Below are 56571 nucleotides of genomic sequence, written 5' to 3' on the forward strand. Positions count from 1 at the left end.
TTCAGACGAGCGTTAGCGTGGGCCACGAGAACCTCCGGGCGGTGTAGGACCTAGACAATCCACACCTCACCCGGAGGTTCTCCTCGTCGTCAACGCCTACGCGTCACCAACGTCCCGGCCGAGTACACCTAGACGCCGGGTCTGGACGAACCCCGGATGCCGTCACCGCTGATGAGGGGGCTGTCGGACCCGACACCTAGCATGGCGGGTGTGAGTCATGACCACCTCGTCGTCCGCGGCGCCCGCGAGCACAACCTCAAGGACGTCAGCATCGAGCTCCCCCGGGACGCTCTCGTCGTCTTCACCGGCCTCTCGGGGTCGGGCAAGTCCTCGCTGGCCTTCGACACCATCTTCGCCGAGGGCCAGCGGCGCTACGTCGAGTCGCTCTCGGCGTACGCCCGGCAGTTCCTCGGGCAGATGGACAAGCCCGACGTCGACTTCATCGAGGGCCTCTCGCCCGCGGTGTCGATCGACCAGAAGTCGACCAACCGCAACCCCCGCTCCACCGTCGGCACCATCACCGAGGTCTACGACTACCTCCGCCTCCTCTTCGCCCGTGCCGGCCGCCCGCACTGCCCCGTCTGCGGCGAGCCGATCACCCGGCAGAGCCCGCAGCAGATCGTCGACCGGCTCCTCGAGCTGCCCGAGCGCACCCGCTTCCAGCTGCTCGCGCCGGTCGTCCGCGCCCGCAAGGGCGAGTACGTCGACCTCTTCGCCGAGCTCCAGGCCAAGGGCTTCTCCCGGGCCCGCGTCGACGGCGAGGTCGTCACCCTCACCGACCCGCCGAAGCTCGAGAAGCAGGTCAAGCACACGATCGACGTCGTCGTCGACCGCCTCGTCGCCAAGGGTGACGACACCTCGGCCAAGCGCCGGCTCACCGACTCCGTGGAGACCGCCCTCGGCCTGGCCGGTGGGGTCCTCGTCGTCGACTTCGTCGACCTCGAGGAGGGGCACCCGGAGCGCGAGCGCCGCTACTCCGAGAAGATGGCCTGCCCCAACGACCACCCGCTGTCGATGGACGAGGTCGAGCCGCGCTCGTTCTCGTTCAACAGCCCGTTCGGCGCCTGCCCCGAGTGCAGCGGCATCGGCACCGAGCTCGAGGTCGACCCCGACCTCATCGTCCCCGACGACGACCTGACCCTCGCGCAGGGCGCCATCGCCCCGTGGGCCACCGCGTCCGGCGCCGCCGACTACTTCCAGCGCGTCATGTCGGCCCTCGCCGACGAGATGAAGTTCTCGATGGACACGCCGTGGCGCGAGCTGCCGAAGAAGGTCCGCGACGCGCTGCTCACGGGGCGCAACCACAAGGTGCACGTCCGCTACCGCAACCGCTTCGGGCGCGAGCGCTCGTACTCCACCGGCTTCGAGGGCGCCATCCCGTTCGTCCGGCGGCGCCACTCCGAGACCGACTCCGACTGGAGCCGTGAGCGCTACGAGGGCTACATGCGCGAGGTGCCCTGCCCCGTGTGCAAGGGCGCGCGCCTCAAGCCCGAGTCGCTCGCCGTCCTCATCGGGGGCCGCTCGATCGCCGACGTCTCCCGCCTGGCCATCGGCGACGCCGCGCAGTTCTTCTCGACGGTCGAGTTCACCGAGCGCGAGCGACAGATCGCGGCGCGCGTCATCAAGGAGATCGACGCCCGGCTCGGGTTCCTCCTCGACGTGGGCCTGGAGTACCTGAGCCTGGACCGGCCGGCCGGCACCCTGTCCGGCGGTGAGGCGCAGCGCATCCGGCTCGCGACCCAGATCGGGTCCGGCCTCGTCGGGGTCCTCTACGTCCTCGACGAGCCGAGCATCGGTCTGCACCAGCGCGACAACCACCGCCTCATCGAGACGCTGACCCGGTTGCGCGACCTCGGCAACACGCTCATCGTCGTCGAGCACGACGAGGACACGATCGCGACGGCCGACTGGGTCGTCGACATCGGCCCGGGGGCGGGCGAGCACGGGGGCGAGGTGGTGCACTCCGGCACCGTCGCCGACCTGCTGACCCATCCCGACTCCATCACCGGCAAGTACCTGTCCGGGCGTCGCGAGATCCCGACCCCGGCCGTCCGTCGCCCGCAGGAGCGCGGCCGTGAGGTCGTCGTCGTCGGGGCGACCGAGCACAACCTCGACAACGTCACCGTCGGCTTCCCGCTCGGCAACCTCGTCGCGGTCACCGGGGTCTCGGGCTCGGGCAAGAGCACGCTCGTCAACGACATCCTCTACAACGTCATGGCGAACAAGCTCAACGGCGCCCGCCACGTCCCGGGCCGGCACAAGTCGGTCACCGGGCTCGACCACCTCGACAAGGTCGTCCACGTCGACCAGAGCCCGATCGGGCGCACCCCGCGCTCGAACCCGGCCACGTACACCGGTGTCTTCGACCACGTCCGCAAGCTCTTCGCGACGACCGAGGAGGCCAAGGTCCGCGGCTACCAGCCGGGTCGCTTCTCGTTCAACGTCAAGGGCGGCCGCTGCGACGCGTGCTCCGGCGACGGGACGATCAAGATCGAGATGAACTTCCTCCCGGACGTCTACGTGCCGTGCGAGGTCTGCCACGGCGCCCGGTACAACCGCGAGACGCTCGAGGTCCACTACAAGGGCAAGTCGATCGCCGACGTCCTCGACATGCCCATCGAGGAGGCCGCCGAGTTCTTCGCCGCCGTCCCCGCGATCGCCCGGCACATGCGCACGCTCAACGACGTCGGCCTCGGCTACGTCCGGCTCGGCCAGCCCGCGCCGACCCTCTCCGGCGGCGAGGCACAGCGCGTCAAGCTCGCCTCCGAGCTGCAGAAGCGCTCGACCGGGCGGACCGTGTACGTGCTCGACGAGCCGACGACCGGCCTGCACTTCGAGGACATCCGCAAGCTCCTCAAGGTGCTCCAGGGCCTCGTCGACAAGGGCAACACCGTCATCGTCATCGAGCACAACCTCGACGTCATCAAGTCGGCCGACTGGCTCGTCGACCTCGGGCCCGAGGGCGGCAGCGGCGGCGGGCGGGTCATCGCCGAGGGCACCCCCGAGGAGGTCGCCGCGCTCGAGGAGTCGCACACCGGCCGCTTCCTCGCCCCGGTCCTCGCGAAGACCGCGCGCACGACGGCCGCCCCGGCCAAGCGGGCTGCGTCGAAGAAGACGGCGGCGACGAAGGCCCCGGCCACCAAGGCGCCGGCGAAGAAGACCGCGGCCAAGGGCTCGACCGCCCGTCGGGAGCCGACCCGCAGGACCACCTCCCGCAAGGCGGGCTGACCCCGCCCCCGGACCGCGCTCAGGCGCGGCCGGGGGTGCCGGGCAGCCAGCCGGCGTCGATGACCTTCTTCACCACGGCACGGGCCGTCGTCAGCAGCTGCTCGGCGTCGTCGACATCCGCCCAGGCCGCGGCCGAGGCGTCGTCGGTGGCGTCCTCGAGGTGGTCTCGCAGCCGCCGCCCGGCCTCGGTCAGCGTCGGCGCCCCACCGTCGCGGGCCGGTGTCAGCAGGCCCGACGTGCCCAGCGACTCCTCGGCCATGGCCCACTCCTCGTCGGTCCACCTCCGGGTGGGCTGGAGGAAGGCACGACCGCGGCTCGCGCGCTCCGGGCTCGTCGCGCGCAGCCAGGCGTCGTAGAGGACGAGCGACTCGAGCGGGCGCAGCCCCGCCGAGGTCAGGGCCGCGACGTGTCCGTCGCCGCGCCACTCGCGCCACAGGGCGGTCGCGTGCCAGAGGGCCAGGTGCGGGCTGTCCGGCCACTCCTGCGTCGCGAAGGCGGCCGCCAGCGGCCGACCGCCGTAGTCCAGCCGGTCGAGGACCGGACGCAGCCGTCCGACGAGCTCGATCACGTCGGGGGAGCCGACGTCCGCTCCCAGCGCGGAGCGCAGCCCGTCGTCGAGGCAGCGGGTGCGCACCTCGTCGAGCCCGCTCGGGGTGTGCCGCCCGAGCGCCAGGCTCCAGGCCTTGGCCACCGCCTCCGGCCGGAAGCCGAAGAAGGTCGCCGCGACCACCTGGCCCGGGACCGCGCCGAGCGGGGCGGCACGCATCCCGGTGTAGGCCCCCAGCCACCCGACACCGAGCTCCTCGCGGGCGGCGTCCACGTGCGAGCCGAAGTACGCGGCGAGGTGGTAGGGCTCGAGGGTGCGGTAGGCCAGGCGAGCCACCGCGCGCGCGGCCGCGTCGTGCCGGAAGGTCGTCATCGACCCACCCTAGGCGGGCCGTGCGGCGGGTGAGCAACGGGAACAGGCCGCGCGACGTGGAGTCGCGCGGCCCGTCCTCGTGTGTGATCAGGCCCACGCAGAGCGTGAAACCCGTTCGCCTCAGTCCTCGCCGAGGTAGGCCTTCCGGACGTCGTCGCTCTCGAGGAGCTCCTTGCCGGTGCCCGAGAGGACGATCGAGCCGACCTCGAGGACGTAGCCCTTCGTCGCCCGCCGCAGCGCCGCCTGGGCGTTCTGCTCGACGAGGAGGATCGTCGTCCCCTGCTGCTGCAGCGTCGTCACGGTCGTCATGATCCGCTTCATCATCAGCGGCGAGAGACCCATCGACGGCTCGTCGAGCATGAGCATCTTCGGGCGGCTCATCATCGCCCGGCCCATCGCGAGCATCTGCTGCTCGCCACCCGAGAACGTGCCGGCGGGCTGCGCGCGACGCTCCTCGAGGATGGGGAAGAGCTCGAACGCCGCCGCGAGGTCCTCGCGGATGCCCTTGTCCTTGCGCGAGAACGCCCCGAGCAGGAGGTTCTCCTCGACGCTCAGCTTCGGGAAGATCCGCCGGCCCTCGGGGGAGTGCGCCAGCCCGAGCGAGACGATCTCGTGCGGCGCGACCTTCGTGAGGTCCCGACCGTCGAAGAAGATCGAGCCCGACACCGGGCGCAGGAGGCCCGAGATGGTGCGCAGCGTCGTCGTCTTGCCGGCGCCGTTCGTGCCGATGAGCGAGACGACCTCGCCCTGGTCGACCGTGAACGAGATGCCCTTGACGGCCTTGATCTTGCCGTAGGACACGACGAGGTCCTTGACCTCCAGCATGGCGCTCACGCGCTCTCCTCCTCGTCCTCGTCGGTGTCGTCGCCACCGATGTAGGCCTCGATGACCCGCGGGTCGGACTGCACCTCGCCGGGGGAGCCCTCGACGAGGACCTCGCCCCGGACCAGGCAGAGCACCCGGTCGCAGAGGTTGAAGATGAACCGCATGTCGTGCTCGATGACGACGACGGCGAGGCCGCTGTCCCTGATCTTGAAGATCAGGTGCATCGTCTCCTCGGTCTCCTTGGGGTTCATGCCCGCCGTCGGCTCGTCGAGGAGCAGGATCTGCGGGTCCGTCGCGAGGGCCCGCGCGATCTCCAGCCGGCGTTGGTCGCCGTAGGGGAGGTTGCGCGCGAGGATCTCGGTCGACTTGCCGAGCCCGACGTAGTCGAGCAGCTCCTGCGCCCGCAGGCGGGTGGCCTCCTCCTCGCGCCGGAACTTCGGCCCGCGGAGGATCGAGGTCAGCGCCATCGACGAGGTGCGGCAGTAGCGCCCGACCATGACGTTCTCGAGGGCGGTCATGTTGCCGAACAGCCGGATGTTCTGGAACGTCCGGGCCATGCCGGCGCGGACGACCTTGAGCGGCTTCGGCGGCAGCTGCTCACCGCCGAGGGTCACGCGACCCTCGGTCGGGACGTACATCCCGGTGAGGCAGTTGAAGAAGGTGGTCTTGCCGGCGCCGTTCGGGCCGATGAGCCCGACGATCTCGCCGTCGTGCACCTTCATGCTCACGTCGCCGACGGCGGTGAGGCCGCCGAAGCGCATCGTGACGTGCTCGGCCTCGAGGACGACGCGGTCCCCGATGACGTGGCCGCTCGGCGTGGGGTCGGTGACGGTCACTTCGCCTCCTGCAGGTGTTCGGACTGCACGATCTCGGCGAGCTCGTCGTCGTCCTCGTGGAACTCCAGCTGCCGTCGTTTGCTCGCGACGAGGCCCTCCGGCCGGAAGCGCATCATGACGACGAGCAGCAGGCCGAAGATGAGCAGCCGGTAGTCGTTGACGATGCGGGCCTTCTCGGGGAGGAGCTTGAGGACGGTCGCGCCGACGAGGACGCCGGCGACCGTGCCCATGCCGCCGAGGACGACCGCCGCGAGGAGGAACGCCGACTCGAGGAAGATGTACTGGTCGGGCGTCACCGAGGTGTCCTGGTGCGCCTTGATCGTCCCGGCGAGGCCGGCGAGCGAGGCGCCCACCGCGAAGGCGAGCAGCTTGAGCCCGAAGACGTTGACGCCCATGGCCTCCGCCGCGCGCTCGTCCTCGCGGATGGCGACCCAGCCGCGCCCGATCCGGCTGTCGTTGAGCCGGGTGAAGACGAGGATGACGAACGCGATGAGCAGGAGCAGCAGGAAGTAGTAGTTGCTGAACCGGCCGAGCGGGATGCCCGCGACGGTGTGCGTCTGCCCGAAGTCGAACCCGAAGAAGTTGAGGTCCGGGATGCCGGGGATACCGTTCGGGCCGTTGGTCAGGTCCGGGCCGTTGTTGCCGTCGAGGTTGAACATCGCCAGGCGGAAGATCTCGCCGAAGCCGAGGGTGACGATGGCGAGGTAGTCGCCGGAGACCCGCAGCGTCGGGGAGCCGATGATCAGGCCGAAGATCGACGCGACGAGCATCCCGAGCAGCATGACGACGAGGAAGGGCGGGTTCCACCCGATCGTCGCGAACGCGGACTTCGAGAGCATCGCGCCGACGTAGGCGCCGGTGCCGAGGAAGGCGATGTAGCCGAGGTCGAGCAGGCCGGCGAGGCCCACGACGATGTTGAGGCCGAGTGCGGTCGCCGCGAAGATGAGGATCTGCGTGGCGATCGACATGTTCGCGTCCGAACCGTCCTGGGTGAACGGGAAGAGGAACGCGACGAGGAAGGCCGCCAGGAGCAGCGGGCGCCGGTTGTTCTGCCCGATGAACCCGAGGTACTCGCCGAAACCGCTGCCCACGAGGCCGATCGCGACGGCGAGCAGCGTGATCAGGAGGCACCCGAAGGTCGCCGGGTCGTCGACGTTGAGCGTGTAGGCCGTCGCGAAGAGCAGCAGCCCGAGCATGACGACGATGACGAGGATCTCGGCCCACGAGGGCAGCCGGGGCCAGGTCCGGACGTCGAGGTCGACGTGCGGCGAGAGCAGGCCGCCCGCGAGGACGAGCGCGGCGCCGACGAGGCCGACCCATCCGCCCTCGTTGACGTTGATGAGCCCGCCCGCCTGGTAGGCGACGGCGATGATGCCCGCGAGGGCGAACACCACCGAGCCCCAGCCGACGGCGCGCAGGCCCCGGCCCGGGTTGAGCCACTGCGGCCGTCGGAAGAGCAGCACGCCGAAGGCGAGGGCGACGATGCCGAGGAGCATCGCGTAGAGCTGGATCCCGAGCGGGTAGAACCGGACGCTCACGTCGTCGAGGATCCGGTTGTCGTACGACCACGACAGCAGGCCGCTCACGAGGAGCAGCGCGCCACCGGCGACCGCGAGGATCGCCGCCCGGTCGCCGTGCTGCTCACGCAGACGGTCCAGGCGCGAGAGCTCGGGGTCGGTCGTGTCGGGGGAGTGCGTCACGGTGCTCATGCGCGGTCCACCACCTTTGCGCCGAGGAGGCCCTGCGGTCGGAAGACGAGGACGAGGATGAGGAGCGCGAACGCCCACACGTCCTTCCACGGGCTGCCGCCGAAGGTGCCGGGGATGAACTGGACGGCCAGCGCCTCGACGAGCCCGAGGGTGACACCGCCGATGACGGCCCCCCAGACGTTGCCGATGCCACCGAGGACGGCGGCGGTGAAGGCCTTGAGGCCCGCGAGGAAGCCCATCTTGAAGTTGATGTTCGTGACCTGCAGGCCCTGGGCGATGCCGGCGACCGCCGCGAGGGTCGCGCCGATCACGAAGGCGACGACGATGATGCGGTCGACGTTGATGCCCATCAGGCGCGCGGTGTCGGGGTCCTGCGAGACGGCCTGCATCGCCCGGCCGGTCTTGGTCCGGGACACGAAGTAGAACAGGCCGGCCGCGCAGATGACCAGGGCGCCGACGGTGAAGATCGTCGAGCGCTGGAGCGTCACGCCGCCGAGGTTGAAGGCGGGGCCGCTCACGACCTCGATCTGCGGGAAGGGCACCTTCTGCTTGGCGTCCGGGAAGCTCGGGATCTTGCCGTAGAGGAGACGGACCGCCTCCTGGAGGAAGACCGAGATGCCGATGGCCGTGATGAGGGGGGCGAGGCGCGGGGCGTTGCGCAGGGGCCGGTAGGCGATCCGCTCCATGAGGACCGCGATGGCCACCGACGCGGCGACCGCACCGACGATGAGGACGGGGAGCGCCCAGAAGGGGAGCATCTCGCCGCCGTCGACGTAGCTGCGGAAGAACAACAGCGCGGTGCTCAGGGCGCCGAACGCGCCCACCATGAAGATCTCGCCGTGGGCGAAGTTGATCAGCTGGATGATCCCGTAGACGACCGTGTATCCGACCGCGATCAGGGCGTACAGCGATCCCAGGGTCAGCCCGTTGACGAGCTGCTGGGCAAGTTCCACCACGACCTCCTAGGCGTGACGTGCGGGTGGGCTGGGGGGAGAGTAGCGGGTGACGTGCATCACGGACAGGCGCCACACGGACCGTGGGCGCGGCCGCGCGGAGCAGGTCCGGACACGGACGGCGGGGGTGGTCTGCTCGACCACCCCCGCCGTCGGGGTGCTCACGACTGGGTCGTCAGGACCGGCTTACTTGAACTCCTCCGTGTTCACGGGGGCCCACGCGCCGTCCTTGACCGCGTACACGGTGAGGACCTTGGAGGTGGTGTCGCCGTACTCGTCGAACGCGACCTTGCCGGTCACGCCGTCGAAGGAGACGCTGCTCATCGCCTGGACCGTCGCCTGGCGGGCGGCCTCGGCCGAGTCCGCGCTGGCGAGCGAGGTCTTGAGGGCGTTGATGATCGAGTTCGCCGCGTCGTAGGCGTAGGCGCCGTAGGCCTCGTACGGCTCGGCGTAGCCGGCCGCGTCGTAGGCCTGGACGAACGCCTTCGCCGACTCGAGCTGGTCGGTCGGGGCGCCGACCGAGGTGGCGAGGTCGCCGGTGGCGGTGCTGCCCGCGAGCTTGATGAACTCGCCGGAGTAGATGCCGTCGCCGCCCATGAGCGGGACGTTGAGGCCGGCGGCCTTCATCTGCTGCGAGAACGGACCCGCCTGCGGGAACTCACCGCCGTAGTAGACGGCCTTGGGGTTGCTCGGCTTGATCTTGCTGACGACGGCGTCGTACTTGTCGTCGTCAGGGTTGATCGTCTCGGCCGCGACGATGGTGCCGCCGAGCTTCGTGAACTCCTTGCTGAAGGCGTCGACGAGGCCCTGGCCGTAGGTCTTCTTGTCGTGGACCGTCGCGACCTCCTTGATGCCGGCCTTCTCGAAGAGGTAGCGCGCCGCGAACGGGCCCTGGATCGAGTCGGTCGTGCAGGTGCGGAAGTAGTTCGGGTAGGTCCGCTTGGGGGCGGTCGCGAAGTCGGCGCCCTGGGTGAGCGACGGGTTCGTGTTGGCCGGCGAGACCATCGTGATGTTGGCCGTCGAGAGCACCGGCTGGACGCTCTGCGCGACCGAGCTGTTGAGCGTGCCGACGACGCCGACGACGTCCTTGTCGGACGCGAGCTTCGTCGCGGCGTTCTTGCCGACGTCGGGCGTCGCCTGGTCGTCCTCGGCCGCGAGCTCGAGCTTCCAGCCGGGGATGGCGTTGGACTCGTTGGCCTGCTTGATGGCGAGGTCGACCGAGTGCTCGATGCCCTTGCCGAGGGCGGCGAGGTCACCGGAGAGCGGCGCGATGACGCCGATCTTCGCGGTCTTGGTGTTTCCGGAGCCGCTGCCGGTGTCGCTGCCGCCGTCGTCGCCGCCGCGCGTGCCGCAACCGGTGAGCGCGAGCGAGGCCACGAGCAGCGAGGCGCCAACGGCAACCACGGAACGCTGAGGCACAGTTCCTCCTGGGGATCTGGTCTGGTGAGCGGATGCTCCTGCCCGCCGACGCGGACCTGACGGAATGTAGCCGTGATCGGCCCGTTTGCCGAGGACCTTCTTGTTTGTGGTGCCGAGTTGTTACCTGCGGATCCAGCAGGTGGACGGGCCGGACGGACAGTGGACGAAGGTCCACAGGCGGCGTCCAGCGACGACATGGATACTGCGAGGGACACCCACGGACCGAGAGGGACAGCCCGATGAGCACCGACCGCCCCACCCCGTCCAGCACCGAGTGCGGCTCCGGCTGCGCGTGCGTCACCCGACGCCAGTCCTTCCGCACGGCGGGCGCCGTCGGCGCCGTGGTCGTCGGGGCCGGCTCGCTCGCCGCCTGCGGGTCCGGCGACGTCGAGGAGGCCGCCAGCTCGGCCGCCGGCGCCGCGAGCTCCGCCGTGTCGCAGGCCATCAAGGCCGCCGAGATCCCCGTCGGCGGCGGTAAGGTCTTCGAGTCGATCTCGACCGTCGTCACCCAGCCGACGCAGGGCGAGTACAAGGCGTTCTCGTCCGTCTGCACCCACCAGGGCTGCCAGGTGGGCGGCGTCGCCGACGGCGTCATCACCTGCCCCTGCCACGGCAGCCAGTTCGACGCCGCGACCGGCGCCGTCAAGCAGGGACCGGCCACGAAGCCGCTCCCCGAGAAGTCCGTCACCGTCAGCGGCGACGGCCTCACCGTCTCCTGACCCTAGTCACCCCCCGTCACTCCCGCCTCCACTTTTCGGGGTGACCCCGAAATGTCCACGAGACCCCGGTTCCGAGCCGGGGTCTCGTGGACGAACCGGGGTCTCGGGCCGTCGTCCACAGATGCGTCGCGGCCGCTGGCGCCTCGGCTCGGCCGCGTCGATCGTCGAGGGATGGACGACACGGATGACCTGAGCTTCCTCGGGCAGCTGCACGACGGCGTGTTCACGACCGCCGAGGCACATGGGCTGGGTGTCTCGCGCGAGGTGCTGACCCGCGCGGTGAAGGCCAGGACGCTCCGGCGCCTCGCGCGTGGCCTGTACGCGACCGGCCCTGCGGCCGCACGTGCGGAGGACCGACACCTCGAGCTGTGCCGCGCGCTGCGGGTCGAGTACCCGGATGCGTCGCTCGCCGGCCGGTCGGCCGTCGTTGCGCTCGGCCTGCCCACCTGGGGTCTCCCGCTCGGGACGGCCCTGCTCCACCGCCCGGTCGAGCGTCAGCTCAAGCGCAGCGGTGCCACCATCCGGCCCCTGGACCCGGTGGCGGACCTGCAGGACACGTCGTTCGGTCCTGTCGAGCCGCCCTGCGCCGCGCTCGTCGGTCTGGCCCTCGACCACGGGACGGTGGCGGCCGTCGCCTCGGCCGACGAGGCGCTGCACCGGAGGCTGGTCACCCCCGACGAGCTGGCGGGCGAGGTCGCTCGGCGGGCCGGTCATCGCCACGTGCAACGGGCCCTCGCGATGCTCCGCCTCGTCGACGCGGCCAGCGAGAGCCCGGGGGAGAGCCGCACGCGGGTGACGCTCGAGTCCCTCGGGCTCGAGCTCGACTCGCAGGTCGAGGTCCGTGACGAGGACGGTGAGTTCGTCGGGCGGGTCGACCTCGTCGTCCGCGGGACGAAGGTGCTCATCGAGTTCGACGGAGCCGTCAAGTACTCGGCGGGCGGCCCCGAGGCCGTCGTCGCCGAGAAGCGTCGTGAGGACCGGTTGCGGGAGCTGGGCTACGTCGTCGTCCGCGTCATGTGGGACGACCTCGCGCACCCCGAGCGGCTCCTGGCCCGGGTGCGGCGCGCGATGGCGCTCGCCGAACGGCTGACCGCCGGCGCGTGAGCGACTCGGGCGGGTCGACACAGCAGCTCGTTCACGAGACCCCGGCTCGGAGGTCTTGTCTCGTGGACATTTCGGGGTGACCCCGAAAAGGGGAGTCGTGTGGGGTGGGTGGGGCGGTCGCGGTGTCGGGGGCGCGGCTTAGGGTTGACGGGTGGCCGACCCCTCGACGTACCGCCCCCGGCCGGGCGAGATCCCGACCGACCCGGGCGTCTACCGCTTCCGCGACCGCGAGGGCCGCGTCATCTACGTCGGCAAGGCCAAGTCGCTGCGCCAGCGGTTGTCCTCCTACTTCCAGGACGTCGCCGCGCTGCACCCCCGCACCCAGACGATGGTGCGCACCGGCGCGAGCGTCGAGTGGACGGTCGTCGGCACGGAGGTCGAGGCGCTCCAGCTCGAGTACGCGTGGATCAAGGAGTTCGACCCGCGGTTCAACGTCAAGTACCGCGACGACAAGTCCTACCCCTACCTCGCCGTGACGATGGCCGACGAGTACCCCCGCGCCCTCGTCGTCCGCGGCGCCAAGAAGAAGGGGACGCGCTACTTCGGCCCCTACGCCCACGCGTGGGCCATCCGCGAGACCCTCGACCTCGCGATGCGCGTCTTCCCGATGCGCACCTGCTCCTCGGGGGTCTTCCGCCGGGCCGAGCAGGTCGGCCGGCCCTGTCTGCTCGGCTACATCGACAAGTGCAGCGCCCCCTGCGTCGGCCGCGTCGACGCCGCCCGGCACCGGGAGATCGCCGAGGACTTCTGTGACTTCATGGCCGGCAACAGCGGGCGGTTCATGTCGCGCCTCACCCGTGAGATGAAGGCCGCCGCCGCCGAGCTCGACTTCGAGAAGGCGGCGCGGCTGCGCGACGACATCGGCGCGCTCGAGCGGGTCCTCGAGAAGTCGGCCGTCGTGCTGCCCGATGCCACCGACGCCGACGTGTTCGCCCTCGCCGAGGACGAGCTCGAGGTCGCGGTCCAGCTCTTCCACGTCCGCGGGGGCCGCGTGCGCGGCCAGCGCGGCTGGGTCGCCGAGCGCGACGCCGAGACGACGCCCGAGGTCGTCGAGCACCTCCTCCAGCAGGTCTACGGCGGCGAGTCCGGCGAGGGCGTGCCGCGCGAGGTGCTCGTCCCGGTCCTGCCGGACGACGACGAGGCCCTCGCGGCGTGGCTCGCGGGCCTGCGCGGCAGCCGGGTCGACCTGCGGGTCCCGCAGCGGGGTGACAAACGGACGCTGATGGAGACGGTGGCGCGCAACGCGACCCAGAGCCTCGCCCGCCACAAGGTGACCCGCGCCGGCGACCTCACGACCCGCAGCCAGGCCCTGCAGCAGCTCCAGGAGGTCCTCGACCTCGAGGACGCGCCCCTGCGCATCGAGTGCTTCGACATCAGCCACGTCCAGGGCACGCAGGTCGTCGGCTCGATGGTCGTCTTCGAGGACGGGCTGCCCCGCAAGTCCGAGTACCGGCGGTTCATCGTCCGCGGTGACGAGACCGGGGCCACCGACGACACCGCGGCCATGCACGAGGTCCTCACGCGGCGGTTCCGCCGCGGCCGCAAGGAGGCCGAGGAGCGCGAGGCCGAGGTGGCCGAGGGCCGTGAGCGGCCGGCGCGCTTCGCCTACACCCCGAACCTCGTCGTCGTGGACGGCGGTCTGCCGCAGGTCAACGCGGCCGCCCGCGCCCTCGAGGAGGCGGGCGCCGTCGACGTCGCCGTCGTCGGTCTCGCGAAGCGCCTCGAGGAGGTCTGGGTGCCGGGGGAGGAGTACCCGGTCATCCTGCCGCGCACCAGCGAGGGGCTCTACCTCCTCCAGCGGCTGCGCGACGAGGCGCACCGGTTCGCCATCACGTTCCACCGGCAGCGCCGCTCCAAGGCGATGACGCAGAGCGCGCTCGACGGCATCGCCGGCCTCGGCGAGAAGCGGCGCCAGGCGCTCCTCAAGCGGTTCGGGTCGGTCAAGAAGATCCGCGCCGCCACCGTCGACGAGCTCGCCGACGTGCCGGGCATCGGGCCTGCACTGGCAGCGGTCGTTGCGGCAGAGTTGGGCTCGACCGAACAGGACATGCCGGCCATCGACCCGCTGACGGGCGAGGTCGTCGAGCAGTAGGGAGCATCCAGTGGCTGACGCCTCGTCGTCGGGATCGAACGGGCGGGCGGACTTCCTCGTCGTCAGCGGGATGAGCGGCGCCGGCCGCTCGACCGCCGCGAACGTCCTCGAGGACCACGGGTGGTACGTCGTCGACAACCTCCCTCCCCAGCTGATCCCCGCGATGGCGGTGCTCGCCGGCCGGGCGCGCGACGAGGGTGCCGGGGACCTGCGCATCGCCGCCGTCGTCGACGTGCGCGCTCGGCCGTTCAGCTCCGAGCTGCGCGAGGGGATCGCCGCGGTGCGCGAGCACGGCTGGCACCCGCAGCTGATGTTCCTCGACGCCACCGACGAGGCGCTCGTCCGCCGCTTCGAGAGCGTCCGCCGGCCGCACCCCCTCCAGGGCGAGGGCCGCCTGCTCGACGGCATCCAGGCCGAGCGCGAGCTGCTGCGCGACCTGCGGGCCGACGCGCACGTCGTCATCGACACCTCCGGGCTCAACGTCCACCAGCTGGCGCGCAAGCTGACCCCGATCGTCGGCGTCAGCGGCGGACCCTCGCTGCGGCTGGCCGTCATGTCCTTCGGCTTCAAGTACGGCGTCCCCCTCGACGCCGACTTCGTCTTCGACATGCGCTTCCTGCCCAACCCCTTCTGGGTGCCCGAGCTGCGCCCGCTGACCGGCGTCGACGCGCCGGTCGCCGAGTACGTGATGTCGCAGGCGGGCGCCACGTCGTTCGTCGACCGCGTCGTGTCCCTCATGGAGCCGGTCACCGCCGGCTACCGGCACGAGGGCCGGCGCTACGCCACCGTCGCCGTCGGCTGCACCGGCGGCAAGCACCGCTCGGTCGCCGTCGCCGAGGCGCTCTCGCGCCGCCTCGGGGGTCCGGACGTCGCGACCTTCGTCGTCCACCGCGACCTGGGGCGCGAGTGAGCGGGCCGGTCGTCACCGCTCTCGGCGGAGGCCACGGGCTCTCGGCGACGCTCACGGCGCTGCGGTTCGTCACCGACGAGATCACCGCCGTCGTCACGGTCGCCGACGACGGCGGGTCGAGCGGACGGCTGCGCGACGAGTTCGGCGTCCTCCCGCCCGGCGACCTGCGGATGGCCCTCGCCGCCCTCTGCAGCGACACCGAGTGGGGCCACACCTGGCGCGACGTGCTCCAGCACCGGTTCGAGGGCGAGGGGCCGCTCGGTGGGCACGCCCTCGGCAACCTCCTCATCGTCGCGCTCTGGGAGCTGCACGAGGACCCCGTGGCGGGCCTCGACCTCGTCGGGCGCCTGCTCCAGGCCCACGGGCGGGTGCTGCCGATGGCGGCGGTGCCGCTGGACATCGAGGCCGAGGTCGGCGGGCTCGACCCGCAGGCCCCCTCGACGGTGACGACGGTCCGCGGCCAGGCCCAGGTCGCCCGCACCCGCGGCCGGGTCGAGCAGGTGCGCCTCGTGCCGTCGGACCCGCCCGCCTACCCCGAGTCGGTGGCGGCCATCCGCAGCGCCGACTGGGTCGTCCTCGGGCCCGGCTCGTGGTTCACCTCGGTGATGACCCACCTCCTCGTCCCCGACCTCGAGGAGGCGCTGCGGGTCACCCGGGCCCGCCGGCTCCTCGTCCTCAACCTCGACCCGGGCTCGGGGGAGACGGCCGGGTTCGACGCGGTGCGCCACCTCGAGTCCTTCGCCGCCCTCGCACCGGGGCTGCGCCTCGACGGGGTCCTCGCCGACCCCGCCGCGGTGGAGGACCACGCCGCGCTCGAGGCCGCCGCGGCCCGCCTCGGTGCGCAGCTGCACGTCACGCCCGTGTCGCGCGCCCGGGACCTCGGCGAGCACGACCCGCTCCGGTACGCGGCCGCCCTGCGGGACATCCTGTACACCCCGCGACCCGTCCACTGACGCGTGGCAGGATGACCCGCTATGGCGATGACGGCGAAGGTGAAGGACGAGCTGAGCAGGCACGTCGTGACCAAGCCCTGTTGCCGCAAGGCCGAGGTCGCGGCGATGCTGCGGTTCGCCGGGGGCCTGCACATCATCGGGGGGCGGATCGTCGTCGAGGCCGAGCTCGACACGGCCAGCGCCGCGCGCCGGCTGCGGCGTGAGCTCGCCGAGGTGTACGGGCACACCCCCGAGGTCCTCGTCCTCGCGGCCGGCGGGCTGCGCAAGGGCAGCCGCTACGTCGTGCGGGTCGTCCAGGACGGCGAGGCGCTGGCCCGCCAGACCGGCCTCATCGACAGCCGCGGCCGCCCGGTCCGCGGGCTGCCCGCCAAGGTCGTCAGCGGCTCGGTCTGCGACGCCGAGGCCGCGTGGCGCGGCGCCTTCCTCGCGCACGGCTCGCTGACCGAGCCCGGGCGCTCCTCGGCCCTCGAGGTGACGTGCCCCGGCCCGGAGGCCGCGCTCGCCCTCGTCGGCGCCGCCCGCCGGCTCGGCATCCAGTCCAAGGCCCGCGAGGTCCGCGGGGTCGACCGCGTCGTCATCCGCGACGGCGACGCCATCGGGGCGATGCTCACGCGCCTCGGCGCCCACGACGCCGTCCTCGCCTGGGAGGAGCGCCGGATCCGGCGCGAGGTCCGGGCCACCGCCAACCGGCTCGCCAACTTCGACGACGCCAACCTGCGTCGCTCGGCCCGGGCGGCGGTCGCGGCCGGGGCACGTGTCGAGCGGGCCCTGGAGATCCTCGGCGAGGAGGTGCCCGAGCACCTGCGCGAGGCCGGCGAGCTGCGGCTGCAGCACAAGCAGGCCTCCCTCGAGGAGCTCGGCCAGCTCGCCCAGCCGGTCATGACGAAGGACGCGGTCGCGGGGCGCATCCGCCGCCTGCTCGCGATGGCCGACAAGAAGGCCCAGGACGAGGGGATCCCGGACACCGAGGCGGTCCTCACCGCCGACATGCTCGACGGCTGAGACGGGCCCGGACCGTCTCACGGGCGGGCGTGCGTAAACGGTTACTCGCCCGTACCCCGGACACCGTGATGGTCCTCCCGGGTGGGGTCTAGGGTGTGTGGTGGACCACAGGGACGTGGGACCCGCCCCGTCCTCACCCTCCCCATCGGAAGGCAACGCAAGTGACCGTTCGCGTAGGCATCAACGGCTTCGGCCGCATCGGGCGCAACTTCTTCCGCGCGGTGCAGGCGTCCGGCGCCGACATCGAGATCGTCGCCGCCAACGACCTGATGGACAACGCGTCCATCGCGCACCTCCTCAAGTACGACTCGGTCCTCGGCGTCCTCGCCGACGACGTCTCGCACACCGAGGACTCCATCACCGTCGGCGGCAAGACCATCCGCGTCTTCGCCGAGCGCAACCCCGCCGACATCCCCTGGGGTGAGGTCGGCGCCGACGTCGTCATCGAGTCCACCGGCATCTTCACCGACGGCGAGAAGGCCAAGGCCCACATCGCCGGCGGCGCCAAGAAGGTCATCATCTCCGCGCCGGCGAAGAACGAGGACGCCACCTTCGTCATGGGCGTCAACGACGCCGACTACGACCCGGCGAACCACCACGTCATCTCCAACGCGTCGTGCACGACGAACTGCCTCGCGCCGATGGCGAAGGCCCTCAACGACGAGCTCGGCATCGTCAAGGGGCTCATGACGACGGTGCACGCCTACACGCAGGACCAGAACCTGCTCGACGGCCCGCACAAGGACCTGCGTCGCGCCCGCGCCGCCGCCCTGTCGATCATCCCGACGAGCACCGGCGCCGCGAAGGCCATCGGCCTCGTCCTGCCCGAGCTCAAGGGCAAGCTCGACGGCTACGCGCTCCGCGTCCCGACCCCGACCGGCTCGGCCACCGACCTCACCTTCGAGGCCGGCCGCGAGACCACCGTCGAGGAGGTCAACGCGATCGTCAAGAAGGCCGCCGAGGGCGCGCTCAAGGGCTACCTCAAGTACACCGAGGACCCGATCGTCTCCGCCGACATCGTCACCGACCCGAGCTCGTGCATCTTCGACTCCGGCCTGACCAAGGTCATCGGCAACCAGGTCAAGGTCGTCGGCTGGTATGACAACGAGTGGGGCTACTCCAACCGCCTCGTCGACATCACCGCCCTCGTCGGCAAGAGCCTGTGAGCCGGGGGGACCGACCGACCCATGGCTGACATCGCCTCGCTGGGCGACCTGCGCGGCAAGCGCGTCCTCGTCCGGTCAGACCTCAACGTGCCGCTCGACGGCACGACGATCACCGACGACGGCCGCATCCGGGCGTCGGTCCCCACCTTGCGGCAGCTGTCCGAGGCGGGCGCACGCGTCATCGTGTGCGCCCACCTCGGGCGCCCCAAGGGCGCGCCGGAGGAGAAGTACTCCCTCCGGCCCGTCGTCGGGCGGCTCTCCGAGCTGCTCGGCCGCGACGTCGTCTTCGCCACCGACACGGTGGGGGAGAGCGCGCGGGCCGCGGTCGACGGGATGGCCGACGGTGACGTCGTCCTCCTCGAGAACCTCCGGTTCAACGCCGGCGAGACCGCGAAGTCCGACGAGGACCGCGCCGAGTTCGCCGACGCCCTCGCCGGGCTGGCCGATGCCTTCGTCTCCGACGGCTTCGGCGTCGTCCACCGCAAGCAGGCGTCGGTCTACGACGTCGCGACGCGGCTGCCCTCGGCCATGGGCGGGCTCGTCCACGACGAGGTCGAGGTGCTCGAGCGCCTCACCGAGTCGCCCGAGCGCCCCTACGCCGTCGTCCTCGGCGGCGCCAAGGTCGCCGACAAGCTCGCGGTCATCGACAACCTCATGGGCACGGCCGACCGCCTGCTCATCGGCGGCGGCATGCTCTTCACCTTCCTCGCGGCCCAGGGCCACGAGATCGGTACGAGCCTTTTCGACGCCGACAGCGTCGACGCGTGCAAGGGCTACCTCGAGCGCGCCGAGCGCGAGGGCGTCGAGATCGTCCTGCCGGTCGACGTCGTCGTCGGGCGGGAGTTCTCGGCCGACACCGAGGTCGACACGGTCGCCGCGGACGCCATCCCGGCCGACACGATGGGGCTCGACATCGGCCCCGAGTCGGCCCGCCTGTACGCCGAGAAGCTCGCCGACGCGCGCACCGTGTTCTGGAACGGGCCGATGGGCGCGTTCGAGATGGAGCCCTTCGCGGCCGGCACGAAGGCCGTCGCGCAGGCGCTCGTCGACGCGACCGAGGGCGGCGCGCTGACCGTCGTCGGGGGTGGCGACTCCGCCGCCGCCGTGCGGCAGCTCGGCTTCTCGGACGACCAGTTCGGCCACATCAGCACCGGTGGTGGCGCCTCCCTCGAGTACCTCGAGGGCAAGGAGCTGCCCGGCATCGCGATCCTCACGAAGGAGCACTGAATGGCCTCCGGCCGCACCCCGCTCATGGCGGGGAACTGGAAGATGAACCTGGACCACCTCCAGGCGACGCACCTCGTGCAGAAGCTCGACTGGACGCTCAAGGACGGCAAGCACGACTTCGGCGCCGTCGAGGTCGTCGTCCTGCCGCCGTTCACCGACATCCGCAGCGTCCAGACGCTCATCGACGGTGACCGCCTCGAGCTCAAGCACGGCGCGCAGGACCTCTCCGCCCACGCCTCCGGGGCGTACACCGGCGAGGTGAGCGGCGCGATGCTCGCCAAGCTCGGCTGCTCCTACGTGGCGGTCGGCCACAGCGAGCGGCGCGAGTACCACGGCGAGACCGACGAGGTCGTCAACGGCAAGGTCAAGGCCGCGTTCGCCGCCGGGCTCACGCCGATCTTCTGCGTCGGCGAGGGCCTGGAGATCCGCCAGGCCGGCACGCACGTCGAGCACGTCCTCGCGCAGGTCGAGGCCGGCCTCGCGGACGTCCCCGCCGAGCAGGCCCGCACCGTCGTCGTCGCCTACGAGCCCGTCTGGGCCATCGGCACCGGCGAGGTCGCGACCCCCGAGGACGCGCAGGAGGTGTGCGGGGCCATCCGCACCAAGCTCGCCGAGCTGTACTCCGGCGACGTCGCGGACGGCATCCGCGTGCTCTACGGCGGCTCGGTCAAGTCCGGCAACGTCGCGGCGATCATGGCCCAGGACGACGTGGACGGCGCGCTCGTCGGCGGGGCCTCGCTCGAGGCCGGCGAGTTCGCGGCCATCTGCCGCTTCCGCGACCACCGCGGCACCGTCTGACCCGATCCGCGCCGCCGCGCCCCCCGGGGTCGCGGCGGCCGGGCCGGGCAGCGGTTATCCTTGTCCGGTTGTCCCCGACCCCCACAGCGAAGGATCCCTCCGTGGACGCGGTTCGCATCGGCCTCCAGGTCCTCCTGGTCATCGGAGGCCTGTTCCTGACCCTCCTCATCCTGCTCCACAAGGGCAAGGGTGGCGGCCTCTCGGACATGTTCGGCGGTGGCATGTCGAGCTCGCTCGGCGGCTCGTCGGTGGCCGAGCGCAACCTCGACCGCATCACCGTCGGGGTGGCGGCCGTGTGGTTCACCTGCGTCGTCGGTCTCGGCGTCCTCGAGCGGTTCGCCTGAGAGGGGCTGGACGATGGCTGGTGGTAACGCGATCCGTGGTTCGCGCGTCGGCGCGGGCCCGATGGGCGAGGCCGAGCGCGGTGAGGCCGCGCCCCGGCGCTACGTCTCCTTCTGGTGCTCCAACGGGCACGAGACGAAGCCCAGCTTCGCCGAGGAGGCCGGCCTGGTCGTCCCCGAGCAGTGGGACTGCCCGCGCTGCGGCTTCCCGGCCGGGCAGGACCGGGACAACCCGCCGGCCCCGCCGAAGGTCGAGCCCTACAAGACGCACCTCGCGTACGTGAAGGAGCGCCGCTCGGACGAGGACGGCCAGGCCATCCTCGACGAGGCCCTCGCGAGCCTGCGCGGCCGCGGCCTCATCCAGTGAGGCGCTGAGCCTCTCGCACGACGCACGCGACCCCCGGCCGCCCGGCCGGGGGTCGCTGCGTGTTGGGCGTGCTGTCGGTCCCGAGCTCCGTACCCCTCCGGCCCCGGACACCCAGAGTCACAGGGGTCGGCCCGCCGCTGTCGTTCGCTCCCGATGCTGACGCACTCATGACGAGCGGTCGTCGAGCCGCCGCTCATCCTGGTTGCTCCGGATGTGGGGGCGGTCATGATGAGCGGTCGCCCAGCCGCCGCTCGTCCCGTGTGCTCCGGATGCTGGGGCAGTCATGATGAGCGGCCGGACGCGACCGCTCATCATGACTGCGTCAAGGGGTGGAGCGAACGACAGCGGGCGCGCGAGCACTGACAACTCAGCCAGGTCCGCGCTCGGTCGAGGTGAAACCCAACCTCCTGGTGGTCGGGTTTCACCTCGAACCGCAACGGGGGAGTGCCTCAGCGGCGGGCGGTGCGGGCGAGGTGGCCGACGACGTTCTCGACCCAGTCCTGCTCGCGCTGCATCCACCGCACCGCGACGAGGGTCCGCACGACCACCGGCACCCCGCGGCGCGGCGGCTCGACGGCGACGTCGGTGCCGAACGGGTCGGTGCTGACGACCCAGCGGTAGCCGGCGCCGACGAGGTGGTCGCCGACCGCCGTCGCCACGACCGTCACGGCCTCGGGTCCCTCGGCCTCGTCGCCCCGCGCGAGCGCCGCCGACCACGCCGCGGCGATCGTCGCCAGGTCGGCCGGGTCGATGCCGTGCTCGGCGTAGCGCAGGCGGTAGGCCTCGAGCCGCGCCTCCTCCTCGCCGGTCAGCGGGCGCGTCGCGACCTCCTCGACCGGCTCGACGCCGTCGCTGCCACCCGGCCCGTCGTCGGCCACGACCGCGTCGTCGTCGCCGCGGGAGCGCCAGCGGTCGAGGATGCCCACGGCGTCAGCCCCGGTCCAGGTCGGCGGCGGCGTCGGTGTCGACGAGCCAGAGCGTCTGCTCGCTGCCGTGGACGTGCGCGGCGGGCGTCTCCTCGAACGGCGACCCGGTGACCCCACGACGGACGGCGTCCGCCTTGTCGCCGCCGGCGACGAGGAACCACACGAGGCGCGAGCGCTCGAGGCACTCGCGCGTCAGCGACACCCGGTCCGGCGGCGGCTTGGGGGAGTCGTGCACCGCGACGGCCATCGCGTCGGTCGTCGCCGCGGCCGGGTGGTGCGGGAAGAGCGAGGCGATGTGCCCGTCCGGCCCGACCCCCAGCACCATGACGTCGAACGCGCCGTTGCCGGCTGCGTGGATGGCGTCCGCATAGGCCTGCGCCGACTCCTCGGCCGACGCGGACGCGTCCGGGCCGGCGACGCGGTGGACGTGCGCCGGGTCGAGACCGAGGGTGTCGAGACCGGCCTCGTCGTTCTGGGTGTCGTTGCGGTCGGGGTCGCCGGCCGGCAGGTAGCGCTCGTCGCCCCACCAGACGTGGACCCGCCCCCAGTCGACCGCCGCCCGTGCCGGGGTGGCGGCGAGCGAGCGGACGATCTCGGAGCCCATCGAGCCGCCGGTCAGCGACACGTGGGCCACCCCGCGGGCGGACTGCGCGTCGACGAGCGCGACGACGAGCCGGGCCGCCGCGGCGTCGGCGAGGGCCTGCTTGGACGGGTGGACGACGACGGTGCTCCCGCTCACGAGCGACGCTCCTTGACCTCGGCGAGCTTGGCCGCCGCGGCGGCCTTGACGGTCTCGGTGTCCGCGCCGTCCTCGGGCATCGGGCGCTTCTCGACCATCGCCGAGCTGCCGGCGACGCGGGCCGCCCGGCGCAGGCGCTGGGTCGTGCGCTCGGCCTCGGCCGGCGACGGTGCCGCCCCGGCCCTGACCGCCTCGCTCGCGGTGCGCTTCGAGGTGGTCAGCGTCGGGAAGCCCTTGGTCAGGGCGTCCTCGTAGACCTCGTCGGGGTCGAGCCGGCGCAGCTCGTCGGCCAGGCACTCGGCGTCGGAGCGGTGCGGCAGCGCGAGCGTGCGGTCGGGCTGGCCGACCTGGCGCAGCATCGAGGTGCTGCCGTCCTCGGGGCGGACGAGGTCGACGGTGCCACTCTTGCGCTCGAGGCGGACCGAGATGATGCCCGAGCCGCTCTTGGAGCGGGCCAGCGACACGGGGCACCGCAGCCGGCTGGCCAGCCACCCGGCGAGCAGCTCGCCGGAGGGGCTGTCCGGGGCCGCGACGACCAGGGCCTCGGTGACCGGCTCGAACGGCGGCTGGTCGAGGGCGGCCGTGAGCAGCCCGCGCCACAGCGTGATGCGCGACCACGCGAGGTCGGTGTCACCGGGTGCGTACGACTTCGCGAGGCGCTTGAGGACGGTCTTCGGGGGGCCCTGCGTCCGGGCCGAGTCGGTGATGCGGCGCTGGGCCATCTCGCCGATCGGGTCCGTGGAGGGGTCCTTCGGTGCCTCGGCCGGCCACCACGCCACGATCGGCGAGTCGGCGAGCAGCAGCGGCGTGACGACGGCGCGACCGTGCCGCGCGAGCGGGCCGTAGAGCCGGAGCACGACGACCTCGGAGGCGCCGGCGTCGCCGCCGACGCGGATCTGGCCGTCGAGGCGCGCGGCGCCACGTCGGTTGCTCCCGACGACGACGATGATCCGGCAGGGGTGCTGCCGGCTCGCGTCGTTGGCGACCTCGATGGCCTCCTCGGCCTCCGCCTCGTCGACGACGACGACGAGGGTGAGGACCCGCGAGAGCGCCATCGCGCCGGTGTCCGAGCGCAGGGCGACGAGCTTCTTCGAGACCGCCGCGGTCGAGGTGTTGGGCAGGTCGACGATCACCGGGGTCCCCCATCAGTATCGGAGCGAGGAACGAGCGGAGAACTTATGGGGGTGGTGGTCACGGGAGCCTCCACTCGCGTCCGTCACGGTGCATCAGCTCGTCGGCCGACGCGGGGCCCCAGCCACCCGACGCGTACTGCTCGGGGGCCTTGCCCTTCGTCGCCCAGAACCTCTCGATGGGGTCGAGGATCTGCCACGAGAGCTCGACCTCCTCGTGCCGCGGGAAGAGCGGCGGCTCGCCGAGGAGCACGTCGAGGATGAGGCGCTCGTAGGCCTCGGGGGAGGACTCGGTGAAGGCCCGGCCGTACCCGAAGTCCATCGTCACGTCGCGCACCTCCATCTGCGAGCCCGGCACCTTGGCCCCGAAGCGCAGGGTGACGCCCTCGTCGGGCTGGACCCGGATGACGATGGCGTTCTGCCCGAGCTCCTCGGTCGCGGTGTGCGTGAACGGCAGGTGCGGCGCCTGCTTGAAGACGACCGCGATCTCCGTGACGCGCTTGCCGAGCCGCTTGCCGGTGCGCAGGTAGAACGGCACGCCGGCCCAGCGCCGGGTGTCGACCTCGAGGCGCACGGCGGCGTAGGTCTCGGTGGCAGAGCCGACGGCGACGCCGTCCTCGTCGAGGTAGCCGACGACCTCCTCGCCGCCCTGCCAGCCGCGGGCGTACTGCCCGCGCGCCGTGCCGGTCGCGAGGTCGTGGGGGATGCGCACCGCCGAGAGGACCTTCTCCTTCTCGAGGCGCAGCCCCTGGGCGTCGAACGACACCGGCTCCTCCATGGCCGTGAGGGCCATCAGCTGGAGCAGGTGGTTCTGGATGACGTCGCGCGCCGCGCCGATGCCGTCGTAGTAGCCGGCCCGGCCGCCGATGCCGATGTCCTCGGCCATCGTGATCTGCACGTGGTCGACGTAGTTCGCGTTCCACACCGGCTCGAACATCTGGTTCGCGAAGCGCAGCGCCAGGAGGTTCTGGACCGTCTCCTTGCCCAGGTAGTGGTCGATCCGGAAGACCGAGTCGGCCGGGAAGACGTTCTCGACGATGTCGTTGAGCTCGCGGGCGGAGGCGAGGTCGTGCCCGAACGGCTTCTCGATGACGACCCGGCGCCACGACCCGCTCTGCGGGGTCGAGAGGCCGGAGCGCTCGAGCTGCTCGCACACGGTCGCGAACGACCCCGGGGGGATCGAGAGGTAGAACGCGTGGTTGCCGCCGGTGCCGCGCTGCTCGTCGAGCTCGGCCACCGTCTCGGCGAGGAGGTCGAACGCGGCGTCGTCGTCGAAGCTGCCCGGGACGAACCGGATGCCCTCGGCGAGCGTGCGCCACACCTCCTCGCGGAACGGGGTGCGGGCACGCTCCTTGACCGACTCGTAGACGATCTTCCCGAAGTCCTGGTCCTCCCAGTCGCGGCGGGCGAACCCGACGAGCGAGAAGCCGGGCGGCAGGAGACCGCGGTTGGCGAGGTCGTAGATCGCCGGCATGAGCTTCTTGCGGGCGAGGTCGCCGGTGACGCCGAAGAGCACCATCGAGCAGGGGCCCGCGATCCGGGGCAGGCGCTTGTCGCGCGGGTCCCGCAGCGGGTTCTGCTCGGCCGTGACGCGGGCCGGGCTCATGCGCCCCGTCCCAGGGCCGCGCGGACCCGGGCCAGCCCGGCGTCGTGCTCGGTCAGGTGCAGGCGCAGCACGGGACGGCCGTGCTCGGCGAGGACCTTCGCGTCACCGGCCGCCTGCGCGGCGATGAACTGGCCGAAGGTGAAGTACCGCCCGGGCACCTCGAGGTCCTGGGCCGGGTCGGCCGTGACCTGCACGTACACCCCGGTCGCGGGCCCGCCCTTGTGGTACTGGCCGGTGGAGTGCAGGAAGCGGGGGCCCCAGCCGAAGGTCACCGGGCGGCCGGTGCGCTCGAAGAGGTCGCGCGCGACCTGCTCGAGGTCGGCGTCGGCCTCGCGGTCGAGGTAGGCCATGACGGCGACGTACCCGTGCTCGGCGTCGAGACCGGCGAGGAGGGCGTCGACGGCGGCGTCGACCGAGCCGGCGTCGCCGAGCCAGTCGCCACCGAGCGCGCGGACCTCGACGGCCCCGTCGGTGAAGGCTGGGTCGTCACCGGCGCCGATGCCGGCGTCGAGCATCTCGCGGGCCGCGGCCTTGGCGCTCTCGACGTCGGGCTGGTCGAACGGGTTGATGCCGAGGAGCCGGCCGGCGACGGCGGTCGCGGCCTCCCACAGGAGCATCTGCGCCCCGAGGCGACCGGCGACCGTGACGACCGAGTCGCCGTCCTCGCCGTCGTCGTCGGAGTCGGTGGCCACGAGCCGGACGACCGTGCCGTCGGCGTAGAGGTGCGCCGGCTCGGTGCCGATCGCGACGACCGGGAGGATGCCGGTGCCCTCCTTGCCGGTGGACTCGGCGATGAGCTGCTCGGCCCACGCCGGGAAGCCGACGTTCTCGGTGCCGGCGTCGACGAGGACGAGCTTGTCGCGCAGCGGCTCGGTGCCGGCCATCGCCGCGCCCAGGCGCAGCGCCGGGTTCGCCTCGTCGTCGGCGGCGAGCAGGTCGGCGACGAGCTCGGCGTCGTCGAGGAGGGCCTCGACGTCCGCCCCGGCGAGACCGGACGGGACGAGCCCGAACGCAGTGAGCGCCGAGTAGCGGCCGCCGACCTCGGGGTCGGCGTTGACGACGCGGAAGCCCGCCTCGCGCGCCTGCCCGTCGAGCGGGCTGCCCGGGTCGGTGACGACGACCATCCGCGTCGTCGGGTCGATGCCCGCCTCGCGGTAGGCGGCCTCGAAGGCGCGCCGCTGGCTGTCGGTCTCGACGGTCGACCCGGACTTGCTGGAGACGACGACGACCGTGCGGTCGAGGTCGGTCAGCGCGCCGCGGACGACGTCGGGGTCGGAGGAGTCGAGGACGACGAGGGGGACCCCGGCCGTGCCGCAGATGACCTCCGGCGCGAGCGAGCTGCCGCCCATCCCGCAGAGGACGACGCGGTCGTACCCCGACTCCTGGAGCTCGGACCGGATCGCGGCGATCTCGCCGACGAGCGGGCGCGAGCTGCGGGGGAGACCGGTCCAGGAGAGGCGCTTGGACGCCTCGTCCTGCGCGGCCTCGCCCCACAGGGTGTCGTCCTGCGCGAAGAGCCGGCTCGCCACCCGGTCGGCGACGAGCTGCGGGACGTGCCGCGTGACGGCGTCGGCGGCGGCCCCGGTGGCGGAGACGTCGATCGTGCTCACGCGGCGGCCTTCTCGAGCTCGCTCTGCACGCGGTCGAGGAGCTCGGTCCACGACTTCTCGAACTTCTCGACGCCCTCGCGCTCGAGGAGGTCGACGACCTCGGAGTACGAGATGCCGAGGCGCTCGAGCCCGTCGAGGACCTCGGTGGCCTCGGCGTACGAGCCGGTCACGGTGTCGCCGGTGACCTCGCCGTGGTCGGCGGTGGCGTCGAGCGTCTTCTCCGGCATCGTGTTGACGGTGCCGGGGGCGACGAGCTCGGTGACGTACATCGTGTCCGGGTAGGCCGGGTCCTTGACACCGGTCGAGGCCCAGAGCGGGCGCTGCGGGTGGGCGCCGGCCGCCTCGAGCGAGGCCCAGCGCGGGGTCGAGAAGACCTCCTCGTAGGCCTGGTAGGCGAGGCGGGCGTTGGCCAGGCCGGCCTTGCCGCGCAGGGCCTTCGCCTCGTCCGTGCCGATGGCGTCGAGGCGCTTGTCGATCTCGCCGTCGACGCGGCTGACGAAGAACGACGCGACGGAGCGGATCCGCGAGAGGTCCTTGCCCTTCTCGCGGGCCTGCTCGAGACCGGTGAGGAAGGCGTTCATCACGGCGCGGTACCGGTCGAGGCTGAAGATCAGCGTGACGTTGACCGAGATGCCCTCGGCGAGCACCTGCGAGATGGCAGGCAGGCCCTCGACGGTCGCCGGGATCTTGATGAGGACGTTCGGCCGGTCGACCTCGGCCGCGAGGGCCTTGGCCTCGCGGACGGTCTTCGCGGTGTCGTGGGCCGAGCGCGGGTCGACCTCGATGGAGACGCGGCCGTCCTCGCCGTCGGTGCGCTCGTACACGGGCATGAAGACGTCGCAGGCGTCCCGCACGTCGCGCGTGGTGAGCGCGAAGACGGTCTCGTCGACGTCCTTGCCCGCGCCGGCGAGCTCGGAGACCTGCTCGTCGTAGGCGTGACCCTCGGCGAGGGCGGCCTGGAAGATCGACGGGTTGGTCGTCACGCCGACGACGCCGTGCTCGTCGATCATCTCCTGGAGGTTGCCCGAGGAGATGCGGTCGCGGGAGAGGTCGTCCAGCCAGACGGACACGCCGTTCGCGGCGAGGTCCTGGAGGGGCTTCGGTGTGGTCATGCGGCTCTCACTTCCCTGCCGAGGCCTTGCGGCTCGGCGTCTTCGTGTTGCCGGCGGCGCGGGAGGACTTCGCCCGCGGAGCGGTGTCGGTGACGGCGGGGACACCGGTGGCCGTGCGCGCCGCCTTGAGCGAGTCCTTGGCGGCCTTGGCGACCGCCTCGGGCGTGAACCCGAACTCGCGGAACAGCGTCCCGGCGTCGGCCGAGGCCCCGAAGTGCTCGAGGCTGACGCAGCGACCGGCGTCCCCGACGAGGTCGTGCCATCCCATGGCGACACCCGCCTCGACACTGACACGGGCCTTGACCTCGGGGGGCAGGACCTTGCTCTGGTAGGAGCGCGGCTGCTCCTCGAACCATTCCCGGCACGGCATGGAGACCACGCGAGTGCGGGTGCCGGAGCGCTCGAGGCGCTCACGCGCGGCGAGGGCCAGGCTCACCTCGGAGCCGGTCGCGACGATGATCACCTCGGGCGCCTCGTCGCCGTTCTTGCCACCGTCGACGAGCACGTACGCGCCCTTGCGGACACCGCTCGCCTTCGCGTGCGTCGTGCGGTCGATCGTCGGCAGGTTCTGGCGCGAGAGGGCGAGGCCCGCGGTGCGGCGGCGGCGGAGGATCTCGGCCCACGCCTCGGCGGTCTCGTTGGCGTCGGCCGGGCGGACGACGTCGAGCTGCGGGATGGCGCGGAGCGACGCGATGTGCTCGACCGGCTGGTGGGTCGGGCCGTCCTCGCCGAGACCGATGGAGTCGTGCGTCCACACGAAGGTCACCGGCAGCTGCTGCAGGGCCGCGAGGCGCACCGCGGGGCGCATGTAGTCGGAGAAGACGAGGAAGGTGCCGCCGTAGGGGCGGGTCATCCCCTCGAGCGCGATCCCGTTGAGGATCATGCCCATCCCGTTCTCGCGGATGCCGAAGTGCAGCGTGCGGCCGTAGGGGCCGCCCTTCCACTCGGCGGTCTGGCGGCTCGTCGGGATGAACGAGTCGGCGCCGGCCATCGTCGTGTTGTTGGACTCGGCGAGGTCGGCGGAACCGCCCCAGAGCTCGGGGAGGACGTCGGCGAGGGCGCCGAGGACCTTGCCGGAGGCCGCACGGGTGGCGAGGCCCTTCTCGTCGGCCTCGAAGACCGGGAGGGCCTTGGCGAAGTCCTTCGGGAGCTCGCCGGCGACGAGCCGGTCGAGGAGGGCGGCGCGGTCGGGGTTGGCCTTCCGCCATGCCTTGTAGCCCTTGTCCCACTCGCGGTGGGCGGCCCTGCCACGCTTCTTGACCTCGCGGGCGTGGGCGAGGACCTCGCGCTCGGCGGGGAAGGACTTCTTCGGGTCGAAGCCGAGGATCTCCTTGGTGGCCGCGACCTCGTCGTCGCCGAGGGCGGAGCCGTGGGCCTTGCCGGTACCGCGCGCCGACGGGGCGGGCCACGCGATGACGGTGTGCAGGCGGACGAGGGTGGGGCGCTTGCCCTTCCGGCTCTTCTCGAGCGCGGCGAGGAGGGCGTCGACGTCCTCGGTGTACTCCGGCGTGCCGGCCGGGTCGTCGGACTGGCGCCAGTCGACGTCGACGACGTCCCAGCCGTAGGCCTCGAAGCGCTGGGCGACGTCCTCGCTGAACGAGATGTCGGTGTCGTCCTCGATGGAGATCTGGTTCGCGTCGTAGACGACGGTGAGGTTGGCGAGCTCCTGGTGGCCGGCGAGCGAGCAGGCCTCGGCCGACACGCCCTCCATGAGGTCGCCGTCGGAGGCGAGCACCCACACGTGGTGGTCGAACGGGCTCTGGCCGGGCTTGGCCTCGGGGTCGAGCAGGCCGCGCTGGCGGCGCTGGGCCATCGCCATGCCGACGGCCGAGGCGAGGCCGGAGCCGAGCGGGCCGGTCGTGATCTCGATGCCCTTGGTGTGGTGGACCTCGGGGTGGCCGGGGGTCAGCGAGTCCCAGGTGCGCAGCGCCTTGAGGTCGGACAGCTCGAGGCCGTAGCCCGAGAGGTAGAGCTGGACGTACTGCGTCAGCGACGAGTGGCCGCACGAGAGGACGAAGCGGTCGCGGCCGAGCCAGGAGGGGTCGGACGGGTCGTGGTTCATCACCTGCTGGTAGAGCAGATAGGCCACGGGCGCGAGGCTCATCGCGGTGCCGGGGTGGCCGTTGCCCTTGTGCTGGACGGCGTCGGCGGCGAGGATGCGGGCGGTGTCGACGGCGCGGACGTCGAGGTCCGACCACTTCGCCTTGCGGGCCACCGGCTTCGAGAGCTCGGGGGAGCGGCCGGCGACGGGGGACGCGGAACGGGGACGGGCGGTGGGGCTCAAGGGGTTCCTCTCTCGCGGGGACGTGCTCGTGACGTCGCCACCGGCGGTGAGGGCGCCGTGTGACGCAACTGGCAACCACCCTAGCCCTGCGTGAGGGGGTGACGACCGGGGGCGTCACGGGTGGTTCCCGCGGGCGGATAGAATCGCCGGGCACGCTTCCGGCCGACCCGAAGGACGACGTGGCCACCACCCCCGTGACGACCGCTCCCGCGGCGGTCTCCGCCCGCCGCGGTCCGCGACGCGTCGGGGCCTTCGTGGCACTCACCAAGCCGCGCATCATCGAGCTCCTGCTCGTGACGACCGTGCCCGTGATGTTCCTCGCCGAGCGCGGGGTCCCCTCGCTGTGGCTCGTCGTCGCGACGCTGGCCGGTGGCATCCTCAGCGCCGGCGCGGCGAACACCTTCAACTCGGTCTACGACCGCGACATCGACCGGCTGATGCACCGCACGAGCAGCCGGCCGATGGTCACCGGCGAGGTCACCGTCCGCGAGGCGATGCTCTTCGGCGGCGTCCTCACGGTGGCGTCGACGGTGTGGTTCGCCCTCGTCGTCAACGTCCTCTCGGCCGCGCTGTCGCTGCTGGCCATCGCCCTCTACGCCGTCGGCTACACGATGCTCCTCAAGCGGCGCACGTCGCAGAACATCGTCTGGGGCGGGATCGCCGGCTGCATGCCGACGCTCATCGGCTGGTCCGCCGTCACCGGCTCGGTCGGCTGGCCGGCGCTCGTCCTCTTCCTCGTCATCTTCTTCTGGACGCCGCCGCACTACTGGCCGCTCTCGATGGCCTTCCGGGACGACTACGCCTCGGCCGAGGTGCCGATGCTCCCCGTCGAGAAGGGGCCGGTCACGGTGGGACGTCAGATCGTCGCCTACTCCTGGGTCATGGTGGCGGTCTCGCTCGCGCTCGTGCCGGTGGCGTCGATGGGCTGGCTCTACACGGTCGTGGCCGTCGCGTCCGGCGCGCTCTTCGTCGCCGAGGCCCACCGCCTCCTGGGCGCCGCGCGCCGCGGGGTCACCGGCCTGGCGCTCAAGCCGATGCGCCTCTTCCACTACTCGATCACGTACGTCACCGTCGTGTTCCTCGCGGTGGCCGTCGACCCGCTGCTCCACCTACCGCTGCGCTGACCCCCGCGGGCAGGTCGCGGCCGGTGCGATAGGGCCCGACCCAGACCGCGAGCGACACGAGCGCGTGCAGCGCGGTCATCGCGATGACGGTCTCGCGGACCCCGAGCGTGCTGCCGAGCCAGCCGGCGGCGAGCCCGGCGAGCGGCATCGTGCCGAAGTTGAGCACCGACGAGGCCGACATGGTCCGGCCGAGCAAGGTCGGTGGGGTCCAACGCTGCCGGAACGCCGACCGGACGACGTTGGCCCCGACGACACCGACCCCGACGAGGGCGACGCCGAGGGGGACCAGGGCCACCGCGGCGCCCGGGGCGGCGAGCGGGACGAGCAGGGCGGTCGGGCCGCCCAGCACCTGGAGCCATCGCATCGCCCGTGCGGTGCCGACCCGTCGCGCGAGGGGCGTGGCGACGGCCGCGCCGACCAGACCGCCGACGCTGCCCGCGGCCACGAGGAGGCCCACCGTGCCCGGCGCGACGTCGAGGTCGCGGACGAGGCAGAGCACGAGCAGCGCCCCGTAGCCGGTGAGCGCGAAGTTCGAGGCGGCGCCCTGGAGCGTGAAGAAGCGCAGGTACGGGTCGCGCGCGACGACGCCCACGCCGTCGGCGATCTCGCGGCGCAGCGGCTCGCGGGCAGGACGCTCCGGCGGGGGGCGGAGCGCGGCGGGGTCCATCCGCCACAGGCAGGCGGCCGACACGAGGAAACCGACGACGTCCGCGACGACGGCGGTGGCCGCCCCGACCAGCTGGACGAGCAGGCCGCCGACGCCCGGCCCGGCGACCTGCATCGCCGACTCGGTGCCGTAGAGGCGGCCGTTGGCGGTGTCGAGGTCGGCGGCGCGGACGACGCGCGGCACGAAGGCGCCGTAGGCCGTCCGGAAGAACACGGCGCACGTGCCGTTCGCGAGCACCGCGGCGAGCAGGTGCGGGAGGTCGAGCACCCCGAGCAGGGCCGCGACGGGGATGGAGCCGACGGCGGCCGCCGCGACGAGGTCGGCCACGAGCATCACCCGGCGCGGGTCGAGCCGGTCCACCCAGGCGCCGGCGGGCAGCCCGACGAGGAGCCAGGGCAGCCACGCGGCGGCCGTCAGCAGCCCCATCCAGCCGGGCCCGGCGTCGAAGGTCGTCACCGCGAGGAGCGGGACGACCACCGTGGTCGTCATCGCCCCGAGGACGCTGACCCCCTCGCCGCCCCAGAACAGGCGGAAGTTCCGGTTGCGGCGCAGGGGTGGTGGCTCGGTCGCGACGCGGACGGCGCCCGTCACGGACGGCACGGGAACCCCCGGGCGACGACGAGGACCGGCTCGCGCTCGACGCCGTCGTCGGGCACGTCGCGGTCGGCCCAGCGGCGGTAGAGGGCGATGGTCTCCTCGGCGACCTGTTGGAGCTCGGCGGGGGAGAGGCGCAGCCAGTTCTGGTTGGCGAAGGCCGCGTCCTCCCACGCGGGGTCGGCGTCGCGGTCGGCCAGCCAGGTGGTGATGCGCTCGACCTGCCGTCGCAGTTGGAGCGCCTCGGCCTCGCGGGCCGCGGTGGCGGCGGCGGGGTCGTCGGCGAGGTCGGCGCTGCTCCACCGGGTGCCGGCGGAGACGAGGCGCCACCACCGCTCGCGGCGGTCGCGCGCGAGCTCGGGGGCTTCCTCGACGAGCCCGGCCCGGGCGAGCACCTTGAGGTGGTGGCTCGCGTTGCCGACGGCCTGACCCGTGCGGGCCGCGAGCATCGAGGCGGTGGCGGGGCCGTCGACCTTGAGCGAGTCCATCATCCGGGAGCGGAAGGGGTGGGCGAGCGCCGCGAGGGGGGCGGCGTCGCGCAGCGTGCGGATCTCGGGTCGGGTCATGCGCTTGACGGTAAACTCACAATGAGTGTTGTGCAAGGCATCTTGTGGATATCGGGCACGACGGGACAGCCACCTGAGGTACCTCAGGGCCCGCGTCGCACTGCCGATCCGGGAGGACGCCCCATGTGCCGCCCTGCCTCAGCGCCCGACGGTGGAGGGGTCGGCGGCACCCGGCCGCCGGCACCGAGAGGAGACCACCGTGAACACCTCCGCCGACCCGCTCTTCGTCCGCGCCGAGCTCGAGTACCGCCTCGAGCGGTGGGGGAGCACCCGCATCGCGTCGACCCCGGACCGCGGAGCACCGGGCCACCCCGTGCGCCGGCTCGCCGAGCGCCTGCGCCGCCGGGCGTCGCGCCCGGTGCTCGCGCCGGGTCGCCCCCGCCACCCGTGACGGGTGCCATGATCGGCACCGTGCCCACCCGTCCGAGTGCCGTCCTCGTCGGCCGTGACCCCGAGCTGGGGCGGCTGCGGGAGGCCCTCGGCGGACCGGGGGACGGTGGGGCGGTCCTCCTCGGCGGCGACGCCGGCATCGGGAAGAGCGCCGTGGTCGCCCGCCTCGTCGACGAGACCACGACCCGGCGGATCCTCCTCGGCCACTGCGTGGGTGACGTCGGGACCCTGCCGTACCTGCCCTTCGTCGAGATGCTGGCCGCCCTCGACGGGCGCGAGCGAGACCTCGTCGACGAGCTCGTCGAGGCGCACCCCGGCCTCGTCCCGCTCGTGCCTCGGCTCTCCGCCTCGGCGAGGGAGACGGCCCGCGCCGACCTGGTGGAGGCCGTCCACGCGGTGCTGGGCGTCCTCGGACGCGAGGGCGGCGCGCTCGTCGTCGTCGAGGACGCGCACTGGGCCGACGAGTCCACCCGTGAGCTGCTGACCCTGCTCTTCACGCGCGGTGCGCCCGAGGGCGTCTCGCTGGTCGTCACCTACCGCAGCGACGACGTGCACCGCCGGCACCCGCTCGCCCCGGCGCTCGCCGTCTGGTCGCGGCTGCCGCGCCTGGCCCGCCTCGAGCTCGGGCGACTGCCCGACGACGCCGTGCGCCGGATCGTCCACAGCGCCGCGGCGCTGCCCGACCCGCTCGTCGACGAGGTGACCGCCCGCGCCGAGGGCAACGCCTTCCTCGCCGAGGAGCTGGCCGTCGCGGCGGCCGACGGCTCGGCGCCCGAGCTCGGCCGGCTCCTCCTCGGGCGGGTCGAGCGGCTCGACGACGACGCGCAGGCCGTCGTCCGGGTGGCCGCCGTGGTCGGCCGGCGCGTGCCGCACGCCCTACTCGAGCGGGTTGCCGACGTGCCGCCCCGGACGTTGCGCTCGGCCCTGCGACAGGCGGTCGAGCACCACGTGCTCGAGCCGTGGGGGGAGCTCGGCTACGAGTTCCGGCACGCCCTCCTGGCCGAGGCGGTGTCCGAGGACCTGCTGCCGACCGAGCGCCTCCAGCTGCACCGCGCCTGCGTCGAGGCCCTGCGCGAGGACGAGCGGCTCGGTGTGGCGGCGGACCTCGCGCGCCACGCCCTCGCGGCCGGCGACCGCGCCACCGCCCTGCACGCCTCGGCCCGGGCCGGGGACACCGCCCGCCGGATGGGTGGACCGGCCGAGGCGCTGGGTCACTACGAGACCGCGCTGGGGCTCACCGACGACCCCGCGATCGTGCACGACCTCACCCTGCGTGCCGCGGCCGCCGCCAACGGGGCCGGACGCGCCGGCCGTGCCGTCGCACTGCTGCGGGCCAGGCTGGCGGATGCCCAGGGGGCGCCCCGCGAGCGGGCCGAGCTGCTCGTGGCCCTCGCGTACGCCGCACGGCTGACGGAGGAGCGCGTCGACCGGCTGACCGTCACCGCTGAGGCGCTCTCGCTCCTCGACGCCGACGCCCCCGTGGCCCTGCGCGTGTCGGTCCTGACCCGTCGCGCCGACGCGCTGACCGACGCCGGGCTGGTCGAGGAGGCGCTCGCCGTCGCCGACGAGGCGATGGGCCTCGCCGTCCAGCACGGCCTCCACGCCGACCGCGTCGACCTCAGCTCGAACCTCGCCTGGCTCGCCCAGGCCGCGGGCGACCCCGACGGGTCGGTCCGGCGCCTCCAGGGGGTCGTCGAGGGCTGGCGGGACACCCCGGACCTCGCGTTCCTCCGGGCGCTGCACATCCTCGCCGTCGTGCACCACCGGCAGAGCGACCTTCCCGCGGCGCTCGCCGGCTTCGAGCGCGTCGTCGACGAGGCGCGCCGCGCGGGCCTCGCGGCCTCGGTCTACTCGGTCGACGCGCTCGCCCTCGCGATCACCGTCGCGTTCGAGCTCGGTCGGTGGGACCACGCGCTGGAGCTCGCGGAGCGTGGCCGCGTCGGCGCGTCGCCGTCGGCGCGCGCCAGCATCGACGCGGCGGTGGGCTACGTCCACGCCGCGCGTGGGGAGCCCGACGTCGAGGCCACCCTCGCGGCCGGGCGCCCGTTCTGGCCGGACGACTCCCGCATCCCGGTGCAGGCCGGTGTCGCGGCGCTCGACGTGCTGGGGCGCTGCGGCGTGATCGACCGGGTCCTGGCGCTGCGCGCCGAGCTCGTGACCTCGCTGCGCGCGGCCTGGTCGGTCGAGCACGCACCGGTGGAGGTCCGTCTGGCCGCCCTCGTCGTGGGGCACCTGGCGAGCGCCGCGTCGACGGCCTCGGCGGCGACCCGCGGGCGGCTGCTCGACGAGGGGGAGCGGCTCGCCGCGGAGGCGCTCCTCGTCTGGCCGGAGGGCTCGCCCGGACCCGAGCTGGAGGGGCGGATGTGGCTGGCGCGGCTCGCCGCGGAGCGGCTGCGCCTGCGGCGCGCCGCAGGTGAGCCGGTCGAGGCCGAGACCCTCGTGACGGCCTGGGAGGACGCCGTGACCCTGGCCGAGGAGCGAGGAGACCCCTACGAGGGCGCCCGGGCCGGCCTGCGGCTGGGGGAGGTGCTCCTGTCGACCGGGGACCGCCGGGCGGACGGGGTGCTCGAGAACGTCCGGGTGGTCGCCCTGTCGCTCGGGGCGGCGCCGCTGCTCACCGCGCTCGACGCCCTCGCCACCGACCGTGGCCCCACCCAGGGGCTCACGGCGCGCGAGCACGAGGTGCTCGCGCTGCTCGCGCTCGGGCGGTCCAACGGGGAGGTCGGGCGCGAGCTGTTCATCACGACGAAGACGGCGAGCGTGCACGTGTCGAACATCCTCGCCAAGCTCGGGGCAGCGAGCCGTGGCGAGGCCGTGGCCGTCGCCCGCAGCACCGGCCTTTTGGACCCCTGAGCGGTCGGGCCGGGCGCCTCAGGCGGTGAGGGCGGCGTCGCGCCGGCGCGCAGCCGGCGTGCCCGGCACGAGCACCCCGCGGGACAGGAGCAGGACGCGCGTGGCGGCGGCGACGAGCACGGCGGCCCCGAGCAGGTGCAGCGCGACGAGCGGGATGGGCAGACCGGTCCAGTACTGCGCGAAGCCGATCGCACCCTGGGCGAGCTCGACGACGAGCAGCGTCGTGACCGGGCCGCGCAGGGCCGTGCCGCGCGAGCCCCACCAGAGGACGACCGTCACGGCGACGAGGGCGTAGACACCCACGGCGTGCACGTGGCTCCACACCTGCGGGTCCAGGCCGTTGCGCGGGGCGTCGGCATCGCCCGCGTGCGGGCCGCTGCCGGTGACGACGGTGCCGAGGTAGACGACGACCCAGACGAGCACCTGCATGAGGAGGGTCGCGCGCCGCAGACCCGGCGCCGCGGGCGTCCCGAGCCGGTCCGTGACGCGCAGGAGCAGCCACACCGACCCGGCGACGAGCAACAGCGAGAGGAGGAGGTGGATCGCGACGACCCACGGGTTGAGCTGGGTGAGCACGGTGATGCCGCCGACGACGCCCTGGAAGGGGATGCCGAACGCCAGCAGGAACGCGTGGACCCGCAGCGACCGGCTCGTGCGGCTCCAGCGCCAGACGGCGACGAAGGTCAGCACGGCGACGGCGATGAGGACGTAGGTGAGCAGCCGGTTGCCGAACTCGATGACCCCGTGCGCGCCGAGCTCGCGGTGCGGCACGAACGACTCGTCGGTGCAGCGCGGCCACGTCGGGCAGCCGAGGCCGGAGCCGGTGAGGCGCACGAGCGCCCCCGTGACGATGATGACGGTGTTCGCCACGAGGCTCGCCCAGGCCCAGCGACGGACCGTCCGGGTCGAGACCTCGCCGGTGACGAGGGGGAGGGGGCTCACGCGTCAGATGCTACGACGGGCCGTCGTGGCCGACCGAACCCGCTCGGCCGTTCAGCCGGACCAGCGGAACCAGCGCACGGCGGCGGCGCCGGCCGCCGCGCCCCACGCGAGGAGGACGGCCCACTGCCCCCACGGCCAGCCGCCGGCGACGAGGGCCACGCGGGTCGCGTCCCCGAGGGCGCCGGAGGGCAGGGCCGCGGCGACGCCCGCGAGCGCGCCCGGCAGCCGGTCGGTCGGCACGAGCACGCCGAGACCGAGGAGGACGACCCACGCGAGGTTGGCGATCGCGAGCACGGCCTCGGCCCGGACCGTGCCCGCGAGGAGCAGGGCGAGACCGACGAAGGTCGCCGTCCCCAGGAGCAGCGTGACGAGGCCGGGGAGCAGACCGCCCGTCGGGGGACGCCAGCCGAGCGCGAGGCCCAACGCGCCGAGCACCACGACCTGCACGGCGAGCACCGTGAGGACAGCCAGCGCCTTGCCGGCGAGCAGCCCACCGCGCCCGAGCGGTGTCGTGCCGAGCATCCGCAGCACGCCGGAGCGACGGTCGAAACCGGTCGAGATGGCCTGCCCCGTGAACGCGGTGGAGACGACGGCGAGGGCCAGCGCCCCGGCGGCGGCGAGGTCGACCCGGCGGCCGGGGCCGAGGTCCGGGACGGACGCCAGCGCGAGCCCCGCGAGCGCGAGGGCGGGGAGCACGACGGACACCAGCAGCTGCTCGCCGTTGGCCAGCAGCACCCGGCTCTCGAAGCGGGCCTGCGCGAGCACCCGGCCGCGCGGCGCGGTGGGCGCGCTCACGACGCCTCCCGGCGGGTGAGGGAGAAGTAGACGTCCTCGAGCGACCGGTCGCCGCGCACCTCGGGGAGCGGCCCGTCGGCGACGACCCGTCCGCCGGCCATGACGACGACGTCGTCGGCGAGCCGCTCGGCCTCCTCGAAGGAGTGGGTCGTCACGACGACGGAGACACCTCGCTCGGCCTCCGCGCGCACGAGGTCCCAGACGTCGAGGCGGGCGTGCGGGTCGAGCCCGGCGGTCGGCTCGTCGAGGAAGAGGACCTCGGGCCGTCCGACGAGCGCGGCGGCCAGCGCCACGCGCTGCCGCTGGCCACCGGACATCCGGCGGACCGTCGTGCGGGCGAACTCGTGGATGCCGAGCCGCTCGGCGAGCTCGGCGACGGGGCGCGGCTCGCGGTGCAGGGCGGCGAGGTGGTGCAGGAGCGGCAGGGGGCGGACGGTCGTCGGGAGGCCTCCGTCCTGGAGCATGACGCCGACGGCGGCGCGGTGGGCGGCGTCGGCGTGCCAGGGGTCGGTGCCGAGGACGCGGACCTCGCCGGCATCCGGGCGCTGCAGGCCCTCGAGGCACTCGACGGTCGTCGTCTTGCCGGCGCCGTTGGGGCCGAGGAGCGCGGTGACGCGCCCCGCGGCGGCCGTCCAGGAGGCCCCGTCGACCGCGGTCGTCGTGCGGAACACGCGCCGCAGCTCACGCACGAGGACAGCGGCCGCCATGCCCGGCATCCTAGGGTGGGGGCCATGCCACGCATCGACCGGGAGGCCGGGCCCGCCACGTCGCCCACCGAGACGACAGGCCCGGACGCGGGCACCGGCCACGAGGGGGAGCGATGAGCAGCGATGGGTCCGACACGAGCACGGGCCGCCGGCGGATCCTCGACCGCTGGCGCCTCGTCTCGCCGACCGGCGCCCGGGTCGTGTCGCTGCGCCAGCTGCCCAAGCGCGAGCGCGCCCGGCTCCTCGCCCCGAGCACCTTCACGACGCTCAACATGGTGAGCGGCTTCTCGTCGGTGCTGCTCGCGTTCCGGGGGCACTTCACCCTGGCGGCGGTCCTCATCGCCTTCTCGATCGTCATGGACATCGCCGACGGCTTCGTCGCGCGCCTGGTCGGGGCGACCTCGCCGTTCGGCCTCCAGCTCGACTCCCTGGCCGACCTCATCTCCTTCGGGGTGGCGCCGGCCGTCCTCGTCCACACCTGGGCCCTGCGCGACTGGCCGGTGCTCGCGTGGCTCGTCGCCTTCCTCTGGCTCTCGTGCGCGGCGTTCCGCCTCGCCCGGTTCAACGTGACGATCGACCCCGCCGCCGACAAGCGCTACTTCGTCGGGCTGCCGTCCCCGGGCGCCGCGAGCGTCGTCATCGCGACGATCTTCGCCCTCGACTCCCCGTTCTTCGGCCCGGGCACCGGACCGTGGCAGGCGTGGTTCCCGCTGCTCGTCAGCGTCGTCCCCGCCTTCCTCATGGTGATGACGATCCGCTTCCGGTCCTTCCGCAACCTGCTCCAGCCCACGACGCCGGGCGCCCGGCTGACGACGGGTCTCGTCGCGGCCGCCATCGTCATCGGGCTCGTCGTGGCCCCGGGCCTCACCGGGATCGTCGTCGCCTACGGGTACGTCCTCACCGCCCCGCTCGGCGTGCTCACCGCGCCGCTGCGCGAGCGGCTGCTCGGGTCCGAGTCGGTCGCCCCGCCGCGCCGCCGGATGCAGTCGGTCTTCCTCCCGATCGAGGGCGACGACGAGCTCGACGGCCCGGACCCCGACGACGCCTGCGACGAGCCGGGCGCCGCCTCCGCCTGACCGCGCCTGCCCCCTCGTGGAGGGTTAGGCGACCCTTCCTTGGACGTCGTCGGAGCAATTACCTAACATGGGTGTGTGGTTAATCCCGCAGCCTCCGTCGACGAGTCGCGCACGCGCGACCGGGTGCTGCGTGTCGTGAGCCAGGAGGGCCCGGTGAGCATCACCGCCCTCGTCGAGCGGCTCGGCCTCACCGAGACCGCCGTGCGGCGCCACGTCGACAACCTCTTCGCCGAGGGCCTCGTCCACGCCCGCGACGCCGCCGGCCCGCGCCGGCGCGGCCGCCCCGCCAAGGAGTGGCTCCTCACCGACGCCGGCCACCGCGCTCTGGCGTCCGACTACGACGACCTCGCCGGGGAGGCGCTGCGCTTCCTGCGCCGCACCGGCGGCGAGCACGCGGTCCAGGCCTTCGCCGAGGAGCGCGTCGCCCACCTCGAGGCCCGGCTCGCCGGGCGCCTCGACGACGCGGGGCAGGACGTGCGCTCGCGCGCCGACGCCCTCGTCGACGCCCTGAGCACCGAGGGCTACTCGGCCTCCGCCCGCCCGGTGGGAACACCCGGCGGCCCGGCGGCCTTGACCGGTGTGCAGCTGTGCCAGGGTCACTGCCCGGTCCAGCACGTCGCGAGCGAGTTCCCCGAGCTGTGCGAGGCCGAGACCGAGGCGTTCTCCCGTCTCCTCGGCGTCCACGTCCAGCGCCTGGCGACCCTCGCCCACGGCGACCACGTCTGCACCACGTTCGTCCCGACCCCTACCGAGAGGCCATCGCGATGACGAGCCACATCGAAGAGCTCAACCCGGGTCTGAAGGACCTCGGCACCTACGAGTACGGGTGGGCCGACAGCGACACCGCGGGCTCCACCGCGCGCCGCGGCCTGTCGGAGGAGGTCGTCGCCGACATCTCCGACCGCAAGAGCGAGCCGCAGTGGATGAAGGACCTGCGGATGAAGTCGCTGCGGCTGTTCGACAAGAAGCCGATGCCGAGCTGGGGCAGCGACCTCACCGGTATCGACTTCCAGAACATCAAGTACTTCGTGAAGTCCACCGAGAAGCAGGCGACCTCCTGGGAGGACCTGCCCGAGGACATCAAGAACACCTACGACAAGCTCGGCATCCCCGAGGCCGAGAAGCAGCGCCTCGTCGCCGGCGTCGCCGCGCAGTACGAGTCGGAGGTCGTCTACCACCAGATCCGCGAGGACCTGGAGGAGAAGGGCGTCATCTTCGTCGACACCGACACCGGCCTGCGCGAGCACGAGGACCTCTTCCGCGAGTACTTCGCCTCGGTCATCCCGGCCGGCGACAACAAGTTCGCCGCGCTCAACACCGCCGTGTGGTCGGGCGGCTCGTTCATCTACGTCCCGCCGGGCGTCCACGTCGACATCCCGCTCCAGGCCTACTTCCGCATCAACACCGAGAACATGGGCCAGTTCGAGCGGACGCTGATCATCGCCGACGAGGGCTCGTACGTGCACTACGTCGAGGGCTGCACCGCGCCGATCTACAAGTCGGACTCGCTGCACTCCGCGGTCGTCGAGATCGTCGTCAAGAAGAACGCCCGCGTGCGCTACACGACGATCCAGAACTGGTCGAACAACGTCTACAACCTCGTCACCAAGCGCGCCACGTGCGCCGAGGGCGCGACGATGGAGTGGATCGACGGCAACATCGGCTCCAAGGTGACGATGAAGTACCCGGCGGTCTTCCTCCTCGGTGAGCACGCCCGGGGCGAGACGCTGTCCATCGCTTTCGCCGGCGAGGGCCAGCACCAGGACGCCGGCTCGAAGATGGTCCACGCCGCCCCGAACACGAGCAGCTCGATCGTCTCCAAGTCCGTCGCCCGCGGCGGTGGCCGCACCTCCTACCGGGGCCTGGTCCAGGTGATGGAGGGCGCGACCGGCTCGAAGAGCTCGGTCGTCTGCGACGCGCTGCTCGTCGACACGATCAGCCGCTCCGACACCTACCCCTACGTCGACATCCGCGAGGACGACGTCCAGATGGGCCACGAGGCCACGGTCTCCAAGGTCTCCGAGGACCAGCTCTTCTACCTCATGTCGCGTGGCATGTCCGAGGAGGAGGCGATGGCGATGATCGTGCGCGGCTTCGTCGAGCCGATCGCCAAGGAGCTGCCCATGGAGTACGCCCTCGAGCTGAACCGCCTCATCGAGCTGCAGATGGAAGGAGCAGTCGGCTGATGCCGTTGCTGACCCCCCAGCGCCCCACCGAGGGCGCCCACACCCACAGCGCCGCGACGATGGTCCCGGACCAGTCGCGCGCCGAGCGCACGGCGTCCTTCGACGTCGACGCGTTCCCGGTCCCGCACGGGCGCGAGGAGGAGTGGCGCTTCACGCCGGTCGACCGGCTCGGCACCTTCTTCCGCGACGAGGCCACCGGCGAGTGCCTGACCTGGGAGGAGAGCCTCCCCGAGGGCGTCACCGTCTCGACCCTCCCCGTCTCCGACTGGCAGGCGCTCGGTGTTCCCGCGCCGCAGGACCGGGCGGCCGCCGTCGCCGCCGCGCACAGCGGTGGCGTGGCGCTCGTCGACGTCCCGGCCGAGGCCGAGCTCGCCGAGCCGGTGCGGCTGCGCCTGACCGGCGGCGAGCAGGGCCTCGTCCACGGGCACGTCACCGTGCGCGTCGGCCGCTTCGCGAAGGCCACGGTCCTCCTCGAGCACGACGGCACCGCGGACTACTCCGAGGTGCTCACCGTCCTCGCCGGCGACGGCTCGGACGTCACGCTCGTCTCGGTCCAGGAGTGGGACGACGCCTCGCACCACCTCGGCCAGCACGACGTCGTCGTCGGCCGCGACGCCCGCGTCCGGCACATCGCCGTGACGCTCGGCGGCGGGGTCGTCCGGCTGAACACGAACGCCACGTACGCCGGCCCCGGCGGCTCGTTCGAGGGGCTCGGCGTCTACTTCGCCGACGCGGGCCAGCACCTCGAGCACCGGCTCTTCGTCGACCACGAGGCGCCGCACTGCCGCAGCAACGTCGAGTACAAGGGCGCGCTCCAGGGCGAGACCGCCCGGACCGTCTGGGTCGGCGACGTCCTCATCCGCGCCGCGGCCGAGGGCACCGACACCTACGAGCTCAACCGCAACCTGCTGCTCACCGACGGCGCTCGCGCCGACTCGGTGCCCAACCTCGAGATCGAGACCGGCGAGATCGAGGGGGCCGGGCACGCCTCGGCCACCGGCCGGTTCGACGACGAGCAGCTCTTCTACCTCATGGCGCGCGGCATCCCGGAGGACGAGGCCCGTCGCCTCGTCGTCCGCGGGTTCTTCGCGAGCGTCGTCGGCCGCATCGGCGTCCCCGAGGTGCAGGAGCGCCTCATGGACGCCATCGAGCGCGAGCTCGCCGGGGGCGCCGCGTGAGCGAGCAGCTGACCGAGGAGGGCTTCACCTACGTCTGCCGGCTCGACGAGCTGCCGGCCGTCGGGGCCGCCCTCGCCGAGATCGAGGGGCGCCGCGTCTCGATCGTCCGCACCGAGGACGGCGCCGTCCACTGCGTCGACGACACGTGCAGCCACGCCAACGTCTCGCTCTCCGAGGGCGAGCTCGACGGCTGCACGCTCGAGTGCTGGCTCCACGGCTCGCGCTTCGACCTGCGCACCGGCGAGCCGACCGGCCCGCCCGCCATCGCCCCCATCGCCGTCCACACCGTCCGCACCGAGGGTGACGACGTCTTCGTCGCCCTGTCCGAGGAGCTCTGACCCCACGTATGTCCACCCTTGAGATCAAGGACCTGCACGTCACCGTCGAGACCGAGCAGGGCACCAAGGAGATCCTCCGCGGTGTCACCCTGACCATCGAGTCCGGCCAGACCCACGCCATCATGGGCCCCAACGGCTCGGGCAAGTCGACGCTCGCCTACTCGATCGCCGGTCACCCGAAGTACACCGTCACCTCGGGCACCGTCACGCTCGACGGCGAGGACGTCCTCGCGATGAGCGTCGACGAGCGCGCCCGCGCCGGCGTCTTCCTCGCGATGCAGTACCCCGTCGAGGTCCCCGGCGTCACCGTCTCGAACTTCCTGCGGACCGCCAAGACCGCCGTCTCCGGCGAGGCCCCGAAGCTGCGCACCTGGGTCAAGGACGTCAAGGACGCCATGGGCAACCTGCGCATGGACCCGGCGTTCGCCGAGCGCAACGTCAACGAGGGCTTCTCGGGCGGCGAGAAGAAGCGCCACGAGATCCTCCAGATGGAGCTGCTGCGGCCGAAGTTCGCCGTCCTCGACGAGACCGACTCCGGCCTCGACGTCGACGCGCTGCGCATCGTCTCCGAGGGCGTCAACCGCGCTAAGGAGTCGACCGGCTCCGGCGTCCTCCTCATCACGCACTACACGCGCATCCTGCGCTACATCCAGCCCGACTTCGTCCACGTCTTCGTCGACGGCCGGATCGCCGAGCAGGGCGGCCCGGAGCTCGCCGAACGCCTCGAGGCCGAGGGCTACGACCGCTTCCTCCCGGCGACCACCGAGGCCTGACATGGCCGCCGCCCCCTTCACCGGCGAGGAGCTGGCCCGGCTGCGGGCCGACTTCCCGATCCTGTCGCGCACCGTGCGCGGGGGGCACCCGCTGGTCTACCTCGACTCCGGGGCCACCTCGCACAAGCCGACCGCCGTCCTCGACGCGGAGCGGCACTTCTACGAGCACACGAACGCCGCCGTGCACCGCGGGGCGCACCAGCTCTCCGAGGAGGGCACGGACGCCTACGAGTCGGCCCGCGAGACCATCGCCCGCTTCATCGGCGCACAGGCCTCCGAGGTCGTCTTCACCCGCAACGCCACCGAGGCGCTCAACCTCGTCGCCTACGCCTTCACGAACGGGGCGCACGGCGGCGGGGGCGGCCACGGCGACCGGTTCGCGCTGCGTCCGGGCGACGAGGTGCTCGTCACCGAGATGGAGCACCACGCCAACCTCATCCCGTGGCAGGAGGCGTGCCGCCGCACCGGCGCGACCCTGCGCTGGGTGCCGGTCACCCCGGACGGCCGGCTCGACCTCACCGACCTCGACTCCCTCCTCACCGAGCGGACCAAGGTCTTCGCGTTCACGCACGTCTCGAACGTCCTCGGCACGGTCAACCCGGTGCGCGAGCTCGCCGAGCGCGCGCACGCCGTCGGGGCCCTCGCGGTCCTCGACGCCTGCCAGTCGGTGCCGCACCTGCCGCTCGACGTCACCGACCTCGGCGTCGACCTGCTCGCGTACTCGGGTCACAAGATGTTCGGCCCGCTCGGCGTCGGCGTCCTCTGGGGCCGCCCGGAGCTCCTCGACGAGATGCCGGTGTTCCTCACCGGCGGCTCGATGATCGAGACCGTGACGATGGAGTCGGCCACCTACGCGCCGGTGCCGCAGAAGTTCGAGGCCGGCGTGCCGGTCGCGGCCCAGGCCGTCGGGCTCGCCGCCGCGTGCGACTACCTCACGGCCCTCGGGATGGACCGCGTCCACGCCCACGAGCAGATGCTCACCGAGCGCCTGCTGCGCGGGCTGGCCGAGCGTCCGTGGGTCACCGTCCTCGGGCCGGCCGACCTGCGCGAGCGCGGCGGCGCCGTCGCGTTCGCCGTCGACGGCGTGCACCCGCACGACGTCGGCCAGGTGCTCGACGACCGCGGCGTCGAGGTGCGCGTCGGCCACCACTGCGCGTGGCCGCTGCACCGGACGCTCCGCGTGCCGGCCAGCACCCGGGCGAGCTTCGCCGCCTACACCACCCCCGGCGAGGTCGACGCGCTCCTCGAGGCGCTCGACCGCGTGCCGGCGATCTTCGGGACGGAGGTGCCCGCCTGATGGACCTCTACCAGGAGCTCATCCTCGACCACTCGAAGAAGCCCGTGAACCACGGTCTGCGCGAGCCGTTCGAGGGCGAGAGCCACCAGGTCAACCCCACGTGCGGCGACGAGGTGACCCTCCGGGTGCATCTCGTCGGCGAGGGGCCCGACGCGGTCGTCGAGGACGTCTCGTACGACTCGATGGGCTGCTCGATCAGCGTGGCCTCCGCGTCGATCCTCGCCGAGGAGCTGACCGGCGGCACCGTCGCCCACGCCCGCGACACCTACGAGGCGATGCGGGCGATGCTCACGAGCAAGGGTGAGGACCCCGGCGACGAGGACGTCATCGGCGACGGCGTCGCCCTGTCCGGGGTCGCCAAGTACCCCGCCCGCGTCAAGTGCGCCCTCCTCTCGTGGGCCGCGTTCACCGATGCCCTGTACAAGGCCGAAGGAGCCCAGCAGTGACCGACACCGCAACCCCCGCCAACGTGGCGGACGTCGAGGAGGCCCTGCGCGACGTCGTCGACCCCGAGCTCGGGATCAACGTCGTCGACCTCGGCCTCGTCTACGGGATCACCGTCGACGGCCAGAACCACGCCGTCATCGACATGACCCTCACCTCGGCGGCCTGCCCCCTCACCGACGTCATCGAGGACCAGACGGCGGCCTCGCTCGAGGGCCTCGTCGCGTCCTACCGCGTCAACTGGGTCTGGATGCCCCCGTGGGGCCCGGACAAGATCACCGACGACGGTCGCGAGCAGCTGCGCGCCCTGGGCTTCAACATCTGAGCGTGACCACGCGCGTCGTCGAGGTCGCGCCCGGGCGGTACGACCGCTGGCGGGCGCGCTTCGACGAGAGCAACGGCGCCGACGGCCCCCAGCGGGTCGTCGGCGTCGACCGTCTCGACGCCGACCCGCTGGCGCTGCTCCTCGTGCGCCGCGGCGGCTACGCCGTGGGGGTCGCGGTGGGGGAGAGGCTGACCCAGCACAAGGTCGGCAGCCGCTACGTGCAGTCGCGCACGGCGGCCGGCGGCTGGAGCCAGCAGCGCTTCGCCCGGCGCCGGGCCAACCAGGCGGACGAGCTCGTCGGGGCGGTCACCGCGCACGCCGTGCGGCTGCTCGGGGGGTCGGGGGCGGCGGGGCTCGTCGTCGGCGGTGACCGCTCGCTCGCGGAAGCCGTCCTCGAGGACCCGCGGCTGCGCGGCCTCGTCGGGCTGCCGCGGCGGGAGCTCTACGACCTCCCCGACCCGCGGCTGGTCGTGCTCCAGACCGCGCTCGAGCGCGCCCGCGCCGTGCGCGTCACCATCGAGGAGTAGCGGCACGGTTGCCGGCGCCCTCGATGGCGCCGGAAGGGGGGTGATCACCCCGAGTTCGACGCCACCAAGGGCGCCGTGGACCGCGCCGCGGCGATCAGGGCGTGGTGTCGCCCGGCGTGATGCGCAGGACGACGCGGTCGGTGTGACCACGGCGCATCACCCGCTCGATGCCCATGACGAGGCGGAACTGGAACCCGTACTCGGCCCGCAGAACGTCGTGCGCGTGGCCGACACCGGCATCGTCCTCGACCAGCTGGGCCCGCCCGGTGGCGACGGGCGCGTCCGGTTCGACCCGTCCGCGGCGCGAGCACGGGCGCATCTCGACGCGCGGGTCGCGGCGCAGCCGCTTGACCTTGCCGCTGCCCGAGGGCGTCGTCACGAGGAGCGACCCGTCGGCGTCGGGCGCCACCCACACGGGCGTCGCGACGGGCGCACCCGATCGGCGGAAGGTGGTGAGCGAGACGAAGTCCGCCGCGCCGACGGTGGTCCAGGTGCGTACGTCGGTCATCCGGCCAGCCTGTCACGCGCCGGCGGCCGTGCTCACGCGTGGTGCTGGGCGATGTCGACGACGACGCCACCCGGAGCCCGCACGAAGAACCGCCGCACGCCCCAGGTCTCGGTGACGAGCGGGTGCACGACCTCGACCCCCGCGGCGAGGACCTCGGCCCAGGCCGCGTCGACGTCGTCGACCTTCACGGTGAGCGCCGAGTCCTCGGGGGCGGTGGCGTCGCGGGTGACCAGCTGCACGTGGGCGCCGGTGGCCGGGTCCGTGCAGCGGGTCACCCAGTCGAGCCCCATCTCCTCCGTGGCGAGCCCCACGACCCCGGTCCAGAAGGCCGTCGCCTCCTCGAGGTCCGGGACCCGCAGGTTGGGTGTGACGGCCATGACGCGCACGGTGTTCTCCTCGGGTCGGGACCCCCATCGTGAGCGCTCCTCGGCGGGCTGTCATGCGGTGAACCTCGACGAGCGCGGTTCGGCGGGAGCAGGATGGGCCGCGCACGCACGGCACGACGACACCGAGGGGTGGACATGGCAGGCACGACGGGTGGGTTCACGGCCGAGGAGAAGGCGGCGATGAAGGCGCGGGCCGCCGAGGCGCGGGCGGCCAAGAAGGGGGCCAAGGCCGAGGAGGAGCGGCAGGCGCTCCTGGACGCCATCGCGAAGATGGACGCGGGCGACCGCGAGCTGTGCACACGCCTGCACGAGGTGATCACCTCCGCCGCACCGGATCTTGCTCCGAGAACTTGGTATGGCATGCCGGCGTACGCGAAGGACGGCAAGGTCCTGCTGGCCGTCAAGAACTCGGGCAAGTTCGGGCAGCGCTACTCGAGCCTGGAGTTCCAGGACGTCGCCGCGCTCGACGACGGCACGCTCTGGCCGGTCGCCTGGGCCGTGACCACCCTGACCGCCGAGGGCGAGGAGCAGGTCGCCGCCCTGGTACGCCGAGCGGTGGGCTGACGCCTCAGCCCTCGACCGAGGCGACCGCGAAGGTGTCGCACTGGTTGAGGTCGCCGGTGCGGTAGCCCTGGAGGAACCACTTCTGCCGGGAGGCGCTCGAGCCGTGCGTCCACGACTCGGGCGAGACCCGACCGGTCGCGGCCTCCTGGATGCGGTCGTCGCCGACGGCCGACGCCGCCGAGAGGGCCGACTCGATGTCGGCGTCGGTCAGGGGCTTCAGGAACGGCGTGCCGGTGTCCTCGTCGGGCACCTGCGACGCGTGCTGCGTCCAGACGCCGGCGAGGCAGTCGGCCATGAGCTCGATGCGGACGCCGTTGGACTCCGGCCCGGTGCCGCCCTGCTGCGCCTTGCCGAGCAGCCCGAGCTGGTCCTGCAGCGCGTGCCCGTACTCGTGGGCGACCACGTACTCCTGCGCGAGCGCGCCGTCGTCCGCGCCGAACCGGGTGCTGAGGATCTCGAAGAAGCTCGCGTCGATGTACACGGACTTGTCGAGCGGGCAGTAGAAGGGCCCGACCTGGTTGCTCGCCGTGCCGCACGCCGACTGCGTCGCGCCCGAGTACAGCACCGTCGGCGTCTCCTGCCACTCGCGCTTGTAGCGCGGGAGCTCGCCGGCCCAGAACGCCTGCACCGAGTTGACCGTCCCGATGACCCGGCAGGTGTCGCTGCGGTTGGCGTCGGCGCCGGTCCTGCACTCCTGGAACGCCGCGGGGTCGACCTCGCCGCCGGCCTGCACCTGCCCGGGCGCGGCCTGGCCGCTGCCGCCGGTCGGGAGCTGCGAGGGGTCGATGCCGAAGACGAGCGCGAGGATGAGCACGACGATGCCGCCGAGCCCGCCGCCGACGACGAGCCCGCCCGGGCCACCCGACCCGCCGCCGCCACCGGAGCGGACCTGCGAGGTGTCGAGGGTGACGTCGTCGTTGAAGCTCATCGCACTGCCTCCGTGGTCGGGCCGTTCCGGAGCAGCGTCCGGCGCGACCTAGACTAGGGGGAGCCCGGGCGGCCGTGCCGCCACGCGACGCACGCCCCGGGACCCACCACACCGGAAGGCTTCACCGTGATCACCGCTGCGTCCGTCGAGCTGCGCGCGGGCTCCCGCCTGCTCCTCGACGGGGCCACCTTCCGGGTCGCCCCCGGCGACCGGATCGGCCTCGTCGGCCGCAACGGCGCCGGCAAGACGACGCTGACCAAGACCCTCGCGGGGGTCACCCAGCCGGCCGCCGGCACGATCACCCGCTCCGGCGAGGTCGGCTACCTCCCGCAGGACCCGCGCACCGGCGACCTCGGCATCACCGCCCGCGACCGCGTCCTGTCCGCGCGCGGGCTCGACACGATCGTCCGCGACCTGCGGGCGGCCGAGCACGCGATGGCCACCGAGACCGGCGAGAAGCAGGAGCGGGCGATGCGCCGCTACAGCCGGCTCGACGCCGAGTTCACCGCCGCCGGCGGGTACGCCGCCGAGTCGGAGGCGGCCCAGATCGCCGCGGCCCTCGGCCTCGAGGAGCGCCTGCTCGAGCAGACCATCGGCACGCTCTCCGGCGGTCAGCGCCGACGCGTCGAGCTGACCCGCATCCTCTTCAGCGGCGCCGAGACGCTGCTCCTCGACGAGCCGACCAACCACCTCGACGCCGACTCCATCGCCTGGCTGCGCGACCACCTCAAGGGGTACAAGGGCGGGCTCGTCGTCATCAGCCACGACGTGCACCTGCTCGACGTCGTCGTCAACAAGGTCTTCCACCTCGACGCCAACCGCAGCGAGCTCGACCAGTACAACCTCGGCTGGAAGGCCTACCTCCAGCAGCGCGAGACCGACGAGCGCCGCCGCCGCCGCGAGCGGGCCAACGCCGAGAAGAAGGCGTCGGCCCTCATGGCGCAGGCCGACAAGATGCGCGCCAAGGCGACCAAGACCGTCGCCGCGCAGAACATGGCCCGGCGCGCCGAGCGGCTGCTCTCGGGCCTCGAGGCCGACCGGGCGCAGGACAAGGTGGCGAAGCTGCGCTTCCCGAAGCCCTCGCCCTGCGGCCGCACCCCGCTGCGGGCCTCGGGCCTGTCGCGCTCGTACGGCTCCGCCGAGGTCTTCACCGACGTCGACCTCGCGATCGACCGCGGCTCGCGGGTCGTCGTCCTCGGCCTCAACGGCGCGGGCAAGACGACGCTGCTGCGCCTGCTCGCCGGGGTCGACACCCCCGATACCGGGCAGGTCGAGCCCGGCCACGGCCTCAAGCTCGGCTACTACGCGCAGGAGCACGAGAACCTCGACGTCGGCCGGACCGTCCTCGAGAACATGAAGTCGGCGGCGCCCGACCTCGGCGAGACCGAGGTCCGCAAGGTGCTCGGCAGCTTCCTCTTCAGCGGGGACGACGTCGACAAGCCGGCCGGGGTCCTCTCCGGCGGCGAGAAGACCCGGCTCTCCCTCGCCCTGCTCGTCGTGTCGTCGGCGAACGTCCTCCTCCTCGACGAGCCGACGAACAACCTCGACCCGGCCTCGCGCGACGAGATCCTCGGCGCGCTGCGCACCTACGAGGGCGCCGTCGTCCTCGTGACGCACGACGAGGGCGCGGTCGACGCGCTCGAGCCGGAGCGCATCCTCCTGCTGCCCGACGGCGTCGAGGACCTCTTCAACGCCGACTACCGCGACCTCGTCACGCTGGCCTGACCGGCCGCGCCCGTCAGCCGGGGATGGCCGGCAGCCGGGTGAGAGCCGCCGCCACCGACTGCTGGAGCTCGGTGTCGTCCCACGTGTGGTCGACGAGGTCGCCGCGCAGGTAGGCGTCGTACGCCGGCAGGTCGAGGTGCCCGTGGCCGCACAGGGCCGTGAGGATGACCTTCTCCTCGCCGGTCTCGATGCACCGGATGGCCTCGTCCACCGCCGCCGCGACCGCGTGCGTCGGCTCGGGCGCCGGCACGATGCCCTCGGTCCGCGCGAAGAGCACGCCGGCCGCGAAGCAGTCCTTCTGGGTCTTGGCGACGGCCTCGATGAGCCCCTCCTCGTAGAGATGGCTGACCAGCGGGCTCATGCCGTGGTAGCGCAGACCGCCGGCGTGGATCGGGTCGGGGATGAAGTCGTGCCCGAGCGTGTGCATCTTGAGCAGCGGCGTCAGCCCGGCGACGTCGCCGAAGTCGTAGGCGTACGTGCCCTGCGTGAGCGAGGGACAGGACGCCGGCTCGACCGCGCGGATGACCGGCCCCGCTCCGCCGGCCTGCAGCTTCTCGCGGAGGAACGGGAACGTGAGCCCGCCGAAGTTCGAGCCGCCGCCGGTGCAGCCGACGATGAGGTCGACGCTCTCACCGACCTTGGCCAGCTGGAGCAGCGCCTCCTCGCCGATGACGGTCTGGTGGAGCAGGACGTGGTTGAGGACCGAGCCGAGCGCGTAGTTGGCCGTCGGGTCCTGCGCGGCGACCTCGACCGCCTCGCTGATCGCGAGGCCGAGCGAGCCGGGGGAGTCGGGGTCGCTCGCGAGCATCGTGCGACCGGCCTCGGTGAGGTCGGAGGGGCTCGGGTGCACCGTGCCGCCGAAGGTCTCCATCATGATCCGGCGGTAGGGCTTGGCGTCGTACGAGGCGCGGACCTGCCACACCTCGCACTCGAGGTCGAACTGCGCGCACGCGAAGGCGAGCGAGGTGCCCCACTGGCCGGCGCCGGTCTCGGTCGTCAGCTTCCGGATGCCGGCCTTCGCGTTGTAGTAGGCCTGCGGCACGGCGGTGTTCGGCTTGTGCGAGCCGGCGGGGGAGACGCCCTCGTACTTGTAGTAGATGCGGGCCGGCGTCCCGAGTGCCTTCTCGAGGCGGTGCGCCCGGAACAGCGGCGAGGGCCGCCACAGCCGGTAGACGTCCTGGACCTCCTGCGGGATGTCGACGTACCGCTCGGTGGTCACCTCCTGCGCGATGAGGTCCATCGGGAAGATCGCGGCGAGGTCCTCGGGCCCGACCGGCTGCCCGGTGCCGGGGTGGAGCGGCGGCGGGGGAGGCGTCGGGAGGTCGGCCAGCACGTTGTACCAGCGGGTCGGCATCTCGTCCTCGTCGAGCAGGATCTTGTGGCGCAGCGGCTCGGGCACGGGGCTCCTCGGTGGATGTCGCGGACGGTCGGCGTGGGCACATCGTCCGGTCGCGGCGCCCCGCGCACAAGAGGGTGACCACCGCCGGGGGAACACGTGTCGGCGCGCGGTGGTTGACTGGCGAGCACCGACACCGAGGAGACCGCGACCGATGAGCATGATGGGGTGGCAGGCGCTGCACAGCCTGACCCGTGACTCGAGCGTCAAGGAGCGCCGCCTGGCGCCCGGCACGACGCGCCGGGTCCTCGGCTACGCGCGCCCGTACAAGAAGGCCATCGCGTGGTTCCTCGGGCTCGTCGTCGTCGAGTCCGCCCTCGTCGTCGCCACGCCGCTGCTGCTCAAGGCGATCATCGACGACGGCATCTATCCCAAGGACTCCGGCGTCGTCGTGCGCCTCTCGCTGTTCGTCGCGCTCATCGCCCTCGTCGGCGGGGTGCTCACGCTCGTCGAACGCTGGTTCTCGGCGCGGATCGGCGAGGGCCTCATCTACGACCTGCGCACCCAGGTCTTCTCGCACGTCCTGCGCCAGCCGGTCGCGTTCTTCACCCGGGCGCAGACGGGCGCGCTCGTCACCCGCCTCGGCAACGACGTCATCGGCGCCCAGCAGGCGTTCACCTCCGTGCTCTCGAGCGTCGTGAGCAACGCGATCACGCTCGTCCTCATCGTCGGGGCGATGGCGCTCCTCTCGTGGCAGCTGACCCTCGCCGCGCTCCTGCTCGTCCCCTTCTTCCTCCTGCCGGCGCGCTTCATGGGCCGTCGCCTCGCGAGCCTCGCCCACGAGCAGATGGTCCAGAACGCCGACCTCGGGACGCGGATGACCGAGCGCTTCAACGTCGCGGGCGCGCTGCTCGTCAAGCTCTTCGGCCGTCCTGCCGTCGAGGACGACGAGTACGCCGTCCGCGCCGCCCGGGTGCGCGACATCGGTGTGAAGATCGCCGTCAACCGGTCCGTGTTCTTCGTCGCGCTCACCCTCGTCGCCTCGCTCGCGACGGCGATGGTCTACGGCGTCGGCGGGGTCATGGCCGTCGGCGGGTCGCTGACCGTCGGCACCCTCATCGCCCTCACCGCCCTGCTCGCCCGCCTGTACGGGCCGCTCACCGCCATCTCCAACGTGCGGGTCGACATCATGACCGCGCTCGTGTCGTTCGAGCGGGTCTTCGAGGTGCTCGACCTCGAGCCGCTCGTCGCGGACGCCCCGGACGCGCGTCCGGTGCCCGCGGGTCCGGTACGGGTCGACGTCGAGGGCGTCGGCTTCTCCTACCCGTCCGCCGACGAGGTCTCCCTCGCGTCGCTGGAGAGCACCGCGACCGGCGACCGCCGGGGCAGCGGGCCGGTCCTGCGCGACGTGTCGTTCACCGTCGAGCCCGGCACCCTGGTCGCGCTCGTCGGGCCGAGCGGTGCCGGCAAGACGACGATCACCTCCCTCGTGGCGCGCCTCTACGACCCGACGGCCGGCTCGGTGCGCATCAACGGGGTCGACCTGCGCGAGGCGTCCGGCGAGTCGCTCCACGACGCGGTCGGCGTCGTCACGCAGGACGCCCACCTCTTCCACGACACGATCCGCGCCAACCTCGAGTACGCCGCGCCGGGCGCCACCGAGGAGCAGATGGTCGCCGCGCTGCGCGCCGCCCAGGTGTGGACGCTCGTCGACTCCCTGCCGGCCGGCCTCGACACCGTCGTCGGCGACCGCGGCCACCGCCTCTCCGGCGGCGAGAAGCAGCGCCTGGCCATCGCCCGCCTGCTGCTCAAGGGGCCCGGCCTCATCGTCCTCGACGAGGCGACGGCCCACCTCGACAGCGAGTCCGAGCAGGCGCTCCAGAGGGCCCTCGACGAGGCCCTGCGCGACCGCTCGGCGCTCGTCATCGCGCACCGCCTCTCGACCGTCCGGCACGCCGACCAGATCCTCCTCGTCGACGACGGCCGCATCGTCGAGCGCGGCACCCACGCCGAGCTCGTCGCCGCGGACGGCCTGTACGCCGAGCTCTACCGCACCCAGTTCGACGACGAGCTCGGCGAGGTTCTCGACACCCCGACGGAGTCCCACCCCGCCTGAGCACCAATTTTCGGGGTCACCCCGAAATCTCCACGAGACAAGACCTCGGAGCCGGGGTCTCGTGGACGAACCGGGGTCTCGGGCAGGTGCCCGGGATGCGCCGCTCGGGTCGTCACGTGAGGATGGCGACATGGGGACACTGCGGGAGGACATCGACGAGGGAGCTCGCTGGGTGGGGTCGGCGATGCGCTCCAGCGGCTACCGGGCCGACGGGTCGGCCGCGAGCCTGGCCGAGGTCGACCGGTTCCTCCGGGAGCACACCGCCGGCGGGCAGGCCCGTGCGGACGGCCTGCTCGCCGAGCAGTTCGGCTGGAGGATGTTCTGCCTGGGCTCATACGTGGGCGAGGTGCTCCGGACGTCGGTCGGCGGTGAGTGGGAGACGGACGACACCGATCCGGAGGGGGAGCTGACGGTGGCCCTGAGGTTGCCGGACGGCACGGTGGTGTGGCCCGTGCTGCGTGTCCTCTCGCGCGTCTCCGACGGGGAGGAGGCCGGCATCGCGGCCTACGGCGCGGTGCTCGGGGCGGTGCCGGAGCCGTCGCGCCGGAGGACGTGGCTCAGGAGGCGCTGACGGCCCCGGGTCGCGTGCCGACCGGCCTCAGGCGTCCTCCTCGTCCCAGATGCGAACCTTCTTGGGCTTCGGCGGGTACTTCTCGGGATGCGCCAGGCGCTCCTCGCGCCGGATGCCGAAGCCGACGAGGACGAACCCGAGGACCGTGGTCATCCACCACTGGTAGGCGTAGGCGAGGTGCGGCCCCAGGCTGCGGTCGGGCGGCAGCAGGGGCGCTGGGCGGGGCGGCGTCGCACCGTCGGCCGTGCGCTCGGACTCCAGCAGCACGTACCCCGGCAGCAGCGTCGTGCCGAGCGCGCGCGACGCGTCCGGCACGGAGAGGTTGGCGATCTGCCCGGCGGCCGGTGGCTTGTCGGCCGACTGCTCGCCGGGCCGGGCCCAGCCGACGACCGTCGTCTCGCCGGAGGGGGCCGGCGGCACGCTCGGCAGGACGCTGGCGCCCTGGTCCGAGACGCGCACCCAGCCGCGGTCGACGAGGACGTCGGTCCCGCCGGCGTCGGGACGGAACGCCCACAGGACCTCGTAGCCGACCGCGCCGTCGTTGGGGCGGCCACGGACGAACACCGGACCCGCGGCGTAGCTGCCGGTCATCGTCACGCGCGTCCACTCGGCGTCCGTGCTCACGCCGTCGGCGGTGATGGCCTCGCCGACGGGCACGGGCGTGGCGCGGTAGTGCCGGTCCAGCCGGTCGTTGCGCTCCACCTTCGCCTCGTGCCGGTGGTACTGCCACCAGCCGAGGTGGTAGGCGGCCACCGCGAAGAGGGCCGAGAGGACGAGCGCGCCCAGCCATCGAGGTGAGAGGAGCCGACGCAGCACCACTTCACGCTACGCGACGTACTGTGGACTCCTATGACCGACCTCCCAGAGCCCCGCCTCCTCGACCGCTTCGGCCGCGTCGGGCGAGACCTGCGCGTGTCGGTCACCGACCGCTGCAACCTGCGCTGCACCTACTGCATGCCCGCCGAGGGCCTCGACTGGCTCCCCAAGCCCGAGATGCTCACCGACGACGAGCTCGTCCGGCTCGTGCGCATCATGGTCGGCCTCGGTGTCACCAACGTCCGCCTGACCGGCGGCGAGCCGATGCTGCGGCGCAGCCTCGTCCACGTCGTCGCCGGCATCGCGGCCCTCGAGCCGCGCCCCCGGATCGCCATGACGACCAACGGCATCGGCCTCGACCGGCTCGCCGCGCCGCTCGCGGCCGCCGGGCTGGACCGCGTCAACGTCAGCCTCGACACCATCGACGCCCAGCGCTTCCGCGACCTCACCCGCCGCGACCGGCTCGAGGACGTCGAGGCGGGGCTCAAGGCCGCCGCCGACGCCGGGCTCACCCCGGTCAAGGTCAACGCGGTCGCGATGCGCGGGTTCAACGACGAGGGTGTCGCCGACCTCCTCGGCTGGTGCCTCGACCGCGGCTACGAGCTGCGCTTCATCGAGCAGATGCCGCTGGACGCCCAGCACGCCTGGGACCGCTCGCAGATGGTGTCGCAGGCCGAGATCCTCGAGCGGCTGGGGGAGCGGTTCCGGCTCACGCCGGTGCCGGAGCGCGGCAGCGCCCCGGCCGAGCGCTTCCTCGTCGACGGCGGCCCCCAGACCGTCGGCGTCATCGCCAGCGTCTCGGCGCCGTTCTGCGCTGCCTGCGACCGGGTGCGGCTCACCGCCGACGGCCAGCTACGCAACTGC

General features: G+C 72.9%; 53 protein-coding genes (1 of these 53 only partly in view). 30 read left to right on the forward strand and 23 right to left on the reverse strand.

The features are described 5' to 3' along the window. Positions 1–201: 201 nt before the first annotated feature. Complete coding sequence (gene uvrA / locus KMZ30_RS16895; protein ID WP_226901699.1) at positions 202–3228, forward strand: excinuclease ABC subunit UvrA; 3027 nt, start codon at positions 202–204, stop codon at positions 3226–3228. A 19-nt stretch (positions 3229–3247) separates the two neighbouring features. Here uvrA and KMZ30_RS16900 read toward each other — a convergent pair whose 3' ends face one another. From KMZ30_RS16900 to KMZ30_RS16925, 6 genes are all read right to left on the reverse strand, one after another. Continuing rightward, positions 3248–4147: an SCO6745 family protein gene (locus KMZ30_RS16900; protein ID WP_215511795.1), complete on the reverse strand. Its 900-nt coding sequence runs from the start codon at positions 4145–4147 to the stop codon at positions 3248–3250. Between the two features lie 120 nt (positions 4148–4267). Beyond that, positions 4268–4972, reverse strand: coding sequence for an ABC transporter ATP-binding protein (locus KMZ30_RS16905; protein WP_226901843.1), 705 nt, complete (start codon positions 4970–4972; stop codon positions 4268–4270). A gap of 5 nt (positions 4973–4977) precedes the next feature. Next, positions 4978–5808 carry an ABC transporter ATP-binding protein gene (locus KMZ30_RS16910; protein ID WP_030528379.1) on the reverse strand — a complete coding sequence of 277 codons (831 nt, stop codon included), beginning with the start codon at positions 5806–5808 and terminating at the stop codon, positions 4978–4980. Beyond that, positions 5805–7517 (reverse strand): branched-chain amino acid ABC transporter permease, encoded by a 1713-nt coding sequence (locus KMZ30_RS16915; protein ID WP_215511793.1) that lies wholly within the window; start codon positions 7515–7517, stop codon positions 5805–5807. The genes KMZ30_RS16910 and KMZ30_RS16915 overlap by 4 nt, the downstream gene beginning before the upstream one ends. After that, positions 7514–8470, reverse strand: coding sequence for a branched-chain amino acid ABC transporter permease (locus tag KMZ30_RS16920; RefSeq protein WP_242525651.1), 957 nt, complete (start codon positions 8468–8470; stop codon positions 7514–7516). The genes KMZ30_RS16915 and KMZ30_RS16920 overlap by 4 nt, the downstream gene beginning before the upstream one ends. Before the next feature lie 186 nt (positions 8471–8656). Beyond that, the gene (locus tag KMZ30_RS16925) at positions 8657–9874 is read right to left on the reverse strand and encodes a branched-chain amino acid ABC transporter substrate-binding protein (protein WP_308279602.1); all 1218 of its coding nucleotides are present in this window, start codon (positions 9872–9874) and stop codon (positions 8657–8659) included. 254 nt (positions 9875–10128) lie between these two features. Here KMZ30_RS16925 and KMZ30_RS16930 point away from each other — a divergent pair, with 254 nt between their 5' ends. The 11 genes from KMZ30_RS16930 to KMZ30_RS16980 all read left to right on the forward strand — a co-directional run bounded on the left by KMZ30_RS16930 (position 10129) and on the right by KMZ30_RS16980 (position 20568). Continuing rightward, positions 10129–10608 (forward strand): Rieske (2Fe-2S) protein, encoded by a 480-nt coding sequence (locus tag KMZ30_RS16930; RefSeq protein WP_207021846.1) that lies wholly within the window; start codon positions 10129–10131, stop codon positions 10606–10608. Between the two features lie 171 nt (positions 10609–10779). After that, the gene (locus KMZ30_RS16935) at positions 10780–11712 is read left to right on the forward strand and encodes a type IV toxin-antitoxin system AbiEi family antitoxin domain-containing protein (protein ID WP_215520077.1); all 933 of its coding nucleotides are present in this window, start codon (positions 10780–10782) and stop codon (positions 11710–11712) included. A gap of 151 nt (positions 11713–11863) precedes the next feature. Next, entirely contained in the window at positions 11864–13804 is a 1941-nt protein-coding gene (uvrC, locus tag KMZ30_RS16940; RefSeq protein ID WP_215511790.1) for an excinuclease ABC subunit UvrC, read from the forward strand. Positions 13805–13814: 10 nt separating this feature from the next. Further along, positions 13815–14714: an RNase adapter RapZ gene (gene rapZ, locus KMZ30_RS16945; protein WP_215511789.1), complete on the forward strand. Its 900-nt coding sequence runs from the start codon at positions 13815–13817 to the stop codon at positions 14712–14714. Then, a complete protein-coding gene (locus tag KMZ30_RS16950; protein ID WP_215511788.1) occupies positions 14711–15667 on the forward strand; it encodes a gluconeogenesis factor YvcK family protein in 957 nt (318 codons plus the stop codon). The genes rapZ and KMZ30_RS16950 overlap by 4 nt, the downstream gene beginning before the upstream one ends. 21 nt (positions 15668–15688) lie before the next feature. Further along, positions 15689–16669: a DNA-binding protein WhiA gene (whiA, locus tag KMZ30_RS16955; protein WP_030528387.1), complete on the forward strand. Its 981-nt coding sequence runs from the start codon at positions 15689–15691 to the stop codon at positions 16667–16669. A gap of 161 nt (positions 16670–16830) precedes the next feature. Next, positions 16831–17835 (forward strand): type I glyceraldehyde-3-phosphate dehydrogenase, encoded by a 1005-nt coding sequence (gap, locus tag KMZ30_RS16960; RefSeq protein ID WP_030528388.1) that lies wholly within the window; start codon positions 16831–16833, stop codon positions 17833–17835. A 21-nt stretch (positions 17836–17856) separates the two neighbouring features. Then, positions 17857–19062, forward strand: a complete 1206-nt coding sequence (locus tag KMZ30_RS16965; protein ID WP_215520078.1) for a phosphoglycerate kinase — start codon at positions 17857–17859, stop codon at positions 19060–19062. Continuing rightward, positions 19063–19860: a triose-phosphate isomerase gene (gene tpiA, locus KMZ30_RS16970; RefSeq protein WP_215511786.1), complete on the forward strand. Its 798-nt coding sequence runs from the start codon at positions 19063–19065 to the stop codon at positions 19858–19860. Between the two features lie 101 nt (positions 19861–19961). Beyond that, positions 19962–20204 (forward strand): preprotein translocase subunit SecG, encoded by a 243-nt coding sequence (gene secG / locus KMZ30_RS16975; RefSeq protein ID WP_030528391.1) that lies wholly within the window; start codon positions 19962–19964, stop codon positions 20202–20204. A gap of 13 nt (positions 20205–20217) precedes the next feature. After that, entirely contained in the window at positions 20218–20568 is a 351-nt protein-coding gene (locus KMZ30_RS16980) for an RNA polymerase-binding protein RbpA (RefSeq protein ID WP_084696763.1), read from the forward strand. Between the two features lie 449 nt (positions 20569–21017). Here the strand turns inward: KMZ30_RS16980 and KMZ30_RS16985 are convergent, their stop codons facing one another. The 7 genes from KMZ30_RS16985 to tkt are packed head-to-tail and all read right to left on the reverse strand — an operon-like array spanning position 21018 to position 29975. Further along, positions 21018–21494, reverse strand: a complete 477-nt coding sequence (locus KMZ30_RS16985) for a hypothetical protein (protein WP_215511785.1) — start codon at positions 21492–21494, stop codon at positions 21018–21020. Positions 21495–21498: 4 nt separating this feature from the next. Then, positions 21499–22233: a 6-phosphogluconolactonase gene (pgl, locus tag KMZ30_RS16990; RefSeq protein WP_215511784.1), complete on the reverse strand. Its 735-nt coding sequence runs from the start codon at positions 22231–22233 to the stop codon at positions 21499–21501. After that, complete coding sequence (gene opcA, locus KMZ30_RS16995; protein ID WP_215511783.1) at positions 22230–23366, reverse strand: glucose-6-phosphate dehydrogenase assembly protein OpcA; 1137 nt, start codon at positions 23364–23366, stop codon at positions 22230–22232. The genes pgl and opcA overlap by 4 nt, the downstream gene beginning before the upstream one ends. 58 nt (positions 23367–23424) lie before the next feature. Next, on the reverse strand, positions 23425–24969 hold the full coding sequence (zwf, locus tag KMZ30_RS17000; protein ID WP_215511782.1) for a glucose-6-phosphate dehydrogenase: 1545 nt from the start codon (positions 24967–24969) through the stop codon (positions 23425–23427). Beyond that, on the reverse strand, positions 24966–26579 hold the full coding sequence (locus tag KMZ30_RS17005; RefSeq protein WP_215511781.1) for a glucose-6-phosphate isomerase: 1614 nt from the start codon (positions 26577–26579) through the stop codon (positions 24966–24968). The genes zwf and KMZ30_RS17005 overlap by 4 nt, the downstream gene beginning before the upstream one ends. Then, positions 26576–27691: a transaldolase gene (gene tal, locus KMZ30_RS17010; protein ID WP_215511780.1), complete on the reverse strand. Its 1116-nt coding sequence runs from the start codon at positions 27689–27691 to the stop codon at positions 26576–26578. The genes KMZ30_RS17005 and tal overlap by 4 nt, the downstream gene beginning before the upstream one ends. A 7-nt stretch (positions 27692–27698) precedes the next feature. Beyond that, a complete protein-coding gene (gene tkt, locus KMZ30_RS17015; protein ID WP_215511779.1) occupies positions 27699–29975 on the reverse strand; it encodes a transketolase in 2277 nt (758 codons plus the stop codon). 194 nt (positions 29976–30169) lie between these two features. On the opposite strand from tkt, the gene KMZ30_RS17020 reads away from it, so the two are divergent. Then, positions 30170–31099 carry a heme o synthase gene (locus KMZ30_RS17020; protein ID WP_207021986.1) on the forward strand — a complete coding sequence of 310 codons (930 nt, stop codon included), beginning with the start codon at positions 30170–30172 and terminating at the stop codon, positions 31097–31099. Here KMZ30_RS17020 and KMZ30_RS17025 read toward each other — a convergent pair. Further along, positions 31041–32357: an MFS transporter gene (locus KMZ30_RS17025; protein WP_215511778.1), complete on the reverse strand. Its 1317-nt coding sequence runs from the start codon at positions 32355–32357 to the stop codon at positions 31041–31043. The two genes, KMZ30_RS17020 and KMZ30_RS17025, sit on opposite strands and share 59 nt — an antisense overlap. Continuing rightward, positions 32354–32926, reverse strand: coding sequence for an ArsR/SmtB family transcription factor (locus KMZ30_RS17030; RefSeq protein ID WP_215511777.1), 573 nt, complete (start codon positions 32924–32926; stop codon positions 32354–32356). Before KMZ30_RS17030 ends, KMZ30_RS17025 begins: the two co-directional genes overlap by 4 nt. A gap of 199 nt (positions 32927–33125) precedes the next feature. Here KMZ30_RS17030 and KMZ30_RS17035 point away from each other — a divergent pair, with 199 nt between their 5' ends. Next, positions 33126–33317 carry a hypothetical protein gene (locus tag KMZ30_RS17035; RefSeq protein WP_215511776.1) on the forward strand — a complete coding sequence of 64 codons (192 nt, stop codon included), beginning with the start codon at positions 33126–33128 and terminating at the stop codon, positions 33315–33317. A gap of 20 nt (positions 33318–33337) precedes the next feature. Continuing rightward, the gene (locus KMZ30_RS22460; protein ID WP_215511775.1) at positions 33338–36169 is read left to right on the forward strand and encodes a helix-turn-helix transcriptional regulator; all 2832 of its coding nucleotides are present in this window, start codon (positions 33338–33340) and stop codon (positions 36167–36169) included. Positions 36170–36187: 18 nt separating this feature from the next. Here the strand turns inward: KMZ30_RS22460 and KMZ30_RS17045 are convergent, their stop codons facing one another. From KMZ30_RS17045 to KMZ30_RS17055, 3 genes are read right to left on the reverse strand one after another with little or no spacing between them, the layout of a single operon-like run. Beyond that, positions 36188–37111, reverse strand: coding sequence for a COX15/CtaA family protein (locus KMZ30_RS17045; protein ID WP_215511774.1), 924 nt, complete (start codon positions 37109–37111; stop codon positions 36188–36190). Positions 37112–37162: 51 nt separating this feature from the next. Further along, positions 37163–37906, reverse strand: coding sequence for an ABC transporter permease (locus tag KMZ30_RS17050; RefSeq protein ID WP_215511773.1), 744 nt, complete (start codon positions 37904–37906; stop codon positions 37163–37165). Beyond that, positions 37903–38613 carry an ABC transporter ATP-binding protein gene (locus KMZ30_RS17055; protein ID WP_215511772.1) on the reverse strand — a complete coding sequence of 237 codons (711 nt, stop codon included), beginning with the start codon at positions 38611–38613 and terminating at the stop codon, positions 37903–37905. Before KMZ30_RS17055 ends, KMZ30_RS17050 begins: the two co-directional genes overlap by 4 nt. A gap of 113 nt (positions 38614–38726) precedes the next feature. Here KMZ30_RS17055 and pssA point away from each other — a divergent pair, with 113 nt between their 5' ends. The 10 genes from pssA to KMZ30_RS17105 all read left to right on the forward strand — a co-directional run bounded on the left by pssA (position 38727) and on the right by KMZ30_RS17105 (position 46757). Next, complete coding sequence (gene pssA / locus KMZ30_RS17060; protein WP_215511771.1) at positions 38727–39689, forward strand: CDP-diacylglycerol--serine O-phosphatidyltransferase; 963 nt, start codon at positions 38727–38729, stop codon at positions 39687–39689. 75 nt (positions 39690–39764) lie between these two features. Beyond that, the gene (locus KMZ30_RS17065) at positions 39765–40457 is read left to right on the forward strand and encodes a helix-turn-helix transcriptional regulator (RefSeq protein ID WP_215511770.1); all 693 of its coding nucleotides are present in this window, start codon (positions 39765–39767) and stop codon (positions 40455–40457) included. Beyond that, positions 40454–41875, forward strand: a complete 1422-nt coding sequence (gene sufB / locus KMZ30_RS17070) for a Fe-S cluster assembly protein SufB (protein WP_215511769.1) — start codon at positions 40454–40456, stop codon at positions 41873–41875. The genes KMZ30_RS17065 and sufB overlap by 4 nt, the downstream gene beginning before the upstream one ends. Next, positions 41875–43053 (forward strand): Fe-S cluster assembly protein SufD, encoded by a 1179-nt coding sequence (gene sufD / locus KMZ30_RS17075; protein ID WP_215511768.1) that lies wholly within the window; start codon positions 41875–41877, stop codon positions 43051–43053. The genes sufB and sufD overlap by 1 nt, the downstream gene beginning before the upstream one ends. After that, positions 43050–43391, forward strand: a complete 342-nt coding sequence (locus tag KMZ30_RS17080; RefSeq protein WP_242525649.1) for a non-heme iron oxygenase ferredoxin subunit — start codon at positions 43050–43052, stop codon at positions 43389–43391. Before sufD ends, KMZ30_RS17080 begins: the two co-directional genes overlap by 4 nt. Before the next feature lie 8 nt (positions 43392–43399). After that, complete coding sequence (sufC, locus tag KMZ30_RS17085) at positions 43400–44164, forward strand: Fe-S cluster assembly ATPase SufC (RefSeq protein ID WP_215511767.1); 765 nt, start codon at positions 43400–43402, stop codon at positions 44162–44164. 1 nt (position 44165) lies between these two features. Next, the gene (locus tag KMZ30_RS17090) at positions 44166–45461 is read left to right on the forward strand and encodes a SufS family cysteine desulfurase (RefSeq protein ID WP_215511766.1); all 1296 of its coding nucleotides are present in this window, start codon (positions 44166–44168) and stop codon (positions 45459–45461) included. Then, positions 45461–45907: a Fe-S cluster assembly sulfur transfer protein SufU gene (sufU, locus tag KMZ30_RS17095; RefSeq protein WP_207021826.1), complete on the forward strand. Its 447-nt coding sequence runs from the start codon at positions 45461–45463 to the stop codon at positions 45905–45907. The genes KMZ30_RS17090 and sufU overlap by 1 nt, the downstream gene beginning before the upstream one ends. Continuing rightward, positions 45904–46230 (forward strand): metal-sulfur cluster assembly factor, encoded by a 327-nt coding sequence (locus KMZ30_RS17100; RefSeq protein ID WP_030528416.1) that lies wholly within the window; start codon positions 45904–45906, stop codon positions 46228–46230. The genes sufU and KMZ30_RS17100 overlap by 4 nt, the downstream gene beginning before the upstream one ends. A 2-nt stretch (positions 46231–46232) precedes the next feature. Then, positions 46233–46757, forward strand: a complete 525-nt coding sequence (locus tag KMZ30_RS17105) for an acVLRF1 family peptidyl-tRNA hydrolase (protein WP_215511765.1) — start codon at positions 46233–46235, stop codon at positions 46755–46757. Between the two features lie 94 nt (positions 46758–46851). Here the strand turns inward: KMZ30_RS17105 and KMZ30_RS17110 are convergent, their stop codons facing one another. Together KMZ30_RS17110 and KMZ30_RS17115 are read right to left on the reverse strand one after the other, a co-directional pair. Beyond that, positions 46852–47265, reverse strand: coding sequence for a PPOX class F420-dependent oxidoreductase (locus tag KMZ30_RS17110; RefSeq protein WP_215511764.1), 414 nt, complete (start codon positions 47263–47265; stop codon positions 46852–46854). Between the two features lie 32 nt (positions 47266–47297). Then, positions 47298–47642 carry a VOC family protein gene (locus KMZ30_RS17115; RefSeq protein WP_215511763.1) on the reverse strand — a complete coding sequence of 115 codons (345 nt, stop codon included), beginning with the start codon at positions 47640–47642 and terminating at the stop codon, positions 47298–47300. 144 nt (positions 47643–47786) lie between these two features. Here KMZ30_RS17115 and KMZ30_RS17120 point away from each other — a divergent pair, with 144 nt between their 5' ends. After that, entirely contained in the window at positions 47787–48215 is a 429-nt protein-coding gene (locus KMZ30_RS17120; protein ID WP_215511762.1) for an iron chaperone, read from the forward strand. 4 nt (positions 48216–48219) lie between these two features. Here KMZ30_RS17120 and ypfJ read toward each other — a convergent pair whose 3' ends face one another. Then, positions 48220–49143, reverse strand: coding sequence for a KPN_02809 family neutral zinc metallopeptidase (gene ypfJ, locus KMZ30_RS17125; RefSeq protein WP_215511761.1), 924 nt, complete (start codon positions 49141–49143; stop codon positions 48220–48222). 126 nt (positions 49144–49269) lie between these two features. Between ypfJ and KMZ30_RS17130 the strand changes: the two genes are divergently transcribed. Next, positions 49270–50868, forward strand: coding sequence for an ABC-F family ATP-binding cassette domain-containing protein (locus KMZ30_RS17130; RefSeq protein WP_215511760.1), 1599 nt, complete (start codon positions 49270–49272; stop codon positions 50866–50868). A gap of 13 nt (positions 50869–50881) precedes the next feature. Here KMZ30_RS17130 and KMZ30_RS17135 read toward each other — a convergent pair whose 3' ends face one another. After that, positions 50882–52267 carry a TrpB-like pyridoxal phosphate-dependent enzyme gene (locus KMZ30_RS17135; protein WP_308279601.1) on the reverse strand — a complete coding sequence of 462 codons (1386 nt, stop codon included), beginning with the start codon at positions 52265–52267 and terminating at the stop codon, positions 50882–50884. Between the two features lie 151 nt (positions 52268–52418). On the opposite strand from KMZ30_RS17135, the gene KMZ30_RS17140 reads away from it, so the two are divergent. Further along, positions 52419–54320 (forward strand): ABC transporter ATP-binding protein, encoded by a 1902-nt coding sequence (locus KMZ30_RS17140; protein WP_215511758.1) that lies wholly within the window; start codon positions 52419–52421, stop codon positions 54318–54320. 130 nt (positions 54321–54450) lie between these two features. Further along, a complete protein-coding gene (locus tag KMZ30_RS17145) occupies positions 54451–54891 on the forward strand; it encodes a hypothetical protein (protein WP_215511757.1) in 441 nt (146 codons plus the stop codon). Positions 54892–54918: 27 nt separating this feature from the next. Here the strand turns inward: KMZ30_RS17145 and KMZ30_RS17150 are convergent, their stop codons facing one another. Next, positions 54919–55707 (reverse strand): SURF1 family cytochrome oxidase biogenesis protein, encoded by a 789-nt coding sequence (locus KMZ30_RS17150; RefSeq protein ID WP_308279600.1) that lies wholly within the window; start codon positions 55705–55707, stop codon positions 54919–54921. A 33-nt stretch (positions 55708–55740) separates the two neighbouring features. On the opposite strand from KMZ30_RS17150, the gene moaA reads away from it, so the two are divergent. Then, positions 55741–56571, forward strand: the 5' portion of a protein-coding gene (gene moaA / locus KMZ30_RS17155) for a GTP 3',8-cyclase MoaA (protein WP_215511756.1). It continues 171 nt past the right edge of the window; only the first 831 of its 1002 coding nucleotides appear in the window; it begins with the start codon at positions 55741–55743; the stop codon falls past the right edge of the window.

It is taken from the genome of Phycicoccus mangrovi, assembly GCF_018729305.1.
Classification (GTDB): domain Bacteria; phylum Actinomycetota; class Actinomycetes; order Actinomycetales; family Dermatophilaceae; genus Phycicoccus; species Phycicoccus jejuensis.

Bases quoted from the DNA above. Each gene is read 5' to 3' on its own strand.
- uvrA (WP_226901699.1), top strand. From the start codon at position 202: ATGGCGGGTGTGAGTCATGACCACCTCGTCGTCCGCGGCGCCCGCGAG.
- KMZ30_RS16900 (WP_215511795.1), bottom strand. From the start codon at position 4,147: ATGACGACCTTCCGGCACGACGCGGCCGCGCGCGCGGTGGCTCGCCTG.
- KMZ30_RS16905 (WP_226901843.1), bottom strand. From the start codon at position 4,972: ATGCTGGAGGTCAAGGACCTCGTCGTGTCCTACGGCAAGATCAAGGCC.
- KMZ30_RS16915 (WP_215511793.1), bottom strand. From the start codon at position 7,517: ATGAGCACCGTGACGCACTCCCCCGACACGACCGACCCCGAGCTCTCG.
- KMZ30_RS16930 (WP_207021846.1), top strand. From the start codon at position 10,129: ATGAGCACCGACCGCCCCACCCCGTCCAGCACCGAGTGCGGCTCCGGC.
- KMZ30_RS16935 (WP_215520077.1), top strand. From the start codon at position 10,780: ATGGACGACACGGATGACCTGAGCTTCCTCGGGCAGCTGCACGACGGC.
- whiA (WP_030528387.1), top strand. From the start codon at position 15,689: ATGGCGATGACGGCGAAGGTGAAGGACGAGCTGAGCAGGCACGTCGTG.
- KMZ30_RS16965 (WP_215520078.1), top strand. From the start codon at position 17,857: ATGGCTGACATCGCCTCGCTGGGCGACCTGCGCGGCAAGCGCGTCCTC.
- tpiA (WP_215511786.1), top strand. From the start codon at position 19,063: ATGGCCTCCGGCCGCACCCCGCTCATGGCGGGGAACTGGAAGATGAAC.
- KMZ30_RS16980 (WP_084696763.1), top strand. From the start codon at position 20,218: ATGGCTGGTGGTAACGCGATCCGTGGTTCGCGCGTCGGCGCGGGCCCG.
- zwf (WP_215511782.1), bottom strand. From the start codon at position 24,969: ATGAGCCCGGCCCGCGTCACGGCCGAGCAGAACCCGCTGCGGGACCCG.
- tal (WP_215511780.1), bottom strand. From the start codon at position 27,691: ATGACCACACCGAAGCCCCTCCAGGACCTCGCCGCGAACGGCGTGTCC.
- KMZ30_RS17030 (WP_215511777.1), bottom strand. From the start codon at position 32,926: ATGACCCGACCCGAGATCCGCACGCTGCGCGACGCCGCCCCCCTCGCG.
- KMZ30_RS17055 (WP_215511772.1), bottom strand. From the start codon at position 38,613: ATGGCGGCCGCTGTCCTCGTGCGTGAGCTGCGGCGCGTGTTCCGCACG.
- pssA (WP_215511771.1), top strand. From the start codon at position 38,727: ATGAGCAGCGATGGGTCCGACACGAGCACGGGCCGCCGGCGGATCCTC.
- sufB (WP_215511769.1), top strand. From the start codon at position 40,454: ATGACGAGCCACATCGAAGAGCTCAACCCGGGTCTGAAGGACCTCGGC.
- sufD (WP_215511768.1), top strand. From the start codon at position 41,875: ATGCCGTTGCTGACCCCCCAGCGCCCCACCGAGGGCGCCCACACCCAC.
- sufC (WP_215511767.1), top strand. From the start codon at position 43,400: ATGTCCACCCTTGAGATCAAGGACCTGCACGTCACCGTCGAGACCGAG.
- KMZ30_RS17090 (WP_215511766.1), top strand. From the start codon at position 44,166: ATGGCCGCCGCCCCCTTCACCGGCGAGGAGCTGGCCCGGCTGCGGGCC.
- sufU (WP_207021826.1), top strand. From the start codon at position 45,461: ATGGACCTCTACCAGGAGCTCATCCTCGACCACTCGAAGAAGCCCGTG.
- KMZ30_RS17110 (WP_215511764.1), bottom strand. From the start codon at position 47,265: ATGACCGACGTACGCACCTGGACCACCGTCGGCGCGGCGGACTTCGTC.
- KMZ30_RS17115 (WP_215511763.1), bottom strand. From the start codon at position 47,642: ATGGCCGTCACACCCAACCTGCGGGTCCCGGACCTCGAGGAGGCGACG.
- KMZ30_RS17120 (WP_215511762.1), top strand. From the start codon at position 47,787: ATGGCAGGCACGACGGGTGGGTTCACGGCCGAGGAGAAGGCGGCGATG.
- ypfJ (WP_215511761.1), bottom strand. From the start codon at position 49,143: ATGAGCTTCAACGACGACGTCACCCTCGACACCTCGCAGGTCCGCTCC.
- KMZ30_RS17140 (WP_215511758.1), top strand. From the start codon at position 52,419: ATGAGCATGATGGGGTGGCAGGCGCTGCACAGCCTGACCCGTGACTCG.
- KMZ30_RS17145 (WP_215511757.1), top strand. From the start codon at position 54,451: ATGGGGACACTGCGGGAGGACATCGACGAGGGAGCTCGCTGGGTGGGG.